The sequence below is a fragment of the Rhizobium sp. NFACC06-2 genome (genome assembly GCF_900101425.1).
Taxonomy (GTDB): Bacteria; Pseudomonadota; Alphaproteobacteria; order Rhizobiales; family Rhizobiaceae; genus Agrobacterium; species Agrobacterium leguminum.
Genome location: NZ_FMVA01000023.1, coordinates 1 through 54,308, shown reverse-complemented (window position 1 = coordinate 54,308; position 54,308 = coordinate 1). Strand labels below are relative to the sequence as shown.

Genomic DNA, 54,308 nt, shown 5'->3' with positions numbered 1-54,308 from the left:
ATGCAGCCACGGCAGCAATGGTCCCGCTCTGGCGCGCAATCATGAGTCTCGCCTCGTGGAGTCGCATCGCCTTCACGTATTGCATCGGACTTGAGCCGGTCAGGTTTTTGAAGTGAACGTGGTACGAAGGGACGCTCATGCCCACGCTTTTGGCAAGATCCGCGACAGTGATGTCAGAACCGTAGTTCTCGCGAAGCCACGCTACGCTTTCGACCAGTTTTCCGGACGCCCCCTTTCGCTGAAGGGCCGCGATCATCGCGCCGCCTTGCGGGCCGACCATGACGCGGTAGTGCAATTCGCGCAGGATGGAGCTTCCGATCACAGCGACCTCGGCCGGGCTTTGGAGTGCCTCGACCAGGCGTAGCAGCACGTCCTTGATGCTGCGGTCGATCCTGCTGGAGAATAGTCCTTTCGGTGTGGCGCTCGGAGAACCTGCATGTTGTTCGACCTGCATGGCGATTTCTACCGCCACCTGCATGTCGAACTCGAAATAGATCGCCAGCAACGGCCTCTGCGGACTGGCTGTGGAGGTCATCCTGAAGGAAACGGGTACCGAAACGACAAGATAGTGATCCTCATCGTAAAGGTAGGCTTCCCCATCCAAGATGCCGTGCTTGCTTCCCTGTAATACGAAGACTGCCCCCGGCTTATAGAGAACCGGAACGTCGTTCAGGACTGCTTCAGTGCGCAGGATACGCACACCACTGATTGCCGTCTGATTGTAGCCGAGACGGGGAGCAAGTTGCCCGGCCAGGGCGACAAGCCGGTCATGGCCAACGGACGGTTCTTCATAAATCATAGGATTTGGCAAAATAACGAGAGGATTCGCAATCGAATTGAGAGAACCACCAGATTATCTGTCAGCATGCATAAATCAAGGAGTTTCGAAAATGTCGAGAAAAACGTTTTTTATAACGGGTGTAAGTTCGGGTTTCGGGTTGGCGATCGCCACTGCCGCTATTGACGCCGGTCACAAGGTTATCGGCACCATCCGCTCTGAGGCCTCGCGCAAAGCCTTGGCGGACACTCTTCCGACACTACATCCGGTTCTTTGCGACGTCACCGAATTCGACCGAATCCCGGACGTCGTCCGACAAGTCGAGGAAGAACACGGTCCAGTCGACGTCCTAATCAACAATGCAGGATACGGACACGAGGGTGTGCTTGAGGAATCGCCGATTGAGGAGATGCGCCGCCAGTTCGACGTGAACGTGTTTGGTGCCGTTGCGGTCGCCAAGGCTTTTCTCCCAAGGTTCCGTGAGCGCCGCCGTGGCTTTATCGTGAACGTTACGTCGATGGGCGGCATGATCACTATGCCCGGCATCGCCTATTACTGCGGCAGCAAGTTCGCGCTCCAAGGCATTTCCGAGGTCATGCGGTCGGAAATGGCGCCGTTTGGAGTTCACGTGACAACGCTTTGCCCCGGCTCATTTCGGACAGATTGGGCGGGGCGTTCGATGGTCCGCACAGAGAGGTCGATTGCGGATTACGATAGCCTTTTTGATCCGATCCGCAAGGCGCGTCAGGCCGTGAGTGGCAAGCAGCTCGGCGATCCCCAAAAACTGGCGACCGCTGTGCTTACTCTCATCGCCTCCGCCAATCCCCCGCCGCAGCTCCTCCTCGGCAGCGATGCGCTCAAGCACGTGATAGCGCGGATCGAGCGCTTGCAACAAGAACTCGACGCCTGGAAGGCTCTTACAGTTTCTACGGACGGCTAAACAAAAAGGACGGATTGCTCTTGACCTCCTGCCTACTAGAAGGTAGACAGAGGTCATGAGCAATCTTTCGAATACTTCTGACGAAATCCTGGCCTCTGCGCGCAACTTAATCATGAGTGGAGGTTACAATGGGTTCAGCTATGCAGATATCTCGGAAGTGGTCGGCATACGTAAGGCTAGCATCCACCATCACTTTCCCAGCAAGGTCGATCTGGTGCGTGAGCTGGTCAAGCGTTACCGGGAAGACGGTCAGGCGAGCGTTGTCACCCTTGAACAGAATGTTCCAGACGCAATGGACATCCTCAAGATCTATGCGAACCACTGGGCCAAATGCATCGAGGATGCGAGTAGGCCCTATTGTGTGTGTGCTTTGCTCGCCAGCGAATTGCCATCTCTTCCGCCGGAAGTCGCAACAGAGGTGACGGCATTCTTTCGCTTTATCTCCTCGTGGCTGACGGCGGTCATGGAACGTGGCTACAAAAGCGGGACGCTCAGTCTCACGAGCGAACCGCATGTCGAAGCCGAATCATTTCTGGCGACAGTATATGGGGCGATGCTCTCGGCGAGAGCCTACGGGAAACCGGAGGTCTTTTCGACAATACTTGCACCTGCTCTCAACCGCATTACGCCGACTGTCTCTCACTAATCCTGTGTGGCTAAGGCTACCCGGGTGAACCGCGTCCCTCAAAACTACCAACTAGTAGGAAGATCAAAGTGAAAAATGTTTTCTCAGCTCTGGCCCTCGGGCTGGCCAGCATCCTGTCTGTAACAATCCTTTCGACGCCCGCGTTTGCCGAAGATAAGAAAGCCGCGCCAATCCATGTCCGCGGCAGCATCGTCGACTACCAGGGTTCAACGCTCAAAGTGAAGACGCGCGAGGGTGAGACCATTGATGTAGCGCTTGCCGACGACTGGAAGTTGGCAGGGGTCGCGGACGCAAAGGTCACAGACATCAAGCCAGGCGATTTCGTCGGTATTGCATCCCTGCCAAAGGCCGATGGCGGCGATGGAGCGCTTGAGGTCCTCATTTTCCCGCCGGCTATGAAAGGCCTTGGCGAAGGCAGCTACGGCTGGGATCTGAAGCCCGACAGCAGCATGACCAATGCGACGGTCGCGGATGCCGTCAAGGACGTTGATGGCCGGACCGTCACGGCCACCTATCATGGGAAGGAAAAGAAGATCGCCATTCCGGATGGGACACCTGTCGTGACCATCGCTGGAGCCACCAAGGATGATCTCGTTCCCGGCGCCGTTGTCTTTATCACCGCCGAAAAGGCTGCAACAGGCCCGATCGCCCACCAGGTAGTCGTCGGCAAGAATGGCGTGGTTCCACCCATGTGAAGACCACGCCGTCACTGGCCGGAGCAGCCGCCTTACTGCTTCGGCCAGCGACTACAGATCGACGCTGCTTGATCTTCAGCCGTAAAATGCCACAGATGAAAGACGTTGAGATGAGTGCAAACGCTTCCAATGACAATGTTCAATATCCTCGGACGATCTTCATCCGCCGGCACTCGGTTGTGACCCGTGTCACGCACTCGCTGAACATGCTTTGCCTGAGTTTCCTTCTTTTGAGCGGGCTGCAGATCTTCAACGCCCACCCGGAGCTTTATTGGGGTCATTACGGCGCGAACGGCGACCCCGCCGTCCTGACAATCGGCTCCGACGATGATGCAGGCACGCCAAGCGGCTTCTTGCGTGTCGCAGGGCTACAAATCCCTACAACCGGCGTCCTCGGTGTTTCCAATGTTGATGGGGAGCCGACTGAGCGCGCTTTTCCGGCCTGGGCAACAATCCCCTCGTTCCAGGATCTCGCGGCCGGACGTCGCTGGCATTTCTTCTTTGCCTGGCTATTTGTGATCAACGGCATTCTCTATCTGAGCTTCAGCCTGCTCAGCGGACATTTTAGGCGAGATTTGGCGCCGACGGCGGATGAACTCTCGCCCCGCCATCTCGGCCGCGAGGTTCTGGACCACGCCCGTCTCCGCTTTCCCGAAGGGGAGGAGGCCAGGCATTATAATGCGCTTCAAAAGCTCACCTATCTGGCCGTTATTGTCGTCCTCCTGCCTCTGATGGTTCTCACAGGCCTGACCATGTCGCCCGGTGTCGATGCCGCTCTCCCCGCCTTGGTCGAGATTTTTGGCGGACGTCAATCTGCGCGCACCATTCATTTTATCACCGCATCGGCTCTGGTGCTGTTCGTCATCGTGCATGTGGCAATGGTAGTCCTGTCCGGGACCTGGAACAACATCCGCTCGATGATCACCGGACGCTATGCGATCCAGGAGAAAGGCCCGAAATCATGAGCAAGCTTTTCACCCGACGCCGCTTTCTCATCGGCGGCACGCTCGGGGCCAGCGCCCTTACTCTCTCGGGTTGCGACCTCTTGGACCAGAACGCAGACGTCGCAAAAGTCCTTCGCTCAGCTGAGCATCTGACCATAAAAGCCCAAAGACTGCTTCAGGGGCGCGATTCACTGGCGCGCGAGTTTGACGAAAAGGACATTTCCCCCTCCTTCCGTGTCAATGGAACGAGTGCTCCCGACAGCGATGAATATGCGGAGCTGCTGGAAGGCAAGTTCGCAAACTGGCGACTGAAGATCGACGGTCTTGTTGATCGACCTCAGACGTTTTCACTCGCTGGTCTGAAGGCGCTTCCTTTCCGCACCCAGATTACCCGCCATGACTGCGTCGAAGGCTGGAGTGCGATCGGTAAATGGAAAGGCGTCCCGCTCTCCCACCTGTTGCGCCTCACCGGGGTCAAGCCAACGGCGCGCTACGTCGTATTGCATTGTGCCGACGAACTCGAAAAGACGCTCGACGGAAGCGGTCGTTACTATGAGAGCATTGATCTCATCGATGCGGCCCATCCTCAAACCATCCTCGCCTACCAGATGAACGGCCAGGATCTCAGCGTCGGCCACGGCGCGCCCTTGCGCCTCAGGGTCGAGCGACAACTTGGCTACAAACAGGCAAAATACATCATGCGCATCGAACTGGTCGACAGCTTCGCCGGGCTGTGGGGTGGGAACGGCGGCTATTGGGAAGACCGTGGCTACGAGTGGTACGCCGGCATCTGAGGTAATCGAAATGGTGAACCACAGGAAAACAATCCATGAGCCTTCGGAAAGGCATGGGCATCAAGCGTTGCCCACGGCGGCGGGACGACGGTTTCTTCTCGCGACGGCCAGGACCTCGATAGTCCCGAAATGTCAGCCGGGAAACTCTCCGGCAAAGCGATCGGATCCGCCGTACTGAATGGGAGGAGAACACCCTCTTGGGCAAGCATTTAGCCTTCATCTGACGACGCTTGCGCGAACCATTAAACAACCAGTTCAGAAAGTGAAAGAAAACGATGTCGAACAACCAGACCTCCCGTGCCGCGCGCGGCAACGACCAGTGGCTCAAGCAGTATTACTTTACCAGAGCGGCCTTCTCATCGCTGTGGGTCGCGACTGCGTTGACGGCCGGACAACATTCCTTTGCGGTGGCTGCCGCACTGCTGATCATTTACCCCGCTTGGGATGCAGTCGCCAACGTTATCGATGCCGCGAGGAACGGTGGTCTTGCCGCCAACCGGAGCCAAGCGATCAACGTCGCCGCGAGCTCGGTTATGACGATAGCCGTGGTTCTGGCGTTGACAATGAACATGAACTGGGTTCTCGGCGCCTTCGGTCTATGGGCGATCTTTTCAGGGCTGTTGCAGCTTGGAACTGCCGTGCGGCGTTGGAGAACGAGTGGAGGTCAGTGGGCGATGGTTTTGAGCGGCGGCCAATCCGCTGTAGCCGGCGCGCTCTTCATCTTCCAGGCGCAAATGCCGCAGGAGCCTTCTATCTCCACGGTTGCGGGTTACGCTGGCGTCGGTGCATTCTACTTCCTGGTTTCGGCAATTTGGCTCACGATCGCGCTGTCGCGTCGCAGTTTGCGTCCCATCGCATAAGCGCTACGTCGGGCTAATCAAACCGCTTGGAAGATACTCAAATGACGACAGATGATGCGGCAGGGGAACTTGCTTGCTATCGGAGGACCATCGACAATCTGGATGCATCTCTCCTCTATATCTTGGCTGAACGCTTTCGCTGTACCGAGCAAGTCGGCCACTTGAAAGCCGAACAGTCAATGCCGGCGAGCGATACTGAGCGAGAGCGACGCCAATTGGATCGACTGATGAGCATCGCCAATGAGGTTGGCCTCAGTCGGCACTTTGTGGGAGCTCTGATGACAATGATCGTAGGCGCCGTGGTGGAGCGGCACAACGAGATTGCGGCCGGGAAGTAATTGTGTGTCGCGCTTGTCCGACCGTGGCCGTCGATTGGCGGAGGAAATCGATCTTCTTAAGGCGGCTTACCATGCAGAGGCATTCGTGAGGTGGTCCGAGACGGTCGAGATAAACGCCCGAAGACGCTGAAGTCGTCGCAGGTCCCGGTGATATCCCATCCAGATGTCTCGCGCCGGCGGGGGCTTCGGGAGGTCCAGTCTGCGGATACCCGGTATATGATTGCCCACTACGAGGGGCAGGACGGCGATCCCAACGCCCTGCCGACACATGCGTCCCTGAACATTGCGGTTGTTCGATCGCAGGACGGGTCTCGCGTTTGGGAAGCTCTCGATGAGCCAGGCGATATCGGGGAACTGTCCGGTCGACGTATCGTGGGTGATCAGCCGGAAGCCAGTCCCGTCGCCATATTTCGGATCAGGCGACTGCTCGGCGATGTAGACGCCGTATCCAAGCCGGAAGAGCCGCCGCTGAATGATATCGGCAGTGTCGAACGGAACGATGCGAAAGGCGACGTCGGCCTCCCTCTGTGCGAGGTTGAACAGGCGAGTACCGGTCAGGATTTCGACGTCTACATTGGGGTAGGCTTTGGAGAAATCTGCCAGGATGGGAGGCAGGACATAGGCCCCGAACCAGTCCGCTGACGAGATGCGCAGATTGCCTTTGAGGTTCTGCTCCTGCCCGGCGAGCCGGCGCTCCATGGCCAGCGCGCCTTCTTCCATCTGCTCTGCCAGAGCGATGATCCCATGGCCTTCCTCGGTGAGTACGAGACCGTCCGCGGTCCGTTGGAAGAGCGTGTGGCCGATCGCCTCCTCAAGGGCACGCAGTCGTCTGCCGACGGTCGGATGGCTTGTATGAAGAGCACGCGCAGCGCCGCCGAGCGTGCCGGATCGCGCGATCGCAAGGAAGATTTTTACGTCACTCCATTCCACGACCAATCCCTTACAAAAATGAACATTGAAAATACGAAACTGTCACTTCAAGTACAAATATAAACATCTAAATTCAACTCATATTTCGAAAACAAGCGGAGAAACGTCATGAGAACTTGGTTCATCACAGGCTGCTCGAGCGGCTTCGGACAACGGCTCGCGATCGCTGCAGCACAGCGGGGCGATCAGGTTGTCGCGACGGCCCGCAACGTCAACTCGATCGAAGAAATGGCTCGGCCATTCGATGGCCGTATGATCACCTTGCCGCTCGACGTGACAGATGCGACGGCGGCCAATGCCGCGGTCACGAAGGCCGTCGAAGCATTTGGTGGTTTTGACGTGCTGGTGAACAATGCCGGCTACGGACTGTTTGGCGCGCTCGAGGAGGGCACGCCCGAAGAATATCGACCGATGTTCGAGGTGAACGTTTTCGGTCTTATCGAAACCACCAGAGCAGCCTTGCCTGCACTGCGACGTTCGGGCGGAGTGATCGTCAATATGTCTTCTGGCGCAGGGATCGCGGGCAGTGGCGGCGCAGCATATTACAATGCAGCCAAGTTCGCGGTTGAAGGGGTCTCCGAAGCACTCTCCGGCGAGCTGAAGCCGTTCGGCATCCGCGTGCTGATCGTCGAGCCTGGGCCATTTCGGACCGACTTCCTTGGACGTTCGATCACGATGGCGGCCAAGGAGATGCCCGAATACGCCGCGAGTTCGCGCAGGCACTATCGCGAAACCAACGACGGCAATCAGGCGGGCGATCCCGATAAGGCGATCGCGGTGATGCTGCAGGCAGTCGATGCGGATGATGCCCCGCTTCATCTGCCGCTCGGTCCCGCTGCGCATGCGATCGCTGAGCGAAAGCTGGCTTCGTTTCGCCGCGATATCGACACCTGGCGCGACATCTCGATCGCCACCGATTTCGATCAGCCCTGATCTGTTCGCTAGCTCTGCTTGAACGTCACATCGATTGGAAAGTCATCATGATCCCAACATTAAAAGGGTTTACCCAGCAATTGGTGCCGGTGAACGGCATCAAGATCAATGCCGTCACAGGCGGTTCCGGCCCCCCGATCCTTCTGCTTCACGGTTGGCCGGAAACATGGTGGGAATGGCACCATGTGATGCCGCTGCTGGCGGAGCAGTTCAGCGTGGTGGCGATTGATCTACGCGGCGCAGGCTTTTCCGAATGCCCGCTTGACGGCTACGACAAGACGACGATGGCGCGCGACGCGCACGAGGTCATGATTGCCCTTGGGCATCAACGCTATGCCGTATGCGGCCATGACATCGGCGGAATGGTGGCGCTTCCGCAGGCCGCTATCTATCGAGATGCGGTTACTCACCTTGCCGTCCTCGATGTTCCGCTTCCTGGCTGGAGCCAGTGGGAGGCGACAACGGCGAAGATCTGGCACTTCGCGTTCCATGCTAATCGGGATCTGCCGGAACGCCTGATTTATGGCCGCGAACATGACTATGTTTCGGCCTTCATGGCGGAGCGATTTTACGATCACAGCACGTTTGATCCTGAAGATATCGACATTTATGCGAAAGCAATGGCACTTCCTGGTCGCACGCGCGGTGGCATGGAATGGTACCGCACACTGACCGCCGACCATGCGGCCGCGCTTGAATACAAAAAGCAACGGCTCCAGATTCCGGTTTTAGGTCTCGGCGGCGAGCAGCGTTTCGGTGCTCATATGGTCGCGATGCTCAAGGAGTTCGCCACAGATGTAACGGGCGGCTCGATTGCCCGCTGCAGTCACTATGTGGCGGACGAGCGCCCGGATGAAGTGGCCGCTGCTCTCATCGATTTCCTCAAGGCCAAGTGAACTCTGCGATGCGGGCAAATTGAGCTCGATCGCGTTCATCGATTTAACAAGAAAGGAAAATTGTCATGACCGCACCTGTCATTCGCGGCGTCAATCACATCGGCATCACGGTGCCTGACATCGAAGCGGCAAAATCGTTCCTGGTGGAAGCCTTTGGCGGCCAGGTGATCTACCAATCGTTCGGGCCGCAGGATCCGGCCAGGCAAGGACCCGAGTTCGAGCGGGCCACTGGTGCTTACCCGGGAACGGTTGTGCGTGCGCAGGCGATGGTCAAGATCGGAACCGGGCCTGACATCGAGCTCTTTGAAATGCACGGCCCCAAACAAGCGCAACCGGTTACACCGAGCGACTTCGGCATCACGCATTTTGGTGTCTATACCGACGACATCGACGCATCGGTACAGCGCTTTGAGAAGGCTGGCGGAACAGCCCTTACGGCACCACGAGCTATTCCCTACGCAACCGAAAAAGGTCCTGGAAACAGGGTCTGCTATTGCCGAGCGCCGTGGGGCACGATGATTGAGTTTATCACCACGCCTGATCGCATGGCCTATCATGACCAGACGGATCTGCGCAGATGGCAGGATGAGGAATGAGGGTGAGCTTTGATACCTCGTCATCCTGCCACAGCCTCCTGTCGCTTTCGGCGATGGCTGCGGTCTCGGCCCTGGCAGGGTGCGTCTCCACCCCCGGCACGGGCCGGATGGTGGGGCGACAGTCGACGCCTCTCCAGGAACCGATCGGCTCTGTCCACATCGCTCCTGCGCCGACAGATGCCGAACTGGCTGTCATGTACGGTCCTACCGAGGATGGCGGCTTTCTAATCCCGGCGGTTCCCTACAAGCAGATCGATCCGCGCTACTATCTCCAGCAGGTCCTCGACCCGACTGGCGAGGCGCCCGGCACGATCGTCGTCGACACCCCCTCCCGCTTCCTCTGTCTCGTCCAGCCGGGCGGGACCGCGATGCGCTATGGTGTCGGGATCGGGCGCGATGGCTTTGCCTGGCAGGGCAACGGCATCATTCAGTGGCGTCAGAAATGGCCGCGTTGGAAGCCGCCGAACGAGATGGTCGCCCGCCAGCCGGAATTGGCCAAATATTCGATCGAAAATGGCGGCATGGAGCCGGGCCTGAAAAATTTGCTGGGTGCGCGAGCGCTGTACATCTTCTCCGGTGGCCACGACACACTCTATCGTCTGCACGGCAATCCGCAATGGCGCTCGATTGGCAAGGCAGTTTCTTCCGGATATGTGCGCCTGCTCAACCAGGACATTATCGACCTCTATGAACGCGTGCCGATTAAGGCTCCAATTGTCGTCAAGCAGTAAGCGCAAGCGATCACGTTCGTCTCTCCTTCGGATAGGGGGAGAGACATATCCTTCAGGCGATTTCAAAGCCTCAGTTATTTCACGCACAAAACTCAAGGAACAACCGACCATGTCGAACTTCAGTAAAGCGGCCGCTGGCCTCATTGCCGCGCTTCTGTCTTCCGCTGCCCTAACAGCCCCAGCCTTAGCGGACGCGCGCAACATCGTGCTTGTCCATGGCGCGCTCGTGGATGGTTCGGGTTGGCGCGGCGTTTATGACATCCTGACCCGCGACGGCTTTCATGTCAGCATCGTCCAGCAGCCACTGACAAGCCTGGATCAGGACGTTGCAGCCACGAAGAGCGTGCTTGATCAGCAGGACGGGGACGTCGTTCTCGTCGGCCACAGCTATGGGGGCACGATCATCACGGCAGCAGGTGATGATCCCAAGGTCAAGGCACTAGTCTATGTTGCGGCACTGCAGCCAGACAAGGGCGAAAGCACCGCACAACTGCTCCAATCGATGCCGTCACCCACCAACGATATCAAGCCGACAAAGGATGGCTTCCTGCTTATCGACCCGGCAAAGTTCGCAGCTGATTTCGGGGCGGATCTACCCAAAGAGCAGGGCGAGTTTATGGCCCGGTCTCAGATGCCTGTCGCCGTCGCGGCCACCAGTGCGCCGGTGTCTATTGCCGCTTGGCACGACAAGCCAAGCTACGGGATTGTTGCGAAGGATGACATGACGATCAATCCGGGCCTTGAGCGCTGGATGTACAAGCGCTCCGGTTCAACTGTGACGGAGATCGACGGTAGTCACGCTATTTATATCTCGCAGGCGGCTGCAGTTGCGAAGGTGATCGAGGAGGCCGCGGAAGCTGCCAAGTAGTGGCGGCATTCATTCTGCAAAAGGCGCTTGTCTCGATGAACTTGCTAGTTGGGTCACGTCCGGGGACGTAACCCAACTATTTTGAGAAACGTACCTGCGCCCGGGAAAGAGCCGTGCCGGGGCGAAGTGAAGGACTGCCCGACATCGCTGGCCGTATTTACTTTTTCATCCAGCGGAGCTTGAAAATTCGCGCCGCTTGTATCAGTGCCGCTAGTAACCAGCAAAGATTGCGAGGACTACTATGGATCGAGAGATCATTATACCCGACGAGATGCAGGAGATCGTCAGCCGAGCAGGCTATGCGCCCGCGGTTAAAGTCGGAGACACAATCTACGTCGTCGGCCAAGTTGGGCGGACCAAGGATCTCGACATCATTCACGATCCTTCAGAGCAATTCAGAGCTATGTGGGACAATTTACGGATGGTTCTGGAAGCCGCTCACTGCACGTTTGATGACATCGTGGAAGTGACAAGCTATCACGTCGAAATGTCCAAGCACATGGACGTGTTCCGGACTGTCAAAAACGAGGTGTTTCCGAAGGGAACCTATGCGTGGACCCGGATAGGTGTCTCTGAACTCGCGCACCAGGGACTTCTCGCTGAGGTGAAATGTGTTGCCGTAAAGCGATGATGGAACCGATATGCCGCGAACGCACCTTTCCACGTTGAGCATACAAGTTACAGCATCTCAGTGTATCGGAGCGGTGGATATCGGTTCGATTCCGGTCAAGAGCGTAAAGCTGCTGGCCGTTTTAGATTGCGGTGTGCCGGAGAGGATTGATGATTTCGACCCCCTGAAAATCTCGCTCATTGTCGGTCACCACAATACAGCCATTGGACTGGGCAATGGCCGCGACAATCGTGTCCAATGCACTTCTTGGGCGGCCCGCCGCTTTTCCTTGTGCCATTAACTCCCCCCAGATGAGCGCGGCCTTTTCGTCGAACGAAAGTATGCGTCCTGCAAAGAGTGCGCGTGGCCCCTCAGTACCGGCAAACCAGGTTTCGAGAGCGGCACGCTTCTTGCCCGCCGGCTTCTCCAGAATTCCTCGGTGTACTTCAGCGATGGTGAGCGATGCGATGAATAAGTCAGCGTCAGCTTGCTCCGCCATCCATATTAGTAGTGACGCTGACGGTTCGGGCTTTATAATGTTGCTAAGAATATTCGTGTCGAGCAGATAACGCATTACAAATCGATCTCTCGACCTCCTTCGCGGGAACGTGAGATTTCGAGTTCTGCTCCAACAAGGGGCGATCGGCGGAGAGCTGCAAGGATACCCCCTCTTATAGGCGGCTCTCCGGCAAGCGTTTCGCTCACGACGGCGCGCAAGCTGGCTGCTTCCGGGCCATCTTCCGCTAACCGGCGCGCTAATGATCTGATCAGGCTCCGGTCGCTATCCCGTCCGAGCACCTCGAAACGAGCAAGGCCGCGGTCGCCTAGGCGGCTCCTATAGTTTTGAATTGCACGTGTCTGAGAACTTGCCATCGAACCCTCCGGATATATATCCAGTAATGTAGCGGCAGACGTATTCTTCTGCAAGTGTTATTGGACCTAATGTTGAATGCATGGGGCGTGAACTAGCTGAGGAAAATTGCGGGGTTGACGGTTCGATTCCCATCAAGGCGTTAACTTACAAGTACGAGCGCGCCGAAAGGCGCGCCCGGTGTTTTCTTCATTTCTGCGGAACGCTTGCGATCGCATCGAAAACTCGAGCTGAATATGTCAGGGCAGCTCCGGCATTGAGTGCGACCGCGACACCCAAGGCCTCTGCAATCTCGCCCTCGGTCGCACCGAGCTCGATGGCCTTCTTGGCATGAACCGCAATACAGCCATCGCAACGCGTAGTAACGGCTACGGCGAGGGCGATAATCTCGTGCATCTTCGGCTCGAGACGACCCGTCTTGTTGCCGCTGCCTTCGATCGTGTTCAGGCCGCGGAGCACGTCCGGGCTCAGCTTGGCGAAGTCGCCAACCCGGCTGATCAGCGCGTCGCGATAGGCGTTCCAGTCCTGCATATTATTCATGACCGCTCCCTATTGGCGGCCGGCGGTGACGCCGCCGTCGACCGGAAGAACCGTGCCGGTAATCCATGAGGCCTGCTCGGAGGCGAGGAACAGGATGGCGTCTGCAACGTCGCGTGGCTGACCGTTGCGGCCGAGCGGATGGAAGGCGTTGAACGTCGGCAGCACTTCCTTGACCTGGTCGTCGGAGAGGAAGGTGTTATAGACCGGCGTCTCGACGACGGCCGGAGCCACGGCGTTAATTCGGATGTTGTACGGTGCTAGTTCGATCGCCAGATTGCGAACCATGGCGTGGACGCCTGCGTTCGCAGCCGAGTATGCGGCCGATGGCGTGGCGCCGATCGCCTGGATTGCCCACATTGAACCCGTCTGCACGATCACACCGCCCTTGTCCTTCATCGCTTTAGCCGCAGCCTGCGCGGTAAAGAACTTGCCCTTCAGGATCGTGTCCAGGTACCAGTCGTAGTCGGCTTCCGTCAGCTCGATGAACGGCTTCGGATTGAAGACGCCCGCATTGTTGACGAGCACGTCCAGCTTACCAAAAGCTGAAACTGCCGCGTCAACGAGAGCCGCGCCGGTCTCCGGCTTGGCGATGTCGCCTGCGGAAACCACGATGTTCCTGCCCGACGGATCGATGTCCTTGGCTGCTGCCTCAAGCTTCGCGAGATCGCGACCATTGATGGCGACCTTCGCACCTTCGGCGACAAACCGTGCCGCTGCTTCCTTGCCGATCCCCGAACCGCCGCCGGTGATGGCCACTACCTTGCCTTCGAAACGCATGTCTATCTCCTTTTGTCTATCTAACGTTAGATAGATGAATCCGATATAGACGTTGCGTTTTCGAATTGCAAGGCCTATCTAACATTAGATAGAGAGGATTGTGAAAATGACCGATACAGTGAGTGCTATTCTTGACGCTGCCGAGGAACGAATCAGGGGCGGGGGCTATAGCGGCTTCAGCTTCCGCGACGTCGCGGCCGACGTCGGCGTCAAGTCGTCCTCCGTCCACTACCACTTCCCCGCCAAGGAGAAGCTCGCCGCAGCCGTCGCGCGGCGATACACCGACCGCTTCGTCGAAGCCGTGGATGCGGAGATTGCGAACGGCTCGGAGGTCGTCGAAGCATGGCGGGACGTGTTCCGCACCGCTCTGAGACGAGACGGTCGCATGTGCCTTTGCGGAGCGCTCGCCGCGACCTCGCACGACCTGTCGGAAGAGATCAGGGTCGAGGTCCGACGTTTCTTCGAGCTGGGCATCGCCAAGCTTCAGGAAGGCGGCCTTGATCGCGGGACCGCTATCCGGGTGCTTTCGGCGCTGGAGGGTGCGATGCTCACGGCGAATATCCTCGGCGACCAGACGGTCTTCGAGAGCGGCAGCGCCGCTCTCGCCTGAGCATTCCCTAGGCCGCGGACAGCGGGCGCGCTGCCCGCCAGACCAGCGGGACGAGCACGAGCGCGCAGGCAGGCAAGACGATCCAGTTGATCGTCTCCCATCCGGAACTGTGAAGCAGCGAGCCGGAGAAGAAGGACGCGCAGGCCACCGTCCCGAAGACGAGAAAGTCGTTTGCGCCCTGGACCTTGCTCCGCTCCGCAGGCGTGTGGCAGTCGCCGACCATCGAAGTTGCTCCGATGAAACCGAAGTTCCAGCCGACCCCAAGCAGGATGAGCGAGACCCAGAAATGCGCAATGTCGAAGCCGGACAGCGCCACTGCCGCTGACGAGCCGATGAGAAGCAGCCCTATGGCGGCAATCCTCTCCTTACCGAACCGTACCATCAGCCGGCCTGTGACAAAGGACGGCCCGTACATGGCGAGGATGTGCCACTGGATGCCGAGCGCAGCCTGATCGATCGAGTGCCCATGTCCAACCATCGCGACGGGCGATGCAGTCATAACGAAAGTCATCAGGCCGTAGGACACGACGCCGGTGGCGATCGCCAGCAGATACCGGGGCGACATGAGGATCTGCATCAGTGGCCGCTCGGCGGCGTCCGCAGTCCCCGTCGACTTCTTCACGGAAGAGCCGCGCAAATTCCAGAGAACCGGAAAGGCCAATGCTGCGAGCAATCCCTGACTAATGAAGCTTCCGGCGAAAGCCGTGCCGGGCACAGCGTCGCGTGTCCAGATGACGAGCTGCGGGCCGATGATGGCGGCGACAAGTCCTCCGACCATGACGCGAGCGATGGCCTTCTGCCCTTCAGCTCCCGAGGCATTGTCGGCCGCGGCGAAGCGGTAGCTCTGGACGTAGGACGAGTAGAAGCCGGCCATGCAGGTCCCGAGGCAGAAGATGACGAAGCTCGAAAGGATGATCCCCATCGCAGCGATCAGGCCGGAGACCATGCCGATCGTCGTTCCGAACAGATAGCCGCTGCGGCGACCGAACCGCCGCATCACGTACGCGGCTGGAAGGGTCCCAAGTGCAAGACCAAGGTTGAGGAGGCTTACGGGGAGGGTGATGAGATCCGGGTCCGGAGAAAGCTGCTGGCCGACAAGGCCGCCGAGCGAGATGACGATCGGTGCGTTCGCTCCACCGAAGGCCTGGGCCACGGTCAGGATCCACGCGTTGCGCTTGCCGGAGTTCGCGCCGTCGGACGCGTTCTGTGCTGTGGTCATTTCTGTTCCAATCTCGTGAGGATGTCCGCCACCGCCTGTTTGCCCGCAACGACTGCGCCCGCCAGGTATCCGGGTTCCGAAGGACTGGTCTCGCTTCCCGCCATGACGAGGCGGCCTTCCCATTCGCCGCTGACCCACCGCGAGCTTACCGGCGTCGGATGATCCCCACCGGTCCGGTCGTCCGCCGTCGCCGTGAAGGGGTCTGCAGCCCAGTCTTTCAGAAGGGTGGCACGAGGGCTCATTGCCGCTTGTCCGAACAACCTTGCGAGCTGCTCGATACAGGCTTGCTTCAGCGCCACCTCGCCGACCGACTTGCGTTGATCGGCGCCGACGCCGAGGAAGCCGAAGAAGGCCGCCCTGCCGGATTTCGTCGTCGAGTCGTGGATCTCGACCATAGGGCCGACCATGCTCTGGGCCGTTCCCGAAAGCCCGTCCTTTCGCCAGAACGGGTCGTCATAGATCGCAAAGAACTTCGCGTGCGGGGCCATCCAGGTCGGTGTCCTGCGCCATCGCGTCGCGGTCGCCGAATCCTGCGCCGGAGAGAAAGCGACAGAGGCACCGAGCAGTCGCGGCGGAAGCGCCGCTACCACATGCTCTGCAAGGAGGACTTCCGTGTGACCGTCCGTCCGACGCAGGGACAGTTCGACGCCGTCGTGCCTGAGGGCCATCGCCGTGACCTGAGTTCCCAGTCGGATACGTTCGTCGGGCAGACGGGCGGCGAGCGCCCGCACCACCGCGCCCGTTCCTCCGGAGACCCGCCTGGACTGCTGGTTCTCGTAAGCGGGAGAGAAACGCTGCGGCCGCTCCCGAGACAAGCGCTCGAAGACGACGTCGCCGGTGCTGTGCTGGATAAACGAATCGAGCCCCAGTTCGGCGACGAGCTCGGCCATGGCAGGCTGCATCTCGGGCCAGAACCACGAAGGGCCGAGATCGAACCCGTCGTCAGAAGGCGTACCGCCATCATCTACGGTCAGGATCCGCCCCCCGAGGCGGCTGCGACCCTCGAGCAGGAGAACGTCGACGCCCGCGGCATGAAGCGCCCGAGCCGTGTAGAGGCCTGCCAGGCCCGCGCCGACGACGGCCACCTTGCATGAATTCATGAACGTGCCTCCTGGACGGGCGCCTCGAACGCGCAGACGTCGTGATGCATCAGGGGGGCAGCCTTGTACCAGACCCGTGCGCCTGCCGGCCCGACCTTCGCATTCAGGGCCTGTCCTGCCGGGAGCCTCAGCCAGCTCCACCGACCGAGTGCATCGCCACCTTCAACAAAGCTGCCGTCGATCACAAGCAGCTCGATCCCGTCTTCATTGGCAAGCTCGACGTCGTCACCCGCCTGCCATTCCTCCAGCACGACGCGTTCTTTCGAACCTTCGAACAGGACGGTCGACGAGGTGACACCTGACCGCAGGTTGGCGGCCCTGCCTTCGCCCGGACGACACACGATGCGCTCGCGGTCGGCCGCCTTGAACTGCCAGAGTTTTACCAGGATGGTGCAGCCGGCATCGCTCTTTGGCGCATGCCCTGTTCCCGGAGGATTGCGGACATATGTCCCGGCAGGGAAATCGCCACTCTCGTCCTGAAACGTGCCTTCAAGCACAAGAAACTCTTCGCCGCCAGGATGCTGGTGATGGGCGAAGCTGCTTTCTGGCGCGTAGCGGACGATGGACGTCGCACGGGCCTTCTCGTCGCCGATCCGGAACAGCATGCGCCGGTCGACGCCCTTCGCCGGACTTGGCACCCAGTCGAGCTTAGCGGCGTGGACGAGTGCGCGCTTGGTGAGGTCTTCGTTGATCAACATGTCAAAGCTCCGATCTGCCGCCGTCGATCACCATCTCGGCCCCGAGCATGTAGCTCGACGCGTCGCTGGCCAGAAAGAGGACGGCGGCTGCGATCTCTTCCGGTCTGCCCATTCTCCCGAGTGGAACCTGCGTGCCGACACGCTCGGCATAGGCGCGGAATTCTTCCTCGGTTTGATCCTTGCCCCGATGGATCGGCGTCTCGATCGATCCGGGGCTGACGGCGTTCACCCTGATGCGTCGGTCGAGCAGTTCGGCCGACATCGTGCGCGCGAATGACCGCACTGCGGCCTTCGAGGCGGACAGGATTGCGCGGCCGGGCGTTCCGACCTGATTGAGCCAGGACGTGTTCAGGATGATCGACGAACCGTCGCGCAGCAGCGGAAGCACCGCCTGCACGGTGAAGAACACGCCCTTCACGTTGGCGTCCATGATCCTGTGATAGGTCGCTTCGTCAGCGGTTGCGAGCGGCGTGCCCATGGCGACGCCGGCATTGGCGAAGACGATGTCGAGCGATCCAAGAGCGTTCTCGATATTCGTCCTCATGGCGGCAAGGTCAGAGAGGGATGTGACGTCCGCCACCACCGGAAGGACGTCGCCACCGATTTCCTGAGCGGCCTTTGCAAGCCTTTCTTCCGAGCGTCCCGCGATAGCGACGCGAGCGCCGTTTTCTATCAGCATCTTCGCGGCGGCCAGGCCGATCCCGCTCGATCCGCCGGTCACAAGCGCCGTCTTTCCTTCAAGAACCATTCGATTTTCCTCATGTTCAGTCGTCCATGAATAGACCCCACCGTTTGCATTCACGAGGAAAAGACGCCATATCGAGAAGAAAGAAAATCTTTGTCGTGATGATCATGAGAAACCTGACGAGACTGAAATCGCTGCAGGCGCTCGAAGCTTCGGCCAGACATGGAAGCTTCGTCGGGGCGTCGGCCGAACTCGACGTGACGCCGCCGGCCGTCGGCCAGCTCGTGCGCTCGCTAGAGGACTGGGTCGGCTATCCGCTGTTCAAGAGAAGCCGTTCCGGGGCCGAACGCCTGACGCCCGTCGACGAGGCGCAGGAGGCACTCGAAGACATCGCGCAAGGACTCGATCTCCTTGAGTCCGGACTTCGCAAGCTGCGCGGCCGCAAGGCAAGGTCGGTCGTCGTGGTGACGGCGTCGCAGGCGCTGGTTGCCAACTGGCTGATGTCGCGCCTGGAAGACTTCTCCTCCAAGTATCCGAATGTCGACGTCAGGCTGGACGTGTCCGACCGGGTCATCGACCTTGCGCAGGGCGAGGCGGACATCGGGATCCGGTGCGGACTCGGAACCTGGAAAGGCGTGAAATCCACCTATCTGATGGGCGAGGAGATCATCGCCGTCTGCCACAACAGGCTGTTGCCGACCGACCGCGAGGTGACGTCCGGCTGGATCGCGGAGCAGACCTTGATCCATGACGGCACCCCGCATCCGGGCGGCGACTTTCCGACCTGGAGCGAGTGGCTGGCCCGCGCTGGCGGCAACCAGGCGCCTGCCGACGGAGGACTGAAGATCAACTCCACCGCGGCGGTGATCAACGGGGCGGTCGCGGCCCGCGGCGTCGCGCTGGTTCGCAAGGCCTTCGTGGTGCAGGAGGTCGAGAGCGGTCGGCTCGTGCATCTGATGCCCGAGGTGCGGTGGCCGGTCAAATGGGCCTATTACGTCGTGGCGTCGTCGAAGGCTCTTAGACGCTACGAAGTGAACGCCTTCCATGCCTGGCTGACCTCCGTCGTCGCCTGATTGTAGCGGTCATCTCGGCAGCGCGAAGGCACAGGGTTTCATGCGCTTAGGACGAAATATACATCGGGTCGAAGGTTCGACTCCCTTCAAGGCAGAGACGATAAGTAGTGTCCCAGACGGCTGCGGACATTTTGCGCATATGCCTGCAATGGCCTGAGCGACGCATCCAACATACTAAGCTGCCTCCCATACCTGATTGAGGATCCGCGCAGCTAATGCTGCTTTGTCTTGAGGCAGAAAACGTCCGTAGTGCTGCTGCACGACGTCGGGCGTGTCCTGAATGGCATAACTGGCCTGCTCATAGGATCCTGTTTGCTTCAGGATGTGAGTGGCAAGCACGTCTCGGACGTTGTGTGGACCATGTGGTAGCAAACCCTTAATGGCACCGCGGCCTGTATAGGGGTTGTAGATGCCGTAGCGCTGGATCGCTAACCGCCAAGCCTCGTAAAACGTCGTCTGATTGTAAGCGGCGTCGATGCTGGTCGTCTTAACTGTCTTGACGAACAGCGTGCCGGGATCGGGCGCGCGTCCCAAGAGCACCTTCCGGTGCCGTTCGATATAGGCGTTGAGATAGGTGTAGAGATCAAGAAGATCCGGCAGCACCAGACGAAACGGCTTCTGCCCGAAAAAGGAGGAGCCCGAGTTCTTGAAAGCGTTGGATGGGATGAAGACTTCCCACCCACGCTCCCGTTCGTTCCAACGCAGTTCGCCTCTCTTCATGTCTTCGAGCCGGCGTTCTGCCGTTGGGAATTGTCCGCGTGGGCAGACCAGCAATTGCCGAAGGTTTTTCTGCCTGAGGCCGAGATGTAAGCCCAGCCTCAGCATAAGGAACGAACGGACCGCCTCAGCGGCCGCTCTCGGGTAGCGGTGCTCGTCGGGCATACGCTTCAAGATCTCCTCGGTGATCTTCCGATATTCAGCGAGCGGGCTTTCCGCTTCCAGCACGCACATGATCGGCTCGAATGGATCGCGGTGCACGCGCATCACCCGCTGGATTTCTTTTGAACGGTTGGCGGCATGGCGGTGGAAGTTTTCGCATGCGCCATGCCAGTCCCGACGAGCAGACTCGATCTCGTCTGTCGTGAGCAGTCCTTCGATCGGCTTCACGTTGTGCAGGAGTTCGGGATGTTGGCGAAGCCAGCCGACTTCAGCGCGAGTAAGGGCCATGGCCACCATCAGCATGTCGTCTTCCCATTTAGTAAAGAAGCCGCGACGGCGCTCGCGCCACTGCAGATACCAATCCCACACGCCCGGGAAGATCAGGAGGCCGAAGGTAAGTCGATTGAGCGGCACGCCTCGGCCTTTGACAACCCCGTTCGGGGATGCCGCAAGTGCCCCAAACATCAGGCCGAGATGTTCGATTTTCTGGCTGGCGGTCTCCTCATTCCAGACGCCATTTCTGCGGAAGCCGATCTCGGTGAGAGTCGACGTTTTGAAGCGGATGAGATCTGCCATCTCCATCGCAAGCCGAGGGGGTGCGTCAACGACACCGGAGAGCAGGTCTGGATCCTCGAAAGCCTTGGTCAAACGCCCTTTTTCGTCCTCATCTCGCAGCCAGCTAGAAGCCGCTAGTCGAGGAGTAAGTGCACTCCCGCCATATGTGATCCCAGGGAACCGGATTGCGTAGCGCTGCTTCGTTGCTGCCGCCTGGAAACGCCTGTAATCCGTCGACCCCGAGATGATGACGCGCCGGACCCATTCCAGGATCTCTGCGCGCTTTGAAAAAGGCAGGCTGCTGAAGTCGTCGGGAAGATGCCAGGCAAGCCGGCGCCGCTCCGCCGGGCTGATGTCTTCCAGATCGTGGCCATATAAGGACCTGGACTGATGTGGCAGTTTGGCTTTGAAATAGCCTCGCTCCAAGCCATATCTGCGCTCGATCCGGCAAAGGATATCAAAGCTTGCCACCGAGCGCGGCACACGCTGGCCCTCAATCCACGACAGCAAGGTCTTCGCATCAAAGGTTTCGTCTATGCGAACGACCGCCCGGTGGAGTTGCCAGTAACTCTCACCAAAGCGGCGCATTTGATAGGCGAGTGCATCGGCGAATGAACTCGGGTCTTCGTTGGCCTCGAACAAGGGTTCTGGTTTGTCAGAAACTGATCTCGGCTTAGGGCCGGGGCGGCCAGGTGAGGGCGAGCTCTCGATCTCTTCGATTTCGTGATGCTGGCTTGTCGGGGAGGGGGTAAACTTTCCCGTGGCACCGGATATCGGCGCAGCTTGCAGTCTTCTGCCTTTCGGAGCATCGTCTTCTACAAGCGGCTCCTTCAGCCAGCGCATGATCGCATCCAGCGCTGGTCGCAGCTGTTTCTTCAACGTTATCGTCAGCGCTTCATCGATCCCACAATCGTGCGCTATCTGCCGCCAATCATAGCGGTTGTTCGCTAGAGCGGGTGTCTTTCGAAATGTGATTAACGCCAGAAGGTAGGCGCGGACGTTGTCAACTACCCGATCCGGCGCGACAGGAACAATGCGGACATCGCAGTAGGTCGAGATCTTTTTCTGGAAATGGCGTTTGGAAAGGTCTTCGTTTGGCATGTGTCATCCCGTATTCTCTCGGGGCCTCAGGCCGAGGGCGTGCGGAATTAGTGGTAGACGGTTAAGAATCCGTAAAGTCTATAAGGACGACCCGACAACCCAAAGAAGTCGTCGGGCGGTCTCGTCAATTTTTCAAGGATTGCGCGGGCTCACTTCAATCCGGTTATGTTGCGGCGAAGCATCCCTGAAAACTTCTTCAACCCGCCTTGATGAAGCGCGTCGACGAACGCCTCAACCGATGGAATCGACTTTCGCAGATTATGCCTCGCACTTTTGACACTGGAGATTAGCGCTTCCGGAAACGCCGCATGGAGATCGGTGAGGAAATCATCTGGCGACTTGCTCGTCACACCATGGGCGAGAAGGTTGCTTGCGGGAAAGTCCTTCAGGTTCCCGGTGACGATGACGGAGGCTTTGCCTGCGATGGCTGCCGCGAGGACGTGTCGATCATCGGGATCCGGTAGCGTGAGTTCGTGAATCAACGGGCGATAGTCAGCCACGACGGCTTCTGGGAGGACCGCGTTCATCCGGTCGCGCGTGGCTCTCAAACGGTCGATGGACAAACCTGGTGTGTTGGCGGCGAGATTGCGCATCCACTCATCATGTATATCGTCGGTCCAGCGCGCCTCGACAAGACCGTCGAAGGCGCACTGGATCAGAATGTTGCGGAGGTGGAAGGGGTAGAGGACGCAGGCATCGTAGACCGCGACGGGCGGATTAGAGGCCATAGGTCTCGATCAGGTCCTCTGTGTCCTCGGCAAGTGCTTCCATTGCCATCTGTCGTTTGTCGAGCTTCGACTTCAACGCGAGCACATCCTTCAGGAGGGCGCGGCGGTGTTTGCCGACGTAGCGGAATGGCAGATCGCCACGGTCCATGCGCAAGACGACGAGCGGACGAGAGATGCCGAGAATGGCTGAAGCGTCACTTGGGCTCACTTCCTGGTCCTCGGCCAGCACTGCAACGCGCTCCCCGCGCAGCATATGCGCCAGAAGGGCTTCGACAGCTGCGGCGGCCGAGGGTGGGATCGGGAGCGTGCGCGCCTTGCCACCTGCATCACGAACGTGGAGTTCCAGCCTGTCACCGGCAACCAGCTTTGGCAACGGCATTGCTGTTTTTCGATCGCGATCTGACAGTCTGGCGAAATGAACAATCTGGCTGGCCATGCGATATCTCCTTAGCAGCCAATATAGCGAGAGAGACCTCTATCTGCAATAACTGAAAGTGTGGGTTGGTGCGATGGCGGTGATGGGGCGGTTCTTCGGAACGCCGGTTCGATTCCGATCAAGAGCAAAATAAAAGCGGCGCGTCTGGTATAAGGTACGGATGTCAGGTTAGCGACGCTATTCTTTACGTCAGCATAGCAATTACACGCTCCCAAGAGCAGTCTCCTTCTATTCCGCCACTCCTCAGAGCGAACATCGCATGTATCGATGGACGGTCAAAATTAGCCCTCGTTCGTTGATGTTAATGGCTTTACAGAGCGCAAATCTCTGTACGCGTGGGACGTCGAAGCTACCCCGCCCCTATATGACCTTAATTGAAGGATTGCCAAACAGACGGGTCGGCCTCATCATCATGCCTTCGGCAGCCATTAAAACGGGCGCTGTCGCTTTGGGCTTTAGTGCCCGTGCCCGCAATCTGAAAGGAGGACCCATGTCTTCCAGCATTCACGCCGTCGATTTCAATTCCGGCAGCAATCGTATTCTCAACCAGATGCTTCATAAGGCCGGATATGTCACGGCGAGGATGAAACCGCTGTCAGGGGCGCTTGCAAGTCAATCACGCGCTGTCTTGCTCCGGTTCATGTCCGGCGTCATTCGCCAGGGAGACACTGATTTTCCGTCGGGACCGGAGTCCATTTCCGCTGCCGGACGACCGTGATTCCATGGCTGAACCTGGCGTGGGGTTACGTTCCCAGCCCTGTTTCCGGAGTCTAGAGTGTGAAACGGCACCCCGAAATTACAACTAAATGCTGAGAGAGGTGGAGAGCAAAAACTAAAAGTTGACAATCGGATATTGATGACCTATATGTCGAACATCGATATTTGCTTGCTTAGCTTTGGTTATCGCGCGTCTGGCACCGTGCCCTGAACGAGCCTTTTCTCTCAAAAATCGCTATCGCATCTGCAACGCCGCGGGCGTTGTGGTTCTCTTATTGCCATGAAAGGGTTCATCATGACCACTGGCACAGTTAAATGGTTCAATTCCACCAAGGGCTTCGGCTTCATCCAGCCTGACAATGGCGGCACCGATGCGTTCGTCCATATCTCGGCCGTCGAGCGCGCCGGAATGCGCGAACTCGTTGAAGGCCAGAAGATCGGCTACGACCTCGAGCGCGACAACAAGTCGGGCAAGATGTCGGCCTGCAACCTGCAGGCTGCCTGATCATCCCGGTATCCGCTCTCCGTTGACCACGGATGTACTGGCACTGTCGAGAGCCATGATACCAGCAGGTCAGGCAAATTGCCTGGCCTTTTTTGTTGCCGCGGCACCTCGCGGCGTTCAATCCGGAAAAACCCATGTCACAGACACACAGCAAATCCCGTCAGAAGGCGGAGATTGCCTTTGCCAATACCCAATCGCAATTCTTCGCCCGCAACAGCGCCGTCGAGGAACTCGATTCTCTCGTTCTGGCCCGCGAGGAAAAGACGCGGCGGCTTCGTGAAGCGCGTCTTGCGAAAGAATTGAAGGACCGAGAGGCGGCGACCGCCTTTCTTCTCGAGAAACGGCGGGCCAAGGCGGTCTGATCTGCCCAGCACTCTCTCCAAGGCAAAGATTGCAAAAAACCAGAAACAATGACCTTGCCGATCGCCGCATCGCGGTCTTGGAAGCAAAGTCCGCTTTTTGGAACGCCTATCACGCGGTAAAGGCCGCCACTGGCCCTGCCAGAATAGAATGGCAGGCGGAGCAGACGAGGGTCCCCGTGCGAGGGAAGAGCGGCGCATTAGGCGCGGACGGATAAAACACGACGAGGCCGCCCGCAAGGCCGAGCGCAATCGGCGCTACGCCAATTGTAAGGCAAGGCGGCTATAGTAAATGGCTTGGTCACGTGCGGTCGCCAATCAGGCTCTTTCAGCAGTTTCTTTCAAACCGTTGCAATCCGCAACCGACAGCGTGGTGCAAACCGCCGCTAAAGATTCGTCACACCGAAAGGGATACCCATGGCAGACAGTACCGGCGACCTTCAGGCACTCAACACGGCATGGCAGATCGCAATCCAGGAAATCCTGCGGATGGTCATCCGCGACATGTATCATGCGGGCGGAGAGGAAGCCTTTCTGGCGAACGTCAAGCGGATCGAAGAGGGCGCCGTCGACAGCATTTATTCCGACCTGCGGCTACGCGGGACGAATGAATGGACGGAAACGCTTGTCAAGGATAATGCAAGTAACTTTGTAACCACGCTGCTGACATCGTTCACATATGATCGAATCTAATGGAAGATGGGGCCGTGCGTGAGCCGCGCCGCTGCTGTTCCGTACAAGCATTTTGATAGGTTGGGCTTTGCGCGCGGCAACTCGCTGGCCAGCGTCTGCTTTCAGAAACTATATGGTGGAGGTTCACGCCACCAATGTCCGAACGGACGCCTATGGCGGCAAGGTGGAAAACCACGCGCATTTGATGCTCGAGGTCACGGCCACGGTGGCGTATGATCTCGACCTCGCGGCATCGTATCTCGGCGATGGCAAGGCAGAGCGGATCGCCTTCGGCCGCCCATTCGTTGCCAATCCGGACATCATCGAACGACTGCAAAGCGGCCGGCCCCGGCCGAGGTCAATCCGGTCACGCTTTATGGCGGTGCAGGTTCTACCGACTGTTCCGGCTTCACCCTGACTACCGGCAGTTGAGCGATCACGGCGTCGTACTTCGGTGCGGCTCCTGTGATAACGATCATCATCAACCTCCGACAATTCCCTAGGCTGCGCGGCCACAGGCCGCGCGCCAGATCGAAAAAAGCTACGGCCACCGTCGCATCAGAGAACAGATGTCCGCACCCATGACCAATAATTTGTGATGGGGTTGATGAAATCAGGGGGGGAGTCCGCGGGCGGGGAAAAATCTTATGAGCTGTGTCTTCATAAGCGTATCTCGACTTGCGGCATCCAAGGAGATGCAATGTTCAATATTTGCACGCAAATCCGCAGGCACTTCTGGTCCGCCGGCTTTCAGGAGCTTATCGCCCATCGCGAGAAGAGCCGCCAGCTCGACACCACATCGGGACGCAGACATAACTGTTGCTCCTGCCGGACCGGGTCGTATTTCTTCAAGGTCGTTGCTGGCGGTATAAAGCGTCAACAGATACCAGATCAGAAAGAAAGCGGACCAAAGCATCATGCTTCCAAGAACATATGCGCGCACAGGTGTTTCCCCGTTATCTGCCGAACTCCGGAAGGCCTTGGATTGCGTACCTCGCGAGTGGTTTGCGAGCTGACACACGGTCCCGCTTCTGCACCCCGAACAGGAACAGCATTTCTCCTTTGAGTTTGGAAGGGTCGGTCATTCCACCCTGAAATAGATCAATTATCTTGCGAGTGGCCTTGTTGAATGCTCGGTCGTCATCCAGGCGCGTATCGATTTCAAAGCCTGCATCTGACAATAGAGACCGCAACATATTCAGATCGTGAGACGAAATCGGGCCGTATTCTTGTGCGGAAGACATCGTGTCCTCCTTTCGTTGGGGCCAAGGGATTTCACCTTGAAGCGGTAACGCCCTTTAAAAAAGCTACCGAAGAAATCAGCCTGCGCGTTTTGAGTTTCATTAGCAAGGGAATTCCAATGCGCCAGAATACAGCCGCCGCCCAATGATGACCAGCGAATGGCTGGCGAACTTCGCTTGATGTTCTTCCAAAACCGTATTCGCTTGCGTCTGGAGCTATTCAGGCGCACTGTAAAGTGTCGGTAGCGATGTCACGGGCACTACTGGTTGAGGGTCGGTTACCCTGGCCCCAACGAGAGGAGGACAATATGTCTTCCCACGCCAGCCTTGCAGCCATCTCCCCAGAGGAGATGGAGATGATCCAGTCAGTTTTGAAGAGAGCAGGCTATAACGCCACGTTGCTGGGCAATGACCAGCGACAATTCAATATGGCCGCGATTCTTGTAACGAGACTGTTTCTTGCGGGAGAAACATCTGCAGATGCTCTCGCGGCACAATTGAAACGCCGTCTTGGAAATGCGGACTCACTCAAACAATCCTATCAATCACGGCCTGTTGTTGAGGCCGTCAGGAGTGTTCCGCGCAACACGATATACGTCCTCAACTTTTTCAGGAAGGCGCGTGATCGATCGATTGAGGGTTGATGAACCGTCCTGGAGGAACGAAGACGGTATTGTAAGGAACCCCGTCGCCAATCCTTCTCGGGGTCCGAAATCCACTTAGTTGAGAATGACAGTTGAGGATAAACGTTGCGGCTCCGTGTGAATTACGTGTCAGGAAAGAGTGAGGGTATGAAAGAAAGAAAGACATACAAAGAAATCACCTTCGCGAACCCGTTCGTACTGGATGGACTGGTAGTTCCTTTGGAAGCTGGAACATACCGTCTGGTTGTCGATGAGCAGCTTATTGAAGGTCTCAGTTTTCCTTCGTATCAACCCGTCGCTACACACCTTGAGATACCCGCTATCTCCGCCCAATTAGTCAAGCGCCAATTTTTGCAGGTGTCCGCGGAGGAAATAGAGGAGGCGCTGCAAAAAGATACCGAATCGCAATGCGGCGAGTCCGACCAGTGATCAAAACGTTTCACCCGTTGGCCGGTGAGTGCGCTAGTCAGTTTGTGCGTAAGCGGTAATACGGCGCTATTTGCACGCTGCTTAGTTTTCTCCAGACAAAATCTATCTCCGGCATAGCGCGGGCGAGCGCAAAATGAGTAAGAAGGATATTCCTGTGTTACATGCCTTCAGAGGCAAAAAACTGATAGTGGTAGAGCGGCGTCCGTCATTGACGGCAGCGTGCCATGCGCAGCTTACAGCCGCCGGAGCCATCGTTGCAGGCCCTGTTTCCTCTGTCGAGCAAGTCTTGAACCTGGTGGAAGCTGGCGATGTCGACGGGGCAATTATTGACGTCAAAGTTGACGTGGAAATGATGTTACGTTTAGCCATGCTTCTGGAATCAATGGCGACGCCGTTCGTTTTCGCATCTTTCATCGAGGTGAACTCGGAAGGCTACGCCTTTAGCGGTGATAGGGAGCATCTCCGCAAGATAGCGGACGCTCTTTTTGGCTCGCCTGGACCGGCGTCAACCCTCCATTAATGTGGCCCCGTTGAATAGATGGCGTGGTTGCCACTCCACCCACGGCACGTTCTGTCAGAGGATGACCGGATTAAATCCGACGGGTGAAAGGATGGCGGCATGACATATAACACTTGGATTGGGATCGATCTGGCGAAGAGCGTTTTCCCAGTTCATGGAGAGCTCAGGGTTCGGCAGAAGCTGTCCTGGCAGCATTTTTTGGTCGTAATAGAGGCGTGCGGGAGTGCTCGTTACTGGTCACGCTAGCTGGCGAAACTAGGCCATAATGTACGGCTGATAGCACCACAATATGTGTGTCCATTCGTAAAGCGCCAGAAGAACGATGCTGTGGATGCCGAAGCGGTTGTCACCGCCCCACAGCGGTCCGAGATGCGCTTCGTCACGCCGAAACCGGAGGAGCAGCAGGCACAGGCGCATCTTTTTTTTACGGAAGAGAACGACTTGAACGTCAGCATAACGACTTGGTGAGCGCGCTGCGATCAGTGCTCTACGAATTTGGGCATCCGGTTCCTCCAGGCATTGGGCACCTGAATCGGATTGAAGCGATGGTCGAGGCTGAAAACAGCGATCTGCCAGAACTGGTTCGTGACGAATGCCGCGATATTCTGCTGCAAATCGCCGAGATGACGCAATTGGCTCGCCTGCTCAACGGGGAGTGATAGAGCAGGGTCGGCCCTTCGCATTCACGAGCTTTTCCAGCAGAATCCCTTTCACACAGCGAACCAAATTGTTCAGGTGACGGGTTTGTCCGCACCAACGGTCAACGCCGCACTTGCCGACCTGGAGCGATTAGGCATCGTTGATGAGATTACCGGCCGTAAGCGTGGCCGGGTGTTCCAGCTATCGACGATACCTTGCGATTCTAGGAGAAGGCACCGATCCCTTGCCTCTCAATTCATGACAAATTGATGGGCCAACGGTTCAAATCCCTCACATCAGGATTTTTGTCAATTGTTCATTCGAGTGGCATCGAACTTCTCCTTCGTAGGCGGATCCACGGTCTGAGCCCATAGCAATTACCGGCCCGGTTCTCGAGCCTATACAACCTCACATCCGGTCGCCGCTCTCGCGCGGCTGCACCATTATCCCGCTTTCGACGGGCACGGGCTCAGGAGAACGGGACCAAACTCAAGGTCGGCGTTGAAAGCCAAAAGGATTCCCGGTCCGTTCACCTGGATCCGTCAGGGCTGATCAGGCCCTGAGGATTAGAAACTGTGTTTCGCAGCAGTTTATCTTTCAGGCGATTTTCATGATTGCACCTTCGATGACGACGCCGGAGCTCACATACTTCCAGAGGGCCACGAGCAGCTTACGCGCGAGCGCAACGATCATCGGCGTCTTTAAGCGGCCGGCGTTCCGCGCGATGCGTTCCTTAAACCATAGCGTTAAAGCCGATTTCGGTTGGTGGCGCAGCCACAGCCAGGCGAGTTCGACCATCGTTGCCCGCAATCGCGGATTTCCCGCTTTCGAGACCCCTTGCTCACGATTGACGTTGCCGCTTTGCCAAGGGGAGGGCGCAAGGCCCGCATAGGATGCGATTTGCCGCCGATTATCGAAGAGTCGGAACAAGCCTTCTGTGTAAAGTATCGTCGCGAACTCTGGGCCTATTCCTTTGATGCCTAAAAGCGCGGTCGCTTTTTTCGGCGTTTCCGGCGTCTCCTGAACGATCAAAGCATCTCGCTCGGCTTCAACAGCCTTGATTTGTGTGAGCAACAATTCGAGGCGATCGAGTTCTCTGCAGATTTCCCCTTTCAAATGCTTTGAGAGTGGCCGGCCATCGCCAGTCCGAAGTTCTTCCAGACGTTGGCGGCGATCTCGATTGACAGGTTGGTAATCCCGAATTCCTTGTGTGAAGAGCAGCCCCTTTATGCGGTTGACGTGGAAAACACATTCGGCAATCAGAGTTTTTCGCTCTCGGCCAATCCGTCGATTGTCGTCTTCCTCGGGTGAGAGAAGTTTGACCATTGAGCACGCGCGAGGCTCGCCACGTTTCCATGCCATTAAAGCGCAGATCAGCGTTTCGCCGTCGATGCGGTCGGTCTTCGCCCGGCGATGCCGGCGCGGCATGGCAATTGATGCGGCTTCAACAATGTGGCTCTCGATCCAAGCTTCCTTGCTGAGCATTCGTCCCAGCCAGAAGCCATCCAACCCGGCCTCCTAGATCACTACCAGTGGGTAAAGTACGTTCTTTCGCCGAGTGGCTTTCTGACGAAGCGCTGCAAAGCATGCGAATAAGCCGGCAATATCCCCTCCAGTAACAGTGTGGCGGGACATTCTTCTCGCTGCCAGGTGACAAAGCTGTCACCAGCCACGTCGATTTACTCAATTCCAATGAGACGAATATTGCGCCAAGATCGACGGTGGTAGTGGTCTGCGCTTGAGTTTGATCTGCTGTTATCGGCATGATTGGCCTTCAGAGAGTTTTCTAGCGACCTCACTCTGCCACGGTGCAGGCCGCTACTCACCCCTGATGGGATCTCAAGGTGGAGACGACCGGCAGGGCCCACGCAGATGCGGGGCTTGGTTTGCATCTGCATGGGCGATGTGGATCAGCCAGTCATCTGAGTGGCTACCCTGATGGCTTAACGTCCTCTCAGTAGAGGAAGCAAAATTGATCTGTAGGAAGATCTTTTGGTCTCAGATGATCCCTATTGGCGGTATCTGGTTTGACATGGGTAGAGGCATGAGATACGTAAACATATCAGAGTGAGCGAGATGAAGCATTAAGGTATCAAATGAAGTCGGATTCGGAGGCTCTTCAGGCGATAGGGCGGCTGCTCAAGACATCACGCAAGACTTTGGGCCTCACCCAGGAGCAGGTTGCGGATATGGCGGGTCTATCGCGTCCGCGGTACCGCGAGATTGAGGCCGGAGCCAGCGCTGCCCGTACGACCACACTGATCAACATCGGTCGTGCGCTTGGTCTGGAACTGATGCTCATCCCGCAGGCGATGGTCCCGGCGGTTGAAGCTTTGCTGCAGCCAGGTGGCGCCGAAGATGACCTTCCTGCTTTCATCGCCAGTCCTGATGGTGATGGCAATGTCTGATGCGCCTCTTGATCCAAGATCTATAACCTCGCTGGACGTGCTGCTGAATGACCTGAAGGTAGGCATGATCGTGAGGACGCCGGGAGACTTCAACGCGTTCAGCTTTGAGGAGAGCTATCGACAGACGGGTGGTTTCCCAGTGCTCAGTCTGTCATTTCGCGCCGCACATGGGGGGTTGCGGAAGGACCCGAAGCCTGTCGCGAGGGCTTTGCCACCGTTCTTTGCGAACCTTCTTCCAGAGGATAAACTGCGCGAGGCGATGGAGAAGCACCATTCAGGTAGCGTGCGGGCAGGAAATGATTTCGATTTGCTTGCAGCACTTGGATCGGATCTGCCGGGGGCTGTCCGAATTGTGCCGAGCGAAGGCGCCGTTGTTCGTAATGAGGGTTTGACAACCCCCAGACCGAAGGCCCGGTTTTCGCTCGCCGGTGTGCAGATGAAACTTTCCGTCATCAAGAACACAGGAAAGGGTGGCGGTCTGACGATCCCCTTAGGCGACGAGCAGGGCTCATATATCGCCAAATTTCCATCGACTTCATTCCCCGCTGTCTCGGAAAACGAATTTGCAAATCTCGCATTGGCCGAAGCGATTGGAATGGAAGTGCCGGAACGCGAGCTCGTGGAGCAATCGCAGTTCGAGGGTATTCCGGCGGAGTTTGAGACGCTGTCCGACGGCAAAGTACTTCTCGTCAAACGTTTCGATCGGGTAGCCGGTGGTGAGCGCGTCCATATCGAAGATTTCGCTCAGGTATTCGGCGTCTATCCGTCTCGAAAATATGAGGGTGCCGCCTATCATGATATCGCTGTGGCTCTTGGGGTCGCCGTTTCCTCAGCGGCAGCCCTCGAGTTCGTCCGACGACTGGCTTTGGCTGTGCTGACAGGAAATGGCGACATGCACCTCAAGAATTGGTCGCTGATTTATCATGGGAAGGGCGACAAGCCTGCACTCGCCCCAGTCTATGATGTGCTATCGACCGTCCCATACATTCCGTCGGATGCCATGGCACTGTCGCTGGCCGGTGAAAGGCCGTTCAAGGCAATGAACACCCAGCGATGGAAAGTCTTCGCTCATCGTGCGCGAATGCCGGAAGCCGCTGTGCTGAAGGCTGTTATGGAGACGGTGGAGCGCGTCAACCAGTCTTGGTGGTCTCTGCCTGAACGAGCTGTTCTCCCCAATAAAGTATTGGAACGGGTTGATGCCCACATCAAGCTGATGTCGCCGATCCTCGGGACCTGCGCGGATTAGCAATTGGCGTTTCTGCGTAAAGCGTTAGCAGTTTCGTGGCTCACCAATGCCGATAGGGTCGCTGGTTCGAATCCCGTCAAGGCGAACCATGCTGGTATTCCTCGGTTATAGCAGAAGATCACCTAAAGAGGGCGCGCCGAGAATTCTATCGCAGCAACGGCAGCAATTGCTCACCCTGCCGCTTGATCTCCTGTAAATACGGAGTGTCGGACAGAATGAAATGCGTGATGCCGAGCTCTCTGTATCTTCTGAGCGACCCGGCGACATCTTCAGCCGAACCGACCAGCCAAGTCGTGCCGGCACCACCGCCACCGAATTTTCCGGGTGCGGTATAGAGATTGTCGTCCAGCACATCGCCTTACTTGTGCAGATCGAGCAAGCGCTGCTGGCCAACGGCACCAGCCTTGTGATCGTTCCAGCTACCGCTTTTCCCTTCAGCCATCTTCGCAACGCGTGCTTCCGCATCGTACCATGCCTCTTCCCTCGTATCGCGCACCAGGGTCGTGATCCTCAGTCCGAACTCGAGGGGCGGGAGATCACGATCAAGATTCCTGCTGAGTGTCTTCAACCGGTCGATCCGTTCGCGGACGCCGTCCAGCGGCTCTCCCCAGAACAGCTGCACGTCGGCCTCGGTCGCAGACACCCGTTCGGCTGCCTCCGATGCGCCGCCAAAGTAGATCTTGGGATGCCGGCGCTCGCCGCGCACATCAAGGCGTGGCGCAGCGGTGGAACCGCTCACGTGGAAATGCTGTCCATGGAATGTCACATCTTCTTCGGTCCATAGCCGGCGGATCAGCCGCATGAATTCCTTCGTGCGTGCATAGCGCTGAGTCTGGTCGCCTTCCTCGTCGCCATAGGCGGCGAGGTCGTCCTGACCGGAGACGATGTTGACGCGAACCCGGCCGCCGGTCAGTTGGTCAAGCGTTGCAGCAGCAGAAGCGAAGTTTGCAGGACGCCAATAGCCCGGCCGCGCAGCGATCAACGGTTCGAACGTGGTGGTGCGTGCAGCAAGCGCTGCTGCGATCGTGAAAGTATCGGGGCGACCCCATCCGGTGCCAATAAGGGCCCCCTTCCACCCATGCTCTTCCAGTGCCGTGGCCTGTGCCGTCAATGCCTCCAGACTGTTGTGGTTTGCGGCGGCGGCATCGCCTCGATGGCCCGCCTTGACGTCATTTGGGATGTACCACAGGAATTCGGAGCTCTTGGTCATGGTTGTGCCTGGATCGTTCGGATCGGATCGTGAAAGTTGTACAATGATCAGGCCGTAACACGGTTTCGCAACCGGCCTTCATCAAGCAGGATTTTGACCGTCCGCGCGGCATTGGTGCGCATTTCGACGGCAGCGTGGTCGGAATAAAAAGCGTTGTGGGGCGTGATCACCAGCCGACCGGCAAGCCAGTCCTCACGATCTCGCCACGCAGACAAGAGGGGATGGTGGCCCGGCGGTTCCTGTGCCAGCGTATCGATCGCCGCTGCAGCTACCTGGCCGCTGCGCAACGCCGCTTCCAGCGCATCGAGATCCTCAAGCAATTCTCCGCGTGCGGTATTGACGAGGATTGCCCCAGGTTTCAGCCGTGCAAGACCGTCGGCATCCAGCATGCCAAGGCTTTCGGGCGTTGCCGGACAATGCAGTGTGACGATGTCCGACTGAGCAAGAATATCGTCAAGGCGGTCCACACGCTCATAACCAACAGCCTTCTCATGGCCGGGCGGCTGACCTGGATCGTAGCCGAGGATCCGGAAACCGAACGGCTTCAGGCGGTTGACGACCGCCGTGCCGATCCGGCCGACGCCGATGATGCCGACGGTTGCGCGGTTCGACCGGGGAAGTGGTTTGAGGCTGTGGACCTGCCAACCGGACGAGTAGCCGCGAGCACGGGCGTCATGTTCCCAGAGGCGGCGATGGAGCGAGAGGATCATGGCGATCGCGTGATCTGCAACTTCTTCGGTGCCGTAATCGGGATTATTGGCAAAGGGGATGCCGGCATTTGCAAGAGCCGCAAGATCGATCTTCTCGTAGCCGACGCCATAGCGGACGACGCCGCGGCAACGATGAAGGCGGGAGATGCTGCGCGAAGTCAGCCGTGCGCCCCAGACCATCAGCGCGTCGAGTCGTCCCAGGCGATCGGCGTCAAACAGCGTCTCGTCAGTCGTCGCAAAAAAGTCGATCTCGACATCACTACCGAGCACTTCGGCCTCGAGGTCGGGAGTGCCAATCATATGATCGGTGATGCCCACCACATATTTTTTCTGTGTCATACCCGTTTGCCAGTCATGCTATCGTGTCATGCCCCATTTCAGGATAGTGTGCCGTTCCAACTGCCGGAACAGGACATTCTCAACGAGCAGACCCAGCAGGATGACCGTCATCAGGCCGGCGAACACTCGGTCAGTGTAGAGCTCGTTGCGGTTCTGGAAGATGTACCAGCCCAGCCCGCCGCGGCCCGAGGACGCGCCGAAGACGAGTTCCGCGGCAATCAATGTCCGCCACGCGAAAGCCCAGCCGATTTTGAGGCCCGCGATGATCGACGGCAGTGCTGCCGGCACAAGAATAAGGAAGACGTAGCGCAATCCGCGCAGGCCATAGTTGCGGCCCGTCATGCGCAGGGTCTCTGGTACACTGGTGAAGCCCGTATACATATTGAGAGCAAGCGGCCAGAGCACCGAATGGATCAGCACGAAAATCAGACTTCCCTGGCCGAGCCCGAACCACAGAAGGCCGAGAGGCAGAAGAGCGATCGGAGGCAAAGGATTGAGCATGGAGGTCAACGTCGACAGGAAATCGCGACCGAGTTGGCTGGATACGGCAAGCGACGTCAGGACGAAGGCCAGAACGACCCCCGCGACATAACCTTTCAGCAGGATTTCGATGGAATTGCCTGCCCGGCCAGGCAAAACCCCATTGGCGATATCCTCGACGAAGGCTTGAAGTGTCTGCGTGAATGACGGCAGGAGAAGGTCATTACCCTGAATTCGTGCGACAATCTCCCATAGGATTGCGAGAAAGATCAGGATAAGAGCTTTTCGCAGCCATGCCTGTTGCCAGAGTCGCCGCGACAGCGACACGCGCCGCTCGATGGAGCTTCCGGCGATCGGCTCAGGCATCAGTTCGTATTCAGGTCGGATCGGCGGCGTCGGCCGTGTCATACCAGGGCCAGCGGTAGCAGTGTCACGCATGATCGCTTTCCGTTGCAATGGGCGCCTCGGCGAAGAGAAGGCGATGAATGCGGGTTGCGGCGGCCTGAAACTCGGGACTTCCGCCGCTTTGCAGGTCCCATTCATGGCTGTTGATCTCGGCACGCATGCGGCCCGGATGCGGAGACAACAGTGCGACCCGGTTGCCGACGACCAGCGCCTCTTCGATGGAATGGGTGACGAAGAGCAGGGTGAAGCGCACTTCTTCCCACAGTGCCAGGAGTTCTTCCTGCATCTTGCGCCGGGTCAGCGCATCAAGCGCAGCAAAGGGCTCATCCATCAGCAGGACACGGGGCTCCATCGCAAGGGCCCGTGCGATTGCAACACGTTGCTTCATGCCTCCCGACAAAGCGTTCGGATAGGCCCCGGCAAAACGAGATAATCCCACCTTTTCCAGATAGTAGTCAGCTTTTTCGAGAGCCTCTTTTCGGCCAAGGCGACCGGAGACCCGCACGGGGAACGCCACGTTCTCGCGAACGGTCTTCCAGGGCGGTAACTGGTCGAATTCCTGAAAGACGACCACACGATCCGGTCCCGGTCCTCTGACCGGACGACCGTCCAAAAGGACCTGTCCTTCAGTCGGCGCAATGAAGCCGCCGACGGCCTTTAACAGGGTGGATTTGCCGCAGCCGGAAGCGCCGAGTAGGATAAAGCGGTCCGCCTCCCAAACATCGAAGCTGACATTCTGCGTCGCGCGCACGATCCGTCCGGGTGCCGCATATTCCAATGTACCACCCTTCACCGAAAGAAGCGGTGTTTGGGTAGAGGGAGCCGCGCGGCTCAAGGCCTCGGTATATGTGCCGTCCATTGCATCTCGCAAGTGTTCTGCGCGGCCTTAAGGCCGCGCTATTGCAGGATCAGGTTTATCCGGTGAATGTCAGCTGCCGTTATCGCCCTGCGCTTCCGGGAAGAAGTAGTCCTTCCAGGACCCGGCCTCGTTTTTCAGGACGCCGATCTTGTAGAGTTCCGAAGCGTATATGAAGGTGTTTTTGGGCACGATCGAAAAGTCGTTTTCCGGATCGTTGATGATATCGAGGACGAGTTTGGGCGAGAGCTTCGATTTCTGCGCGCGGATAAAGGTATCGGCGGCTTCTGCCTTGTGCGTGCTGATCCAATCCGCGGCATCACGCAGCGCTGCATAGAACGCAGCATAGGTCTTGGGGTTTTTGTCGTGGAAAGCGGTGGTGGCGTAGAGGACGTTGAACGTCGCCGGTCCGCCAAGAATATCATAGGAGCTGATGACCTTGTGAACCGCCTTGTTGCCCTGCAGCGCCTGATAATAGAAGGGCGCCGAGGAGAAGTGCGAGTTCACTTCGGTTCCGCCTGAAATCAGTGCCGCGGTTGCGTCGGGATGCGGCAAGCTGATGGTGATATCGTCGAGCTTCTGAAACTTGTCCTTGCCGAATACCTTCGCAGCTTCGATCTGAAGCGTGCGGGACTGAAAGCCGACGCCGGCCGCAGGCACCGCGATCCGATCGTTCGGCCCAAAGTCATTCAAAGAATGGATATTGGGATTGGTCGTCAGCAAGTAGTTGGGCTGGGCGCCAAGTGCGGCGACCATTTTGACGTCCTGACGCCCCTTCGTCCGATCCCAGGTGGTGAGCGCCGGCGGCACGCCGGCCGCTGCGATATCGAGATTGTCGGAAAGAAGCGCTTCGTTCATCGCCGTCGCACCGGACACCGTTGCCCATTCGACCGTTATGTCGAGACCGGCTTCCTTGCCATGTTTCTCGATGAGCTTCTGATCGCGGATGACATCGAGCGTCAGGTAGGAGATCCCGAACTGCTGCGCGATGCGGATCTTGCCCTCGGCTGCAGCTTGCCCGGGCACCAGTATGGCGATGAGACCGAGAGAAGCCGCGATTGGGAATAACGCGTTAGGCCAATTGAGATGGCGGCGGCTTTTTGAAATTTGGCGCGGCGGCATGCGTGCTCCTGTATCAGGCGTTGCGGTGTCGAAAAGCCATGCATGCGCACGGCAATTCACGCTTCCCCCTCCCGGGAGAGGTGCGTAGATCAGTCCAAGGTATTAATCTCGACTAAATCTATCAACATGCTCGCGTTTCGTTTTCAGGCGCGCGTTGAGATCAGAATCCTTCGAAAGCCGCTATTTTCGGAAATTAATCGGTGCGCATCCGTAGCCTGTCGGGTGGCGCTGTCCCCGACAGTTTCTTGTAAGGTGCCTTTATGCTTCAACGCCTACTCGGCCGCCACACGATTGGCCGTTGTCGCGGGAAAGAAGGCGCCCACTTCGCCGACCGCTTCATTGATGCGCTTGCTAAGCTGCTCTGACGAAACGGCGTAGTCGGTGAAGTCGCGATCCGATGCATAGACCGCGGTGGGCAGCGTATGCGCCATGAAGAACCCGAACAAGGGACGAAGCTGGTGCTCCACCATGAGCGCGTGGCGATCACCACCGCCCGTGGCCGTGATAAGGATCGGCTTCGACCTGAGCTCGTGAGGATCGATGAGATCGATCAGATGCTTGAAGAGACCCGGATAAGAGCCCTTATAGGTCGGAGAACCAATGATCAGAATATTGGCATCGACAATTTCTCCAAGGACATGTTGAGCCCTGTCGTCGAGCTGCTTGCGCCAGAGAGCAGTGCCGAGCGATGGTCCGACATCGACCATGTCGTAAGTCACATTGGCAAAGCCGTAGCGATCGCTTGCTCGTCCGGCAATATGTTGCACGAGCGCCGTGGTTTTTGAAGGTCGGCTGAAGCTGCCCGATATGGCGACGATCCTTGGGGTTCCCATGTTCTTCCTTTCGCTCGGTTTGCAAGACGGCGGACAGGCTAGAGTGCATCTCTACCGGCAACGATAGGGTAGATTTCGGTGATATCTTTCGTGCCCGGCGGCCGGCCTTCAAGCGCAAGCCTCGCCGCAGCCTGTTGGAAGGCGGTGTTGAGAGGGGCCGATACGCCATGGATGCGGCCGAGCCGGACGATTTCGCCGTTCAGATAATCGACCTCGCTCGAGGTGCCGCGGGTGAAGCTTTGCCAGGTCGATTGCTGGCCGGGCTCGATGCCGCTCTCCGGGGCGACGCGCCAGGATGATATGTCAATTCTCCACTCCGAGGGAGAAGCCGGATCATAGCCGGCGGCAATCAGAACAGCGCGGGCCTCCTGCGCCAAGCCGGCTGCCGCCTTTGAGCGGAGCTCGGAAGCGCCGGCGAAAAGCTCGACCGCATTTGTGACGTTGTGTTCCAGTTTTGCCGCCTTCCATCGCCGGATGTCGGGGCGCGCTTCGGCAAGATAGCCCGCTTTCCCAAGATCCGCGACGATCGACAAAGCCGTGTCATCGAGCCCTTCGGGGTAGCGGCCGAGCGCAACAATGCCGACATTCGGCTCGCCTCCGACGACGACCTCGCCGGTGACGGTGTAGCGTGCCGGAATTCGAATACTGGCCGCATAGACACGATCGAAACGCCGCAATGCGATGTCTTCCGCAGCCATCCCGTTTTGTAACGTCACGAGGGGCAGTTCCGATGCAAAGCCTCCACCCTCGACCTGTCGCCAGGCCCAGAACTCCGTGGCCGACTCGACATCCTGGGCCTTGACCGCAAGGACCAGAATATCACCCGGGCGAAGCGCTGGCGGCGAAGCCGTGTCGGCGGTGTTGAGCTTGAGCACCCTGTGTCCGTCCGGCCGCCGATATGAAAGACCATGAGCGCCGATATGGGCGATCTGGGTGCCACGCCCGACGAGCACGTAAGGGATGTCGTGCGTCTCGAACTCGGCCGCGAGGCTCGCGCCGACTGCTCCGGCACCAATGATGATGTAGCGTGTCATGATCAGGCCGTCTTCAATACCGTGAGACTGACCGGAGGCGCCAATGGCGTTTCCTTTTCGCTCTTCCAATGCTCGAAGGCGACGCGCCCGAGAATGGAGATGGACGTGTCCTCCTGCGGGGCATGGACGAGCACCGACTGAATGTCCCTGAAATGGCGTTCCAGCCCAAGCTCGTTCCCGAGGCCGGGATTGCCGATGCCGCGCACGGCGATCTGCACCGCGTCGCGCAGCTGCCGGCCGGCAAGCAGCCGGGCCCTGATGTGTTTTTCGGCCTCGGCCTGCCTGTCCTTCAGGGCATCGAAAATGATCTGCCGGGCGCCGGACACGAGAAGATCGATTTCACCGGAAAGCGTCACGAAACGTTCGGTGCGGGCGATCGGATGGCCAAGGTTGGTCGGAACGCGCTCGTGAGCAAAACGGATGAACGCCTCCTGAGCCGCTTCGGCTACCCCGAGATAGAGCGCGGTCAGCGCCAGCGTGATTGCCGCGTGGGCGCGGTTGTCCTGCTGAGCAACGGAGGGATCGACCAGATCGATGACATTCTCAAGCGGGATTTCGACATCGGTATATTCGACATCGTGGGAGCCGGAGGCGCGCATGCCAAGGCTGTTCCAGTTCTCGATGACGCGAATTCCCGGAATCCTGTTCGGAACGACGAATGTTCCGACCCGGGTCGGTGTTTCATCGGTGTGTGCCCAGACCAGAAAATGGGTCAGCCCGTGCGCGCCGGTGACGAAGCGCTTGCGGCCAGTGATCGACCAGCCGGATGCGGTACGCCGGGCAACCGTCGCCGGCAGGCCGCCGCGGGCGGGTGAACCGAGTTCCGGTTCGACACGCGCGGCATTGAGCAGCAGCGGATGCCGCTTGGCCTGGGTAAGCAGGCGCTTGTAGAGGTCCTCGGGCCAATGGCTTTTCGTTGCCTGGCCGAGGTGGTTGAAGATCGTCATCGCGCTGATCAGGGCGACCGATGGATCGCCACGGCCGAGGGCCGCAAGGATCGTTGCGGCCTCGTGAAGCGTCGCGCCGGCGCCGCCATATCTCGTCGCGACAGTGCTTTCGAGCAGGCCGCTTTGATGAACCGCCCGGATGCCCGTCCAGGGGAAATCCCCCGTCCGGTCAGCCTCGGGAGCTGCATCCGCAAGAGCGCGCGTCGTCGCGCTCAGCAGACTCGGATCGAAAGCCGTGTCGCGCGCAATCATCAGGCGGCGACCTTCTTCTTTGCCTCTTCCCGCTCACGTATGCCCTCGCGCACCAGCGGCAGGATGTAACGGCCGTAATCGACGGCATCGTTGAAATTGTCATAGCCGCGGATCGAGATCAGGTCGGCCCCGAGATCGATGTAATCGAGAATGGAATCGGCAATGGTGCGCGGCGAACCGACAAGTGCCGTGGTCGCGCCGCTGGCATTGGTGGCGGTGACGGTTGGATACCAGAGCGCCCGGTCATGAACATCGCCGCGTTTGGCGATATCCAGGAGGCGCTGCGAACCGACATTGGCTGGCGGCGGGGCGTTTACGGGTGCGCGGTGGAGCCCCTTCTGGCGGTTCTCGTTCAGGCGGTCCAGAACCTTGTGCGCCTTTTCCCAGGCAAGCTCATCCGTTTCGGCGACAATCGGCCGGAACGTCACCCAGATGCGCGGGCGGTCCGTTCGGCCTGCCTTTGCAGCTTCCGCGTAAATACGATCGATCTGCTGTTTCGTTTCCTTGAGCGGCTCGCCCCAGAGCCCGAAGATGTCGCAGAGCGAACCGCCGATGCGATAGGCTGCATCCGAGGAGCCGCCAAGGGCAATCGGGATCTGACCGTTTGTCGGACGCACAGCACTGCGGAACTGCTTGAACTGGTAATATTTGCCGTCGAAATCGAAGGGCTCGGTTGAGCTCCATGCAAGCCGCAGGATGCGGATATATTCCTCCTGCCGCTCGTAGCGCTGCTCCTTGTCGAGGAAGTCGCCCTCGCGCGCCTGCTCGTCATCGCTGCCGCCGGCAATGAAGTGGACGACCACGCGCCCGCCGCTCAACTGGTCAAGTGTAGCAAGCGATTTGGCCGCCACCGTCGGATAGACGGTGTTGGGCCGCAGCGCGACGATGATCTTGATGTTTTTCGTATGCGCGAGAACCGTGGCGCCGATCGTGAAAGGGTCGAAGGACGAGGAGGAGTAGGGGATCAGCGTGTAATTGAAGCCGTAGTCATCGAGCGCGCGCGAGTAGCGCTCAAGATAGTGGGGGTCGACCGGAGCGTCCGGGATGGGATTGAGATCGTTCGAGGCGTTGGGAAAGCTGACGCTGATGAATTCCGCGGACATGGAAGCTCCTCTGATTGTCGATGGTGGCAGGAGGTTAGGCGGCAGGCAGAGGCTAAGGAAGACAGGTCTTTCTATTTCTATTGAAACTATAGAAAATATATCCAATTGACCGCTGCCGTTTAAATACCGGCGGAGGCTTTACCAGTCAGGTGACCAGCCGAGGCTCGGGGCGACGGTCCCGGCAAGGTCGGTCAGCAGCCGGATATTCTCGGCGAGGCCGAAGGCCGGCGGCAGGAAGAGAACGATCTCGTCGGCCGCGGCGAGCCCGGGATCACTGAGCACTGCTTCGATTACCTGGTCCGGTGTGCCGTGGAAGACCGGCGAGATCTGGCTTCCCGGCGGCTGGTTGGTCCGCGAGCTCGGCTCGAGAGCGCCCTTCGGCCGCGATGCGGCGATACCCTGAGTACGGCGCTCGAGATCATAGGCTGCATATTTCTCCCGCAGTTCCGGCGTCGTGCCAACCAGGACCGAAGCCGCCGCGGCGACGGGCGGCGGCTCGCTTGTCCGCTGCTTTCGCCACGTGGATCGGAAGGCCTCGATGCAACGGGCCTGATAGTTTCCGAAGCTCTCACCCTCGGCGTGGTCGTGCTGTACGGTTCCGGCGATCAACCCGATGCCGAGTTCGGCGGCCTGGATCGCCGACCCGAGGCTGGCGGAACCTTGGCGGATGCGCGAGCGGAGGGTCGGGCTGTGCGGCGTCACCCTCAGTTGGCTGCCTTGCGCAGCACCCTGGCCGGGTTCTGTGACGGTGTGCAGAACCTCACCGGAGATCGCGGACAGAAAACGCGCCTGACGGCTTTTGGCTTCCGTCCGGGCGTCGGTTTCGACCGTGCCGAAGACAGCATCGAACGCAGCGTTCGAACCGGTCGAGATTGCCAGTTCCAACCTGCCGCCGATCAGAAGGTCGGTCGTGCTTGCGGCTTCTGCCAGAAGAATGGGGTCCTGATAGCGCATCGGAATGACGGCCGAACCCAGCACGATATGGCTGGTATGCTGACCTGCCGCGGCAAAGAAGGGCAGTGGCGAGGACAGATAGTGGTCGAAATGCCGCTGATAGGCCCAGGCCGACTGGTAGCCCAGACGTTCGGCCGCCTTGAAAAGCTCGATGCCCTCCCGCAAACCGTGGGCGGGGCCGGTTTCATCGTTGAATGAGACGCGCGTGTTGAACCCGAGCCGCTTCTTCGGACGGAATGACGCGGACTGCGCCGGTGCGGGGGCGATGACGGTCATGCGATCTTTTCCTCGTTGAAGATCTGCCGGTGCTGCAGGGGTTGGGTGCGCGCAAGACGCGCGGCCCCTGATGGGATCGATTCCAGCAGCGAGCGGGTGTAGGGCTGGCGGGGTGTGTCAAAGATCTCTCCGACAGTCCCGTGCTCCACGATGCGGCCGCGCTGCATGACTGAGACCGTGTGGGCAAGCTGGCGCACCAGCGCCAGATCATGCGACACGAAGATATAGGTGAGGCCGAGCTTGACCTGCAGCGACAGCAGCACTTCGACGATGTCGGCCTGGACGCTGACGTCGAGCGCCGAAGTAGGCTCGTCAAGCACGATCACATCGGGTTTCAGGACAAGCGACCGGGCAATGGCAACACGCTGGCGCTGGCCGCCCGACAAGGCGGTAGGCTTGCGGGACAAGAGATGCTCTCCCAATCCGACTTCCGTAAACGCCCTGCGGACGGCGAGTGCCCGTTCCTGATCGGTCCCGATCTTGAAGCGGTCCAGCGGCTCGCGCACGATTTTCTCGACGTTCCAGGTCGGATCGAGCGATGTGAAGGGGTTCTGGTAGACAAGCTGCAGGTGCCGCCAGACAGAGCGAAGCTGCTCGGGTGACCGGCCGTTCACCTGTTCGCCGCCGACAGAGATCTTCCCGGTATCGGGTTGCTCCAGCCCGAGCAAAAGCCGGATCGCCGTTGTCTTGCCGGATCCGGATTCACCCACCAGCGCATGCGTCGTTCCCGCCTGAACGTCGAACGAGACGTCGTTGACGGCGGTCAGAACCTTGCCGTCGACCGTGAAGCTCTTCGTTACGCCGCGGACCTCGATCTTCGGTGTCCTCTCGCGCCTGGCGCCGAGGTGCCGGAAACCAGGCTCTCGCAACGGCCGGTACCGGTCCGGGTTGAGTGCCGGCACATCGCCATGGAGCTTTCTGGCGTAGGACGAGGAAGGGGCGGAGAATACCGTAGCGGTACTGCCGGCTTCCTGGATGGCGCCGTCCTTGAGGACGACAATCGAATCCGCGCGCTCCGCTGCAATCGCCAGGTCATGGGTGATCAGCAGAAGACTGATCTGCAGCTCCTCCCGCAACTTCGACAACAGGTCGAGAATACGCTTCTGGATCGTCACATCGAGTGCGGAGGTCGGCTCGTCCGCGACCAGCAGTGACGGTCGCGGCAGAACGGCGAGACCGATCAGCACGCGCTGGAGCATGCCGCCGGAAAGTTGATGCGGATAGGATTCGTAGACACGCTGCGGATTGTCGAGCCCGACCTGCGCAAATGTCTCCAGAACAATTGCCTTGCGAAGCGCCTTATCCGGTTCGTCCAGAAGTGCGGCAGCTTCCATCGCCTGCGCGCCGATGGTGCGCACCGGGTTCAGGGAATTGCCCGGATCCTGCGGCACGAAGCCGATCCTGCGTCCCCTGAACGGGCGGAAGCGGCGCTCCGGAAGCCCCAGAAGCTCCTGGCCATCGAATTCGACGCTGCCCATGGCGTGTCCCGTTGCGGGAAGCAGCCGCAGGACGGCGCGGGCGATGGTCGATTTTCCGGATCCGGATTCGCCGATCAGCGCGAGACTTTTGCCGCGTCCAAGCTCGAAGCCGACATCGGACACGACCCTGTGGGTGCCGTAGGCCACCGACAATCCCTTGACCCGCAGCAACGGGGAGGACGGGTGGTTCAAAAACGTGGTCAGTCTGTCTTGCGGAGCCATCGGCTGATCCTGTTTACAGAGAGAACGGTTGCGATCGTGACAAGGGCCGGGGCGTAAACCAGCCAGGGCCATTTGAGGTAATCCTTGCCGATCGAGATCAGCAGGCCCCAATCGGAAGCAGGCGGCGGGTCGCCGTAGCCAAGGAAGGCAAGGCTGGCGATGACCAGAATGGAATCGCCGAACTGCAGGACGGCAAGCGGCAGCACCGATCGCGATGCATTCGGAAGCACGTGACGCCAAAGAATGTGCCAGCGCGATCCGCCGAGCAGGAAGGACGATTCGACGAATGTTGCAGCCCGTGTCTTGATGACTTCGGAGCGCATCACCCGGGCAAAAAGGGCGACGGCGGAGACACCCGTCGCGATTGCCGCATTCGTTGTGTCGAAACCGATTGCGGTGACGACGATGACGGCAAGCAGGAATTTGGGGATGGCCAGCAACACATCGACGAGACGGGCAAAGGCCGTGTCCACCCAGCCGCCGAAGAAGCCGGCCAGCAGTCCGATAACCCCGCCTGCGACGACGCCGATGACGACCGCGATCAGTGCGCTCGCCACCGATGAGGCCGTGCCATAGACGACACGTGCATAGAGGTCGCGGCCGAGATGATCAGTTCCGAACCAGTGTGCCGCACTTGGGCCGAGCAGCTTTTGAGCGGGTGTGCCGTTCACCGGATCGTAGTGGGTAAACAGCCAAGGCGCCAAAGACCAGCCGATCGCCAGAGCAACGACCAGGAACGAAAGGATGACGACAGGCTGCACGCGCAGGCCCGTCAGACAGCCGATCGCCGTCGCGCGCGGGGTGGAGGAAACAGAGGCGATCGTCATGGGGTCACCGCCTTGGAGATGGGAAGAGAACTGTCGTCAGCGGTCGTCGGGCGGCGTGCTTGCCCACCGAGAAGTTTGACGCGCGGATCAAGGAGCGGATAGGCGAGGTCGGCGATCAGGTTGACGACAACAAAGACCACCGCCGCGAGCGAGACGACCGCCTGCAGAACCGGCAGGTCCTGCGTGCTGACCGACCGCTGCACCAGGCTGCCGAGCCCGTTTCGGCCAAACACCGTCTCGGTGATCAGGGAGCCCCCGAGCAATTCTCCGATCGTCAAAGCGACGACCGTGATGACCGGGAGTGATGAGGGCTTGAGCAGGTGCATGACGAAGAGACGCATCTGGCCGAGCCCGCGTCCGCGTGCGACGGCGGCATAGTCCTGGCCGGATTCGTGGTCGAGATTGGCAACCAGGACTTCGGCGATCTGTGCCGAGATCGGAATGCCGAGGGCGATCGCTGCAAAAAGCGTCGCCCAGAAGCTGTCGGGCTCGATGACGCGAAAGATGCCGAGTTGAAAACCGAAGAGGTGGATCAGCACGAGGCCGATCACGAAGTTCGGAACAGACAGGAACAGCGACGGGAAGCCGCGCAGCAGTCCCTGGCCGAGCCGCCGGGGCAGAAATTGCGTGCCGTAGGCAATGATCGCCGCCAGGACAAGAGAGACGGCGAGGCCAGCAGAGGCAAGCACCAGCGTCGACGGCAGAACCTCCGCGATCAGCGTCGCGACCGGCCGGTTGGTCCGCATCGACAGACCGAGATCGCCGGTCACGAAGCCGGAAAAGGCGTTCCAGAGCTGTACGGGAATCGGCTTGTCCAAGCCCTGCGCAGCGATGATCTCCTTGATCTCATCCGGCGTGAAGCCGTTTTGCGGGTTGTTCAAGACGTTGGTAATCGGGTCGCCGGGCAGGATGCTGACGACCACAAAGGTGAAGACATAAGACAGCAGGATCACGACGATCGCCTGCAGCAACCGCTTTGCGGCATAGTTGAAATAGGCTTTGCTCATGCCCAACACCTCTGCGTCTGTTGAATGGCCGGGCTATTCGCTCTTGGTCGCCGTGTAGTAGCTGGCATAGGCGACGCCATTGTAGACCTCGCCCTTGAGGTCCGGCGACTGCACGTAGACGCGCTGGACGATCTGTGTTCGCGGAATGAAATAACCCTGGTCGAGGACGTATTTCTGCAGCTCGTCGAGAAGCGGTTTGCGGGCTTCGATGGAGCCGGCGCCGGCGATCTTGTCGCGCAGGTCGTTGAGGGTCTTGTCGCTCTCGTCGAGTGCAAACCAGTTCTCGCCATTGTTGGCGTTGGTCAGAATGCTGGCGACGGTGCCGGCGTCGATGAAGGAGCGCGTCACCTCATAGGCGGGCACTCCGGCGCCGCCATACTTGACCTTCTGGCCGAAGGTGACGACGTCATAGGCGCGGATATCGACCTTCCAGCCGATCTTGCCGAGTTGCTGCGAAATCAGTTCATCAATCGATTTCGATGTCGCAAGGTAGGGGTTCGAGTTCAGCGTCAGCAACAGCGGCTTGCCATCCTTGACACGGATGCCGCCCGGCCCCTTTTTCCAGCCAGCCTCGTCCAGAAGCTTCTCAGCCTTTTCAGGATTGTAGGCGAGCAGGGCGCTCTGGTCGGTCGCGCCTGGAACGTTGCTCTGGATGAACGACGTCGCAAGCTTCCAGTCGGGCGTATAGACGGTGTCGATGATTTCCTGGCGATTGATGCTGGCCTGAAGCGCCTGGCGAACCTTCACGTCGTCATAGGGAGCAAGCTTGGTGTTGATCGCCCAACCGTTGACGAATCCGAGATAGCGGGGCGTCGCCACCGTGAGGCCTTCCGACTTGAGTGATTCAAGCTCCTGAGGCGACGCGTTGTAGGCGACGTCTGCCTGGCCGGACTGGACTGCCGCAACGCGCAGCGACGGTTCGGAAACGAGCTTGTAGGTGATCGTATCGAGATGGGCGGGGCCGGTCTGGCCGACCGCTGCCGGCCCCCAATTGTAATCCTTGCGCTTGGCGAGCTTGACGTAGTCGCCTTCCTTCCAGGACACGACGACATAAGGGCCGCTGCCGGAGGTTTTGCTCAGGTCCGCCTGCGCGCTCGCCGACGAGGCGATGGTCTTCGGGGAGATGAGAATCGAACCGTGGTAGCCGAGAGTCGGGATGAAGCCCAGGGTCGGCTTCTTGAAGAAGACCTTCACGGTTGTCGCATTGACGGCCTCGGCATGATCATAGGTCTTGGGGAACAGGCCGATCGGATTGATGCCCTCGCTCTTGCGCCCGGCAAACCAGATGTCGAGATTGGCAACGACGGCTGCCGCATCGAGCGGGCTGCCATCGGAGAAGGTCACGCCGCTCTTCAGATGCAGGGTGAATTCGGTCGCATTGTCGTTCTGTTCCCAGCGCTCGGCGATCCACGGGCTGACCTTGCCCTCGGCATCGACATAGATAAGCTTGTCGGTGACATGGCCCCAGATATGACCCTGAAAGCTGGAGATCGCGCTGTTGTTGGGAATCCAGGTGTCGCCCAGCGAGTCGATCAGGAAGACGACGTCTCCGCCATCCTCAGCCAATGCCGGAGTTACATTCGCTGTTGCGACCAGAGTGGCAAATGCCAGGGCTGAGGTGGCGGTCAGCAGACCACGCCGGGAAAGAAGAAGGCGGAAAGAGCGGTCGTTCATGAAGCGGTCCTGTTTGGTTGCCGGGCTGATTGTGAACAGGAGCCTACGGGAGCCGGTCGATTTCGAGAAAGACTGGCTGTTCTTTTTCTATCGAATTAGTAGATTATTTTACCGGCGTAATCGGAAGCATGAGGATCATGATTTCCCACGATTGACCGCCCGACGGGCGTGATTGTGCGATGGCGTTCTACCCCGGAATAAACGCCATTCCGCCGAGAATGCGCACGGGCGGCAGTTCACCGGTAAAGCGCTCGACATCGACCGTCGTCAACTGGCCCGTGGAGCCCTGGGCGAGCTGAGACGTCCCGGCATCACGGGTGAGGATGTTCGGGTTGCCGTGAATGCACATAGCCATCTCGGCCTCCGCGTCATCAGGCTCGAACCACGCGCCGGTGGCGAGCTGCATGACGCCCGGCCTTACATCTGCACTGATGACTGCAGCCGCCAGGCAGCTGCCGCGGGCGTTGAATAACCTAACGATGTCCCGGTCAGAGATGCCGCGCTCCGCAGCATCGGCCGGGTTTATGCGCACCGGTTCCCGGCCGCCGATCTTGGTCGAACGGCTGAAATCACCATAATCGAGCTGGCTGTGAAGGCGCGAGTGCGGCTGGTTACAGACGAGGTAAAGGGGATAGTGATTCTCCCCGGTCTTTGTCCCTGGGACGGGTCCATACCAGCGCGGATGGCCGCGGCAATCGTCATAACCAAAGCTCTCTATCGTTTCAGAGAAGATCTCGATCTTGCCCGATGGCGTCGGCAGCGGATTGGCGTCGGGATCGGCCCGGAATGCGCGCGCAGGGCCGCCATCGTCAGGCTTCACCGTTAGTTGCAGTTCGCCTTCCTCCCAGAACGTTTCGAAATCCGGCGCCGGGTGACCAGCGGCGGCGAGTGCCGCCCGCGTTGTCTCGAAGAGGAAGGCAAGCCACTCGCGGCTCGAACGGTTCTCGGTGAATTCGCTGCGCTTGCCGAGGCGCTCTGCGATATCCGCAAAGATATCGTAGTCGTCGCGTGCTTCGCCGACCGGCTCGATCAGCTTTTTCATGGCGATCATCATCGGATCGCGGTCGGCGGCACCGATATCGTCGCGCTCAAGCGTCGTGGTCGCTGGCAGGACGATATCGGCGTGGCGTGCCGAGGACGTCCAGGCCGTTTCGTGTACGATAATCGTCTCCGGCGTCTTGAACGCCTGGCGAAGCCTGTTGAGATCCTGATGGTGATGGAACGGGTTGCCGCCGGCCCAATAGACGAGGCGGATGTCGGGATAGCGCAGAGCCTGGCCATTGTAGTTGAACGGTTCGCCCGGCTTCAGCAGCATGTCGGCGATCCGTGCGACGGGAATGAAATCCGGCACCGGATTGTGGAACTGCTTGAGCGTCGGAAGGGGAACGGCAAGCTGACTTTTGCCGATGTTGCCGAGGGCGCCGAGCGAATAGGAAAAGCCGCCGCCATCCAAACCCATCTGTCCGAGCATGGCCGCCAGGACGATCCCCATCCAGACAGGCTGTTCGCCATAGTCGGCGCGTTGCAAGGAATGGCTGACGGTGATCAGCGTTCGGGCCTTCGCCATGCGCCGCGCCAGATCCACGATCGTCTCGGCAGCGATGCCGCAGATGCCCGCTGCCCATTGCGGGCTCTTCTCGACGCCATCCTCGCGGCCCAGCAGATAATCCTCGAAGCGCGGATAGCCGACCGTATAGCGGTCGAGAAATTCCCGATCATGCCGCCCCTCGTTGACGAGGACGAAGGCGATTGCGAGCATAAGCGCGACATCGGTTCCGGGGGTGACCGGCAGCCATTCCGCATCGAGATCGGCGGCAATATCATCCTTGAGCGGGCTGATGAGGACGAAGCGCGCACCGCGCGCTCGGGCACCGCTCAAGGCAGGGCGCACGACGTGCCGGCTGATGCCGCCGCCATGGACATCGGTGTTCTTGACCGCCATGCCGCCGAAGGCAACGATCAGTTCGCTGCTGCGCTCGATCGCCTCCCAGGTGACGCTCTTTCTGTCGAAGGTATCGTAAGGGCCGAGCACATGCGGAATGATGACCATCGCCGCGCCCGAACTATAGGTATTGACCGATCTGACATATCCGCCGAGCACGTTGAGGAAGCGGTGGATCTGGCTTTGGGCGTGGTGAAACCGGCCTGCGCTGGACCAGCCATACGAGCCGCCGAAGATGGCCTGCGGTCCGGCTTCGGCGCGAACGCGGCGAAGCTCATTGGCGACAAGATCGAGCGCTTCCGGCCAGGTGACCTCGACATAACCGTCGCTCCCGCGCTTGTCGGCATTGTCGGGCCGCCCTTCAAGCCAGCCGCGCCTGATGGCCGGGCGCCGGATGCGGGCGGGGCTATGGGCAATTGCGGGCAAATTGCCCAGCAGAGGAGATGGGTGAGGGTCGGCGGGATGCGGACGGATTTCGAGCGCTTTGCCATGATGTCTTCCAAAGAATGCGCCCCAATGCGAGCTGTGGGGGTTGAAGCCGTCCATCACACAGTCTCCCGTCAACAAGGGTGATAAGATCGGCAACACTCACACCGGCAGGATCTTGCCCGGGTTCATGATGCCCTGGGGATCGATGGCTTGCTTCAGCAGGGCCATCAGCTCGACGGCATCTCCGTGTTCCTGACGCAGATAGCCGATCTTGCCGGTGCCGACGCCGTGCTCGCCGGTCGACGTGCCGCCGACGGAGATTGCCTGTTCCACCATCTTCTTGTTGATGGCGGCGACCTCGGCAAGCTCCGCCTTGTTCTCGGGATCCACGGCGAAGACCACGTGATAGTTGCCGTCGCCGACATGGCCGAGAATGGCAGCCGGAACACTGCAGTTTTGCAACAGTGCGCGTGTCATCAAAATGCAGCCGCTGAGTTCCGACACCGGAACGCAGACATCGGATGACCAGCCCTTGGCATTCTGTCTCTGCGAGACGACTGCGTAGAAGGCGTTATGCCGGGCCTTCCAAAGGCGATTTCGCTCCTCCGGCGCATTGGCCCATTCGAAATCCTTGCCACCGTGATCCTTCACGATGTCCGCAACCAGCTCGACCTGTTCCTGAACCGAGGCAGGAGACCCGTGGAATTCGAAGGCGAGCGTGTCTTCGATCTTGAGTGAGAGGCCGGAATAGGCGTTGGCGGCGGCTATCAGGCCGCGATCCATCAGCTCCATCCGCGCGACGGGGATGGCAAGCTGCACGATGGCGATCGCGGCGCCGACCGCCTGCTCCACGCTCTCGAACGAGCAGAGGGCCGCCGAAATGGTTTCCGGAACGCCCTGGAGCCGCAAGGTCACTTCGGTGATGATGCCGAGCGTGCCCTCCGAACCGACGAAGAGGCGGGTGAGGTCATAGCCGGCAGACGATTTGCGCGCCCGTCCGCCGGTGCGAATGACCTGACCGGTCGGCAGCACGACAGTCAGCGACAGCACGTTCTCGCGCATGGTGCCGTAGCGAACGGCGTTGGTGCCCGATGCCCGGGTCGCCGCCATGCCGCCAATCGAGGCGTTGGCGCCCGGGTCGATCGGGAAGAACAAGCCCTGGTCGCGCAGGTGCGCGTTGAGCTGTTCGCGTGTGACGCCGGCCTGGACGGTGCAGTCGAGATCCTCGGCGCTGACACGAATGATCTGCGACATTTGCGAAAGATCGATCGACACGCCGCCGCGCACTGCGGTCAGATGCCCCTCGAGTGAGGTTCCCGCCCCGAAGGCGATGACCGGCACGCCTGCCGCGGCGCAAAGCCGGACGGCTTCGGCGACATCGTCAGTGCTTTGCGCGAATACGACTGCATCCGGGATTACCGGCGTGTGATGGGATTCGCCGCGGCCGTGCTGCTCGCGCAGGGTCTGCGAGATCGAGAAGCGATCGCCGAACTTCGCCAGCAATTGGCCCGATAGCTCACCGGATAGGATGCCCATCTTTCACGTCCCTCTTTAGATGTTGACCATGCCAGCCGAAATCGCGCCATGCCGCCACGATCAGGCACGAATGCCAATTGACAGGCAGCAAGTCCTGCCAGGCGAGCTGTCAGACGGCGATCTTGTCACCGTTCAGGTGGCGCTCAAGGAATGGCAGGCTATCCTGCCCCCAGTAGAGTTCGCCTTCGTAACGAAACGTCGGTAGGCCGAAGACGCCGGCGTTCTTGGCGTTTTCGATGTTCGATCTCCAGATCGATTGGGTGGCCTCGGCCTGAGCGCGTTGTTCCAGCTTTGCCCCGTCGATCCCTACAGAATCAGCGATCGCCTGACGCACCTCGCTCCGGCCGATATCCGCCGCGTCCGTCCAGAATGCCGTCTGTAGAGCGCGCGTGAGCTCGAGCCAATCCAGGCCATCCTCGATGGCCGCGATGACCATAAAGCCGGCGGGCGTGGGATCGGACAGGGCAGCGCGATTATCGAAATTCAGCGTCTTGCCGCGCAGGACCGCCCAGCGCTTCAGGTCCTTCGTCCAGTAGGCGCGCCGCGCTTCAGGCCGGTTGCGGGAATAGATACCGCCGTTGTCCTCGATTACCGAGATGAGATGTGGTCGGATCGACGCTCCATGTTTCAGTGCGAGTTCCGAAAATGCATCAATACCAATGAAGGACCAAGGTGAACCGATGCCGAAGAAGTAGTCTATCACCTTTGTCATGCTCTGCCTTTTTCAGCGGTCTTGATCGAAGAAATTGCGGCGTCGAATACGAAGAGGGCGCAGTCCCTGGCGGTCGTTACAGCCTGGGGATCGCGCCGGACTGCAACTGTCGCCAGCGCACCCTCGTAGAGAAGGGAAAGATGAGCGGCCGGCTGGGCGGTCTCGACACCCGCCCTTTCCATCAGGGCGCGAAACATCCGGCTGACGGCCGCCTTGTGGGCACGCGCGACAGTAACAACGCGTTCTGAATCACCGTGCTCGGCCACTGCCAGGGCGAACGCACACCCGCGAAATTCGGGGCTGTCCGCCTTGTCATGCAGCCGGTCGAAAATGAGATTGAGCTGTTCCCGCGGCTGCGGGACTTCGTTCAGGACCTCTTCCAGTGAGTGGATGACCCGCTCGTGACGGTCCTGGAGATAGGCCGCCACAAGAAGATCTTTGGATGGAAAATGCCGATAAAGAGTCGCCTTGGCGACCTTTGTCTCCTCGATGATGCGGTCGATGCCGACAGCGCGGATGCCCTCACGATAGAAGAGCGCGCCGGCCGACGCGAGGATATTATCTGAAATGGAAGCTTTCATCGAACTGCTTAGTTGGAGCTCATCTGACGCTGCATGCCATGAGATGACATCGCAGCCGGACGCGTTTTAGAGACGCAATGCCTTTCGAGAAAGACAGGTCATTCCTCTTCTGCCAAATTTACGGGAATTTTTTTGCGTCTTGGCTTTTCGGCATTTTTGTTTTTCCAGCTGCGCGGCCGGTGGAACGGGGCGCCGGTTCGGATCCTTTCAAGAGCTTAAGGTGCAGATATCGGCCCTGAGCGGACATAATGGGAACGGTGGATTCAGGAGCTACGGCTTTCGTCTGAAGAACTGTGAAGGCGAACTTCCAAACAAATTTGCGACATGCATCTTACAAAGGGTTGCGCGAGATCCACAATGCCGCTGTTTATGACCTCAACTGAGCAAAGGGTTTCAGTGCGTCGGCGAGGTCTTAAATTTTTTCGGCTGGTGCTCTTGAATCCTAAATTCTCAAAAACCAAATCGATTGCCGCCAACCGCTGATAAAAGGGCTGGCCTTGCTGGGAGCGCCGCCTTTCGGCGCTTCCGTACCCATGTTGCTTCAAGGAGGATATGGCTATGGCAACATCTTACGACTACGCACCTCTCTTCCGCTCCAGCGTCGGCTTCGACCGGGTGTTCAATCTTCTCGAAAACGCTCAGCGCGCCCGTTCGATCAGCGACTGGCCGCCCTATGACATCGTCAAGATCGGTGATGACAGCTACCGGATTTCGATCGCGGTCGCAGGTTTTGCCCAGGATGATCTCGACATCACCTTCCAGTCCAATCTGCTGACGGTCACTGGCAAGAAGCAGGAGACGGCATCCGAAGGTTATCTGCATCGCGGCATTGCCGGCCGTCCGTTCGAACACCGGTTCGAGCTTGCCGACCATGTCAGGGTGAATGGTGCCGATTTGAACAATGGTCTTCTGTCGATCAATCTCGTTCGTGAGATCCCCGAGGCCTTGAAGCCGCGGAAGATCGACATCCAGACCCAGCCGGCCCTCGTGCAGTCGACCGCCCCGGTGCAGATCGAAGCGCCAAAGGCCGCCTGACCGAAACTGCGGAGAAGGGGCGTCGCGGGCAGCGGCGCCCGTTAACATCACGGGTTGGGAAGGAGAGAGACAATGAAACCCGATATGTTCAGACAACCAGTTACCATCCTTGTCGGCCTCGGCTTCCCGGCTG

Annotated in this window: 58 protein-coding genes and 5 pseudogenes (1 of these 63 running past the window's edge); 29 read left to right on the top strand and 34 right to left on the bottom strand. The window is 59.1% G+C overall.

Going from position 1 to position 54,308, the window contains the following annotated elements; genetic code table 11:
- Positions 1-814, bottom strand: the 5' portion of a protein-coding gene (locus F3H58_RS25265) for an AraC family transcriptional regulator (protein ID WP_502706429.1). It extends 113 nt beyond the left edge of the window; only the first 814 of its 927 coding nucleotides appear in the window; its start codon is at positions 812-814; its stop codon lies off the left edge, out of view.
- A gap of 76 nt (positions 815-890) precedes the next feature.
- On the opposite strand from F3H58_RS25265, the gene F3H58_RS25260 reads away from it, so the two are divergent.
- The 7 genes from F3H58_RS25260 (at position 891) to F3H58_RS25230 (ending at position 5,995) form a co-directional block, all read left to right on the top strand.
- The gene (locus tag F3H58_RS25260; protein WP_149744184.1) at positions 891-1,718 is read left to right on the top strand and encodes an oxidoreductase; all 828 of its coding nucleotides are present in this window, start codon (positions 891-893) and stop codon (positions 1,716-1,718) included.
- A gap of 55 nt (positions 1,719-1,773) precedes the next feature.
- Positions 1,774-2,364: a TetR/AcrR family transcriptional regulator gene (locus tag F3H58_RS25255; RefSeq protein ID WP_149744183.1), complete on the top strand. Its 591-nt coding sequence runs from the start codon at positions 1,774-1,776 to the stop codon at positions 2,362-2,364.
- 68 nt (positions 2,365-2,432) lie between these two features.
- On the top strand, positions 2,433-3,059 hold the full coding sequence (locus F3H58_RS25250) for a hypothetical protein (RefSeq protein WP_149744182.1): 627 nt from the start codon (positions 2,433-2,435) through the stop codon (positions 3,057-3,059).
- A gap of 110 nt (positions 3,060-3,169) precedes the next feature.
- Positions 3,170-4,024, top strand: coding sequence for a cytochrome b/b6 domain-containing protein (locus F3H58_RS25245; RefSeq protein ID WP_149744197.1), 855 nt, complete (start codon positions 3,170-3,172; stop codon positions 4,022-4,024).
- Positions 4,021-4,797: a molybdopterin-binding protein gene (locus tag F3H58_RS25240; protein ID WP_080830442.1), complete on the top strand. Its 777-nt coding sequence runs from the start codon at positions 4,021-4,023 to the stop codon at positions 4,795-4,797. Before F3H58_RS25245 ends, F3H58_RS25240 begins: the two co-directional genes overlap by 4 nt.
- A 275-nt stretch (positions 4,798-5,072) precedes the next feature.
- Positions 5,073-5,657 (top strand): DUF308 domain-containing protein, encoded by a 585-nt coding sequence (locus F3H58_RS25235; protein ID WP_149744181.1) that lies wholly within the window; start codon positions 5,073-5,075, stop codon positions 5,655-5,657.
- Between the two features lie 41 nt (positions 5,658-5,698).
- The gene (locus F3H58_RS25230) at positions 5,699-5,995 is read left to right on the top strand and encodes a chorismate mutase (RefSeq protein ID WP_149744180.1); all 297 of its coding nucleotides are present in this window, start codon (positions 5,699-5,701) and stop codon (positions 5,993-5,995) included.
- 66 nt (positions 5,996-6,061) lie between these two features.
- On the opposite strand, the gene F3H58_RS25225 is transcribed toward F3H58_RS25230, so the two are convergent.
- A complete protein-coding gene (locus tag F3H58_RS25225) occupies positions 6,062-6,925 on the bottom strand; it encodes a LysR family transcriptional regulator (RefSeq protein ID WP_149744179.1) in 864 nt (287 codons plus the stop codon).
- 108 nt (positions 6,926-7,033) lie between these two features.
- Between F3H58_RS25225 and F3H58_RS25220 the strand changes: the two genes are divergently transcribed.
- From F3H58_RS25220 to F3H58_RS25195, 6 genes are all read left to right on the top strand, one after another.
- Positions 7,034-7,858 (top strand): oxidoreductase, encoded by an 825-nt coding sequence (locus tag F3H58_RS25220; protein WP_149744178.1) that lies wholly within the window; start codon positions 7,034-7,036, stop codon positions 7,856-7,858.
- A 47-nt stretch (positions 7,859-7,905) separates the two neighbouring features.
- Entirely contained in the window at positions 7,906-8,754 is an 849-nt protein-coding gene (locus F3H58_RS25215) for an alpha/beta fold hydrolase (RefSeq protein WP_149744177.1), read from the top strand.
- Positions 8,755-8,819: 65 nt separating this feature from the next.
- Positions 8,820-9,350 (top strand): VOC family protein, encoded by a 531-nt coding sequence (locus F3H58_RS25210; RefSeq protein ID WP_044460072.1) that lies wholly within the window; start codon positions 8,820-8,822, stop codon positions 9,348-9,350.
- Entirely contained in the window at positions 9,347-10,081 is a 735-nt protein-coding gene (locus F3H58_RS25205) for a L,D-transpeptidase (RefSeq protein ID WP_371507035.1), read from the top strand. The genes F3H58_RS25210 and F3H58_RS25205 overlap by 4 nt, the downstream gene beginning before the upstream one ends.
- Positions 10,082-10,190: 109 nt before the next feature.
- Positions 10,191-10,949 (top strand): alpha/beta fold hydrolase, encoded by a 759-nt coding sequence (locus F3H58_RS25200; protein WP_080830448.1) that lies wholly within the window; start codon positions 10,191-10,193, stop codon positions 10,947-10,949.
- A 241-nt stretch (positions 10,950-11,190) separates the two neighbouring features.
- On the top strand, positions 11,191-11,580 hold the full coding sequence (locus F3H58_RS25195; protein WP_080830449.1) for a RidA family protein: 390 nt from the start codon (positions 11,191-11,193) through the stop codon (positions 11,578-11,580).
- Positions 11,581-11,701: 121 nt separating this feature from the next.
- Here the strand turns inward: F3H58_RS25195 and F3H58_RS25190 are convergent, their stop codons facing one another.
- The 4 genes from F3H58_RS25190 to F3H58_RS25175 form a co-directional block, all read right to left on the bottom strand.
- Positions 11,702-12,133, bottom strand: coding sequence for a type II toxin-antitoxin system VapC family toxin (locus F3H58_RS25190; RefSeq protein WP_080830425.1), 432 nt, complete (start codon positions 12,131-12,133; stop codon positions 11,702-11,704).
- Complete coding sequence (locus F3H58_RS27630; protein ID WP_080830426.1) at positions 12,133-12,432, bottom strand: hypothetical protein; 300 nt, start codon at positions 12,430-12,432, stop codon at positions 12,133-12,135. The genes F3H58_RS25190 and F3H58_RS27630 overlap by 1 nt, the downstream gene beginning before the upstream one ends.
- Positions 12,433-12,619: 187 nt before the next feature.
- The gene (locus F3H58_RS25180) at positions 12,620-12,961 is read right to left on the bottom strand and encodes a carboxymuconolactone decarboxylase family protein (RefSeq protein ID WP_149744196.1); all 342 of its coding nucleotides are present in this window, start codon (positions 12,959-12,961) and stop codon (positions 12,620-12,622) included.
- Positions 12,962-12,979: 18 nt separating this feature from the next.
- A complete protein-coding gene (locus F3H58_RS25175; protein WP_149744176.1) occupies positions 12,980-13,747 on the bottom strand; it encodes an SDR family NAD(P)-dependent oxidoreductase in 768 nt (255 codons plus the stop codon).
- A gap of 106 nt (positions 13,748-13,853) precedes the next feature.
- On the opposite strand from F3H58_RS25175, the gene F3H58_RS25170 reads away from it, so the two are divergent.
- The gene (locus tag F3H58_RS25170) at positions 13,854-14,357 is read left to right on the top strand and encodes a TetR/AcrR family transcriptional regulator (protein WP_149744175.1); all 504 of its coding nucleotides are present in this window, start codon (positions 13,854-13,856) and stop codon (positions 14,355-14,357) included.
- Between the two features lie 7 nt (positions 14,358-14,364).
- Here the strand turns inward: F3H58_RS25170 and F3H58_RS25165 are convergent, their stop codons facing one another.
- From F3H58_RS25165 to F3H58_RS25150, 4 genes are read right to left on the bottom strand one after another with little or no spacing between them, the layout of a single operon-like run.
- Positions 14,365-15,576 (bottom strand): MFS transporter, encoded by a 1,212-nt coding sequence (locus tag F3H58_RS25165; protein WP_149744174.1) that lies wholly within the window; start codon positions 15,574-15,576, stop codon positions 14,365-14,367.
- Entirely contained in the window at positions 15,573-16,676 is a 1,104-nt protein-coding gene (locus F3H58_RS25160) for a flavin monoamine oxidase family protein (protein ID WP_149744173.1), read from the bottom strand. The genes F3H58_RS25165 and F3H58_RS25160 overlap by 4 nt, the downstream gene beginning before the upstream one ends.
- Positions 16,673-17,374 (bottom strand): cupin domain-containing protein, encoded by a 702-nt coding sequence (locus F3H58_RS25155; RefSeq protein ID WP_149744172.1) that lies wholly within the window; start codon positions 17,372-17,374, stop codon positions 16,673-16,675. Before F3H58_RS25155 ends, F3H58_RS25160 begins: the two co-directional genes overlap by 4 nt.
- Before the next feature lies 1 nt (position 17,375).
- The gene (locus tag F3H58_RS25150; protein WP_149744171.1) at positions 17,376-18,122 is read right to left on the bottom strand and encodes an SDR family oxidoreductase; all 747 of its coding nucleotides are present in this window, start codon (positions 18,120-18,122) and stop codon (positions 17,376-17,378) included.
- Between the two features lie 104 nt (positions 18,123-18,226).
- On the opposite strand from F3H58_RS25150, the gene F3H58_RS25145 reads away from it, so the two are divergent.
- Positions 18,227-19,132 (top strand): LysR substrate-binding domain-containing protein, encoded by a 906-nt coding sequence (locus tag F3H58_RS25145; RefSeq protein WP_149744170.1) that lies wholly within the window; start codon positions 18,227-18,229, stop codon positions 19,130-19,132.
- Positions 19,133-19,306: 174 nt separating this feature from the next.
- Here F3H58_RS25145 and F3H58_RS25140 read toward each other — a convergent pair whose 3' ends face one another.
- The 3 genes from F3H58_RS25140 to F3H58_RS25130 all read right to left on the bottom strand — a co-directional run bounded on the left by F3H58_RS25140 (position 19,307) and on the right by F3H58_RS25130 (position 22,831).
- Complete coding sequence (locus F3H58_RS25140; protein WP_080830427.1) at positions 19,307-21,667, bottom strand: hypothetical protein; 2,361 nt, start codon at positions 21,665-21,667, stop codon at positions 19,307-19,309.
- 149 nt (positions 21,668-21,816) lie between these two features.
- Positions 21,817-22,395 carry a PIN domain-containing protein gene (locus F3H58_RS25135; RefSeq protein WP_149744169.1) on the bottom strand — a complete coding sequence of 193 codons (579 nt, stop codon included), beginning with the start codon at positions 22,393-22,395 and terminating at the stop codon, positions 21,817-21,819.
- Positions 22,385-22,831 (bottom strand): MerR family transcriptional regulator, encoded by a 447-nt coding sequence (locus F3H58_RS25130; protein ID WP_080830429.1) that lies wholly within the window; start codon positions 22,829-22,831, stop codon positions 22,385-22,387. Before F3H58_RS25130 ends, F3H58_RS25135 begins: the two co-directional genes overlap by 11 nt.
- 259 nt (positions 22,832-23,090) lie before the next feature.
- On the opposite strand from F3H58_RS25130, the gene F3H58_RS27625 reads away from it, so the two are divergent.
- The 6 genes and pseudogenes from F3H58_RS27625 to F3H58_RS25100 all read left to right on the top strand — a co-directional run.
- Positions 23,091-23,549: a hypothetical protein gene (locus tag F3H58_RS27625; RefSeq protein ID WP_286170090.1), complete on the top strand. Its 459-nt coding sequence runs from the start codon at positions 23,091-23,093 to the stop codon at positions 23,547-23,549.
- Positions 23,550-23,843: 294 nt separating this feature from the next.
- Positions 23,844-24,053 (top strand): cold-shock protein, encoded by a 210-nt coding sequence (locus F3H58_RS25120; protein WP_059759453.1) that lies wholly within the window; start codon positions 23,844-23,846, stop codon positions 24,051-24,053.
- A 134-nt stretch (positions 24,054-24,187) separates the two neighbouring features.
- Positions 24,188-24,415, top strand: a complete 228-nt coding sequence (locus F3H58_RS25115) for a hypothetical protein (protein ID WP_149744168.1) — start codon at positions 24,188-24,190, stop codon at positions 24,413-24,415.
- A gap of 29 nt (positions 24,416-24,444) precedes the next feature.
- Positions 24,445-24,701, top strand: a pseudogene (locus F3H58_RS27840) (hypothetical protein).
- 128 nt (positions 24,702-24,829) lie between these two features.
- Positions 24,830-25,105 (top strand): hypothetical protein, encoded by a 276-nt coding sequence (locus F3H58_RS25105; protein ID WP_065654519.1) that lies wholly within the window; start codon positions 24,830-24,832, stop codon positions 25,103-25,105.
- 133 nt (positions 25,106-25,238) lie between these two features.
- Positions 25,239-25,516: pseudogene (locus tag F3H58_RS25100) on the top strand (hypothetical protein); the annotation flags it as partial.
- Between the two features lie 181 nt (positions 25,517-25,697).
- Here the strand turns inward: F3H58_RS25100 and F3H58_RS25095 are convergent.
- Together F3H58_RS25095 and F3H58_RS25090 are read right to left on the bottom strand one after the other, a co-directional pair.
- A complete protein-coding gene (locus F3H58_RS25095) occupies positions 25,698-26,027 on the bottom strand; it encodes a hypothetical protein (RefSeq protein ID WP_149744167.1) in 330 nt (109 codons plus the stop codon).
- A 13-nt stretch (positions 26,028-26,040) separates the two neighbouring features.
- Positions 26,041-26,328 carry a hypothetical protein gene (locus F3H58_RS25090; protein WP_149744166.1) on the bottom strand — a complete coding sequence of 96 codons (288 nt, stop codon included), beginning with the start codon at positions 26,326-26,328 and terminating at the stop codon, positions 26,041-26,043.
- Positions 26,329-26,633: 305 nt separating this feature from the next.
- Here F3H58_RS25090 and F3H58_RS25085 point away from each other — a divergent pair, with 305 nt between their 5' ends.
- The 5 genes and pseudogenes from F3H58_RS25085 to F3H58_RS25065 form a co-directional block, all read left to right on the top strand.
- Positions 26,634-26,969, top strand: a complete 336-nt coding sequence (locus tag F3H58_RS25085) for a hypothetical protein (protein WP_149744165.1) — start codon at positions 26,634-26,636, stop codon at positions 26,967-26,969.
- 147 nt (positions 26,970-27,116) lie between these two features.
- Positions 27,117-27,398 carry a hypothetical protein gene (locus F3H58_RS25080; RefSeq protein WP_065654515.1) on the top strand — a complete coding sequence of 94 codons (282 nt, stop codon included), beginning with the start codon at positions 27,117-27,119 and terminating at the stop codon, positions 27,396-27,398.
- Positions 27,399-27,531: 133 nt separating this feature from the next.
- The gene (locus tag F3H58_RS25075; RefSeq protein ID WP_286170085.1) at positions 27,532-27,918 is read left to right on the top strand and encodes a response regulator; all 387 of its coding nucleotides are present in this window, start codon (positions 27,532-27,534) and stop codon (positions 27,916-27,918) included.
- A 461-nt stretch (positions 27,919-28,379) separates the two neighbouring features.
- Positions 28,380-28,577: a hypothetical protein gene (locus F3H58_RS27345; RefSeq protein ID WP_188129067.1), complete on the top strand. Its 198-nt coding sequence runs from the start codon at positions 28,380-28,382 to the stop codon at positions 28,575-28,577.
- Positions 28,573-28,819, top strand: a pseudogene (locus F3H58_RS25065) (winged helix-turn-helix domain-containing protein); the annotation flags it as partial. The gene F3H58_RS27345 and the pseudogene F3H58_RS25065, both read left to right, overlap by 5 nt.
- Before the next feature lie 335 nt (positions 28,820-29,154).
- Here the strand turns inward: F3H58_RS25065 and F3H58_RS25060 are convergent.
- Positions 29,155-30,322, bottom strand: a pseudogene (locus F3H58_RS25060) (IS110 family RNA-guided transposase).
- A 331-nt stretch (positions 30,323-30,653) separates the two neighbouring features.
- Here F3H58_RS25060 and F3H58_RS25055 point away from each other — a divergent pair.
- Both F3H58_RS25055 and F3H58_RS25050 read left to right on the top strand, forming a co-directional pair.
- Positions 30,654-30,965, top strand: a complete 312-nt coding sequence (locus tag F3H58_RS25055) for a helix-turn-helix domain-containing protein (protein ID WP_112960086.1) — start codon at positions 30,654-30,656, stop codon at positions 30,963-30,965.
- Positions 30,958-32,211 (top strand): type II toxin-antitoxin system HipA family toxin, encoded by a 1,254-nt coding sequence (locus F3H58_RS25050; RefSeq protein ID WP_149744164.1) that lies wholly within the window; start codon positions 30,958-30,960, stop codon positions 32,209-32,211. The genes F3H58_RS25055 and F3H58_RS25050 overlap by 8 nt, the downstream gene beginning before the upstream one ends.
- A 145-nt stretch (positions 32,212-32,356) precedes the next feature.
- On the opposite strand, the pseudogene F3H58_RS25045 reads toward F3H58_RS25050, so the two are convergent.
- From F3H58_RS25045 to F3H58_RS24960, 18 genes and pseudogenes are all read right to left on the bottom strand, one after another.
- A pseudogene (locus F3H58_RS25045) lies at positions 32,357-33,421 on the bottom strand (LLM class flavin-dependent oxidoreductase).
- Positions 33,422-33,468: 47 nt separating this feature from the next.
- Complete coding sequence (locus tag F3H58_RS25040; RefSeq protein WP_286170081.1) at positions 33,469-34,452, bottom strand: C-terminal binding protein; 984 nt, start codon at positions 34,450-34,452, stop codon at positions 33,469-33,471.
- A 36-nt stretch (positions 34,453-34,488) separates the two neighbouring features.
- On the bottom strand, positions 34,489-35,388 hold the full coding sequence (locus F3H58_RS25035) for an ABC transporter permease (RefSeq protein WP_502706428.1): 900 nt from the start codon (positions 35,386-35,388) through the stop codon (positions 34,489-34,491).
- Positions 35,381-36,214, bottom strand: a complete 834-nt coding sequence (locus tag F3H58_RS25030) for an ABC transporter ATP-binding protein (protein WP_149744162.1) — start codon at positions 36,212-36,214, stop codon at positions 35,381-35,383. The genes F3H58_RS25035 and F3H58_RS25030 overlap by 8 nt, the downstream gene beginning before the upstream one ends.
- 69 nt (positions 36,215-36,283) lie before the next feature.
- On the bottom strand, positions 36,284-37,333 hold the full coding sequence (locus tag F3H58_RS25025; protein WP_149744161.1) for an ABC transporter substrate-binding protein: 1,050 nt from the start codon (positions 37,331-37,333) through the stop codon (positions 36,284-36,286).
- Positions 37,334-37,605: 272 nt separating this feature from the next.
- Positions 37,606-38,166, bottom strand: a complete 561-nt coding sequence (gene msuE, locus F3H58_RS25020; RefSeq protein ID WP_149744160.1) for an FMN reductase — start codon at positions 38,164-38,166, stop codon at positions 37,606-37,608.
- Positions 38,167-38,204: 38 nt separating this feature from the next.
- Positions 38,205-39,200 carry a ketopantoate reductase family protein gene (locus F3H58_RS25015; protein WP_149744159.1) on the bottom strand — a complete coding sequence of 332 codons (996 nt, stop codon included), beginning with the start codon at positions 39,198-39,200 and terminating at the stop codon, positions 38,205-38,207.
- A gap of 2 nt (positions 39,201-39,202) precedes the next feature.
- The gene (locus tag F3H58_RS25010) at positions 39,203-40,399 is read right to left on the bottom strand and encodes an acyl-CoA dehydrogenase family protein (protein ID WP_149744158.1); all 1,197 of its coding nucleotides are present in this window, start codon (positions 40,397-40,399) and stop codon (positions 39,203-39,205) included.
- Complete coding sequence (locus F3H58_RS25005) at positions 40,399-41,502, bottom strand: LLM class flavin-dependent oxidoreductase (protein ID WP_149744157.1); 1,104 nt, start codon at positions 41,500-41,502, stop codon at positions 40,399-40,401. Before F3H58_RS25005 ends, F3H58_RS25010 begins: the two co-directional genes overlap by 1 nt.
- 138 nt (positions 41,503-41,640) lie before the next feature.
- Positions 41,641-42,732 carry an LLM class flavin-dependent oxidoreductase gene (locus tag F3H58_RS25000; RefSeq protein ID WP_149744156.1) on the bottom strand — a complete coding sequence of 364 codons (1,092 nt, stop codon included), beginning with the start codon at positions 42,730-42,732 and terminating at the stop codon, positions 41,641-41,643.
- Positions 42,729-44,432 carry an ABC transporter ATP-binding protein gene (locus tag F3H58_RS24995; RefSeq protein WP_149744155.1) on the bottom strand — a complete coding sequence of 568 codons (1,704 nt, stop codon included), beginning with the start codon at positions 44,430-44,432 and terminating at the stop codon, positions 42,729-42,731. The genes F3H58_RS25000 and F3H58_RS24995 overlap by 4 nt, the downstream gene beginning before the upstream one ends.
- Positions 44,411-45,259, bottom strand: a complete 849-nt coding sequence (locus tag F3H58_RS24990; RefSeq protein ID WP_149744154.1) for an ABC transporter permease — start codon at positions 45,257-45,259, stop codon at positions 44,411-44,413. The genes F3H58_RS24995 and F3H58_RS24990 overlap by 22 nt, the downstream gene beginning before the upstream one ends.
- Positions 45,256-46,266 (bottom strand): ABC transporter permease, encoded by a 1,011-nt coding sequence (locus F3H58_RS24985; RefSeq protein WP_149744153.1) that lies wholly within the window; start codon positions 46,264-46,266, stop codon positions 45,256-45,258. The genes F3H58_RS24990 and F3H58_RS24985 overlap by 4 nt, the downstream gene beginning before the upstream one ends.
- Before the next feature lie 33 nt (positions 46,267-46,299).
- Entirely contained in the window at positions 46,300-47,940 is a 1,641-nt protein-coding gene (locus F3H58_RS24980) for an ABC transporter substrate-binding protein (RefSeq protein WP_149744152.1), read from the bottom strand.
- A 187-nt stretch (positions 47,941-48,127) separates the two neighbouring features.
- Entirely contained in the window at positions 48,128-50,428 is a 2,301-nt protein-coding gene (locus tag F3H58_RS24975; protein WP_149744151.1) for a molybdopterin guanine dinucleotide-containing S/N-oxide reductase, read from the bottom strand.
- Between the two features lie 42 nt (positions 50,429-50,470).
- A complete protein-coding gene (locus F3H58_RS24970; RefSeq protein WP_149744150.1) occupies positions 50,471-51,847 on the bottom strand; it encodes an FAD-binding oxidoreductase in 1,377 nt (458 codons plus the stop codon).
- A gap of 109 nt (positions 51,848-51,956) precedes the next feature.
- A complete protein-coding gene (locus F3H58_RS24965) occupies positions 51,957-52,559 on the bottom strand; it encodes a 2-hydroxychromene-2-carboxylate isomerase (RefSeq protein WP_149744149.1) in 603 nt (200 codons plus the stop codon).
- Positions 52,556-53,140: a TetR/AcrR family transcriptional regulator gene (locus F3H58_RS24960; RefSeq protein WP_149744148.1), complete on the bottom strand. Its 585-nt coding sequence runs from the start codon at positions 53,138-53,140 to the stop codon at positions 52,556-52,558. Before F3H58_RS24960 ends, F3H58_RS24965 begins: the two co-directional genes overlap by 4 nt.
- 558 nt (positions 53,141-53,698) lie before the next feature.
- On the opposite strand from F3H58_RS24960, the gene F3H58_RS24955 reads away from it, so the two are divergent.
- Positions 53,699-54,175: an Hsp20 family protein gene (locus F3H58_RS24955; protein ID WP_149744147.1), complete on the top strand. Its 477-nt coding sequence runs from the start codon at positions 53,699-53,701 to the stop codon at positions 54,173-54,175.
- The last annotated feature ends 133 nt before the right edge of the window (positions 54,176-54,308 follow it).

What these genes read in the sequence shown, in the direction of transcription:
- F3H58_RS25260 (WP_149744184.1), top strand. Translation starts at nt 891, where the DNA reads ATGTCGAGAAAAACGTTTTTTATAACGGGTGTAAGTTCGGGTTTCGGG.
- F3H58_RS25255 (WP_149744183.1), top strand. Translation starts at nt 1,774, where the DNA reads ATGAGCAATCTTTCGAATACTTCTGACGAAATCCTGGCCTCTGCGCGC.
- F3H58_RS25245 (WP_149744197.1), top strand. Translation starts at nt 3,170, where the DNA reads ATGAGTGCAAACGCTTCCAATGACAATGTTCAATATCCTCGGACGATC.
- F3H58_RS25240 (WP_080830442.1), top strand. Translation starts at nt 4,021, where the DNA reads ATGAGCAAGCTTTTCACCCGACGCCGCTTTCTCATCGGCGGCACGCTC.
- F3H58_RS25235 (WP_149744181.1), top strand. Translation starts at nt 5,073, where the DNA reads ATGTCGAACAACCAGACCTCCCGTGCCGCGCGCGGCAACGACCAGTGG.
- F3H58_RS25230 (WP_149744180.1), top strand. Translation starts at nt 5,699, where the DNA reads ATGACGACAGATGATGCGGCAGGGGAACTTGCTTGCTATCGGAGGACC.
- F3H58_RS25220 (WP_149744178.1), top strand. Translation starts at nt 7,034, where the DNA reads ATGAGAACTTGGTTCATCACAGGCTGCTCGAGCGGCTTCGGACAACGG.
- F3H58_RS25215 (WP_149744177.1), top strand. Translation starts at nt 7,906, where the DNA reads ATGATCCCAACATTAAAAGGGTTTACCCAGCAATTGGTGCCGGTGAAC.
- F3H58_RS25210 (WP_044460072.1), top strand. Translation starts at nt 8,820, where the DNA reads ATGACCGCACCTGTCATTCGCGGCGTCAATCACATCGGCATCACGGTG.
- F3H58_RS25205 (WP_371507035.1), top strand. Translation starts at nt 9,347, where the DNA reads ATGAGGGTGAGCTTTGATACCTCGTCATCCTGCCACAGCCTCCTGTCG.
- F3H58_RS25200 (WP_080830448.1), top strand. Translation starts at nt 10,191, where the DNA reads ATGTCGAACTTCAGTAAAGCGGCCGCTGGCCTCATTGCCGCGCTTCTG.
- F3H58_RS25195 (WP_080830449.1), top strand. Translation starts at nt 11,191, where the DNA reads ATGGATCGAGAGATCATTATACCCGACGAGATGCAGGAGATCGTCAGC.
- F3H58_RS25190 (WP_080830425.1), bottom strand. Translation starts at nt 12,133, where the DNA reads ATGCGTTATCTGCTCGACACGAATATTCTTAGCAACATTATAAAGCCC.
- F3H58_RS27630 (WP_080830426.1), bottom strand. Translation starts at nt 12,432, where the DNA reads ATGGCAAGTTCTCAGACACGTGCAATTCAAAACTATAGGAGCCGCCTA.
- F3H58_RS25180 (WP_149744196.1), bottom strand. Translation starts at nt 12,961, where the DNA reads ATGCAGGACTGGAACGCCTATCGCGACGCGCTGATCAGCCGGGTTGGC.
- F3H58_RS25175 (WP_149744176.1), bottom strand. Translation starts at nt 13,747, where the DNA reads ATGCGTTTCGAAGGCAAGGTAGTGGCCATCACCGGCGGCGGTTCGGGG.
- F3H58_RS25170 (WP_149744175.1), top strand. Translation starts at nt 13,854, where the DNA reads ATGACCGATACAGTGAGTGCTATTCTTGACGCTGCCGAGGAACGAATC.
- F3H58_RS25165 (WP_149744174.1), bottom strand. Translation starts at nt 15,576, where the DNA reads ATGACCACAGCACAGAACGCGTCCGACGGCGCGAACTCCGGCAAGCGC.
- F3H58_RS25160 (WP_149744173.1), bottom strand. Translation starts at nt 16,676, where the DNA reads ATGAATTCATGCAAGGTGGCCGTCGTCGGCGCGGGCCTGGCAGGCCTC.
- F3H58_RS25155 (WP_149744172.1), bottom strand. Translation starts at nt 17,374, where the DNA reads ATGTTGATCAACGAAGACCTCACCAAGCGCGCACTCGTCCACGCCGCT.
- F3H58_RS25150 (WP_149744171.1), bottom strand. Translation starts at nt 18,122, where the DNA reads ATGGTTCTTGAAGGAAAGACGGCGCTTGTGACCGGCGGATCGAGCGGG.
- F3H58_RS25145 (WP_149744170.1), top strand. Translation starts at nt 18,227, where the DNA reads ATGAGAAACCTGACGAGACTGAAATCGCTGCAGGCGCTCGAAGCTTCG.
- F3H58_RS25140 (WP_080830427.1), bottom strand. Translation starts at nt 21,667, where the DNA reads ATGCCAAACGAAGACCTTTCCAAACGCCATTTCCAGAAAAAGATCTCG.
- F3H58_RS25135 (WP_149744169.1), bottom strand. Translation starts at nt 22,395, where the DNA reads ATGGCCTCTAATCCGCCCGTCGCGGTCTACGATGCCTGCGTCCTCTAC.
- F3H58_RS25130 (WP_080830429.1), bottom strand. Translation starts at nt 22,831, where the DNA reads ATGGCCAGCCAGATTGTTCATTTCGCCAGACTGTCAGATCGCGATCGA.
- F3H58_RS27625 (WP_286170090.1), top strand. Translation starts at nt 23,091, where the DNA reads ATGTATCGATGGACGGTCAAAATTAGCCCTCGTTCGTTGATGTTAATG.
- F3H58_RS25120 (WP_059759453.1), top strand. Translation starts at nt 23,844, where the DNA reads ATGACCACTGGCACAGTTAAATGGTTCAATTCCACCAAGGGCTTCGGC.
- F3H58_RS25115 (WP_149744168.1), top strand. Translation starts at nt 24,188, where the DNA reads ATGTCACAGACACACAGCAAATCCCGTCAGAAGGCGGAGATTGCCTTT.
- F3H58_RS25105 (WP_065654519.1), top strand. Translation starts at nt 24,830, where the DNA reads ATGGCAGACAGTACCGGCGACCTTCAGGCACTCAACACGGCATGGCAG.
- F3H58_RS25090 (WP_149744166.1), bottom strand. Translation starts at nt 26,328, where the DNA reads ATGTCTTCCGCACAAGAATACGGCCCGATTTCGTCTCACGATCTGAAT.
- F3H58_RS25085 (WP_149744165.1), top strand. Translation starts at nt 26,634, where the DNA reads ATGTCTTCCCACGCCAGCCTTGCAGCCATCTCCCCAGAGGAGATGGAG.
- F3H58_RS25080 (WP_065654515.1), top strand. Translation starts at nt 27,117, where the DNA reads ATGAAAGAAAGAAAGACATACAAAGAAATCACCTTCGCGAACCCGTTC.
- F3H58_RS25075 (WP_286170085.1), top strand. Translation starts at nt 27,532, where the DNA reads ATGAGTAAGAAGGATATTCCTGTGTTACATGCCTTCAGAGGCAAAAAA.
- F3H58_RS25055 (WP_112960086.1), top strand. Translation starts at nt 30,654, where the DNA reads ATGAAGTCGGATTCGGAGGCTCTTCAGGCGATAGGGCGGCTGCTCAAG.
- F3H58_RS25050 (WP_149744164.1), top strand. Translation starts at nt 30,958, where the DNA reads ATGTCTGATGCGCCTCTTGATCCAAGATCTATAACCTCGCTGGACGTG.
- F3H58_RS25035 (WP_502706428.1), bottom strand. Translation starts at nt 35,388, where the DNA reads ATGCGTGACACTGCTACCGCTGGCCCTGGTATGACACGGCCGACGCCG.
- F3H58_RS25030 (WP_149744162.1), bottom strand. Translation starts at nt 36,214, where the DNA reads ATGGACGGCACATATACCGAGGCCTTGAGCCGCGCGGCTCCCTCTACC.
- F3H58_RS25025 (WP_149744161.1), bottom strand. Translation starts at nt 37,333, where the DNA reads ATGCCGCCGCGCCAAATTTCAAAAAGCCGCCGCCATCTCAATTGGCCT.
- msuE (WP_149744160.1), bottom strand. Translation starts at nt 38,166, where the DNA reads ATGGGAACCCCAAGGATCGTCGCCATATCGGGCAGCTTCAGCCGACCT.
- F3H58_RS25015 (WP_149744159.1), bottom strand. Translation starts at nt 39,200, where the DNA reads ATGACACGCTACATCATCATTGGTGCCGGAGCAGTCGGCGCGAGCCTC.
- F3H58_RS25010 (WP_149744158.1), bottom strand. Translation starts at nt 40,399, where the DNA reads ATGATTGCGCGCGACACGGCTTTCGATCCGAGTCTGCTGAGCGCGACG.
- F3H58_RS25005 (WP_149744157.1), bottom strand. Translation starts at nt 41,502, where the DNA reads ATGTCCGCGGAATTCATCAGCGTCAGCTTTCCCAACGCCTCGAACGAT.
- F3H58_RS25000 (WP_149744156.1), bottom strand. Translation starts at nt 42,732, where the DNA reads ATGACCGTCATCGCCCCCGCACCGGCGCAGTCCGCGTCATTCCGTCCG.
- F3H58_RS24995 (WP_149744155.1), bottom strand. Translation starts at nt 44,432, where the DNA reads ATGGCTCCGCAAGACAGACTGACCACGTTTTTGAACCACCCGTCCTCC.
- F3H58_RS24990 (WP_149744154.1), bottom strand. Translation starts at nt 45,259, where the DNA reads ATGACGATCGCCTCTGTTTCCTCCACCCCGCGCGCGACGGCGATCGGC.
- F3H58_RS24985 (WP_149744153.1), bottom strand. Translation starts at nt 46,266, where the DNA reads ATGAGCAAAGCCTATTTCAACTATGCCGCAAAGCGGTTGCTGCAGGCG.
- F3H58_RS24980 (WP_149744152.1), bottom strand. Translation starts at nt 47,940, where the DNA reads ATGAACGACCGCTCTTTCCGCCTTCTTCTTTCCCGGCGTGGTCTGCTG.
- F3H58_RS24975 (WP_149744151.1), bottom strand. Translation starts at nt 50,428, where the DNA reads ATGGACGGCTTCAACCCCCACAGCTCGCATTGGGGCGCATTCTTTGGA.
- F3H58_RS24970 (WP_149744150.1), bottom strand. Translation starts at nt 51,847, where the DNA reads ATGGGCATCCTATCCGGTGAGCTATCGGGCCAATTGCTGGCGAAGTTC.
- F3H58_RS24965 (WP_149744149.1), bottom strand. Translation starts at nt 52,559, where the DNA reads ATGACAAAGGTGATAGACTACTTCTTCGGCATCGGTTCACCTTGGTCC.
- F3H58_RS24960 (WP_149744148.1), bottom strand. Translation starts at nt 53,140, where the DNA reads ATGAAAGCTTCCATTTCAGATAATATCCTCGCGTCGGCCGGCGCGCTC.
- F3H58_RS24955 (WP_149744147.1), top strand. Translation starts at nt 53,699, where the DNA reads ATGGCAACATCTTACGACTACGCACCTCTCTTCCGCTCCAGCGTCGGC.